This is a genomic window from Holdemania sp. 1001095H_141210_F2 (genome assembly GCF_015558105.1).
In the GTDB taxonomy this organism is placed as follows: domain Bacteria; phylum Bacillota_I; class Bacilli_A; order Erysipelotrichales; family Erysipelotrichaceae; genus Holdemania.
Genome location: NZ_JADNPO010000001.1, coordinates 1 through 57,671, shown reverse-complemented (window position 1 = coordinate 57,671; position 57,671 = coordinate 1). Strand labels below are relative to the sequence as shown.

Below are 57,671 nucleotides of genomic sequence, written 5' to 3'. Positions count from 1 at the left end.
CCACATCACCGCTTTTCACTTTCCGCGCCGCGATCATATCCGGATCCAGCGAAGCTTCAACAAGCCCCGGGAATTTCTTCTCAATAATCTGTTTCGTTTGTAACGCGGTTAATCCGCAGCATTCAATTTTTAACATAAGCAATTCTCCTCTTTCATTCCATTACAATAGGACTAGTCCAAGAAAGATCATGATGTTGTACAGAATACCGACTGCAACGGCCGCTAACGGGCCGACTGCCGACTTCGGAATCCGCTGTCCGGTGACGTCGTTGAGGACGAAGAAACCACCGACGATCATAAGACCGACTGCACCCCAGGTTGCGTTTGCCGCCAGGAAAGAACCGGCAACCAATGCCAGACCGATGCAGGAAACCATCGCGTCGCGGATATAATCGCCGCATTTGGACAGTTCCGGGAACTTCGATAGCCCCTTGCCCAATAAGCCTAACAGCTGAATTTCAACAAATTCCGCAACAAAGCCGAAGACAGGAGCCAGCCACCAGGTCGGAGCCAGACAGCCGACCAGCATCACCGTCGTCAGACCGACAGCCTGATAAACGCCGGTTGCCAGCGCCGTGGAAACGATCAATGGGATAAACGCGATAATAACGCCGATCATCGCCAGTTCAAACGTGCCCATGTTGCCCGCTAAGACAGCTGAGGACAGGACATACGGCTGATAAGCCTGAGCCAGAACATGAATCCCCAACGCGTTCAGCGCGCCCTGGATGCACAGATAAACCCAGTTGCTCTTAATCCGATTGGCATTCTTCGTAAACAGGTTTTCGGTTTCCGAATCATTTTCCACGCTTTCCGCATTCTTGCTTCCATTAATGGAATAGACAAGCAGGCAGATCATGCCGGCCAGCATCGCAAAGGTGTACGGATACAGGCTGACGGAGATCGAACCGAAATTGACAGCGCCGACCACTGTGCAGAAAATGTAGACGATCGCTTCGATAAGACCGGTTGTGATTCCCTTTTTAGCCCCGAACTGGCTTGCGATCGCAACCGCTGGGAACATACAGAACACCGGCAGCGCCGGGGAGCTGATCTGTGTCAAATCATTTAAGAAGTTATACGGCAGCGCTGTGAATGCAGAATTGATAAAGCTGGTGCCGAAGGCGCACAGCGCGCCATACGCACCGCCGATGATTAACGCGACCCACTTGTTCGGCGACCAGGCGCCCAGGCAGTCGGTAGCGATTAACGTCAGATGACAGGCGATCAGGCCTGTGCCCAGCCACTGGCTGAAACCGGCCAGAACCCAGCCGAAACCCATGCCGGTAACGACGACCGCAAACTCCGCCCGCGTCATCCGGCCTTCCATTAATTCCGGAAAAACCGGCCGCGCGCCGTCGTTGAAGTTGGAAATACATTTGTGCGAAAGCAGGCTTGCCCAGGCACAGATCGCAATCAGAACGATCGCGCGAAACGGCAGTGAAAATTCAAAATTAGTAATGATTCCTTCCATGTTTACCTCCTCTTACTAACATGATTCCCCTTCATTTAATCGCCGCAGCCTTCTGCCAACCGGGCGATTAAATTATTTATGTGAAGCAGCGCGTAATCCTGTTCGGTTTGATTGAAATGATTGCGCGTCGCCGCCATAACATCCTGAAGCATCTGCAGCGATTGCGGATAGCTGTCCAACCCTTCCAGCTCCGCCTTCACCTCCGGCGGCAGCGGTTCGATTTTCTCCCCCGTCGCATTGCGGCCAAAGGCCGCGCACAGATGCGCGATAAACGTATCGGCGTTTTCCTCCTGAAGCTGAATGTGATATTTCTGGTCAAACATCGCGATGATCGCCTGAATGTCGTCAACGTCGGCCGGCTGAATCATGCCGCCCTCCAGATACAGATTCAATCTTTCCGTAAAATCCATTCTCCTCATTTTCCTTTCTTTTTGTTTTTTACCGGCGCATTTTTCGCGGTTTCCACCGGCATGTACCGAAGTCCGAACAGCTTGTCCGTCAGCGCCAGACAGAGCTGATCGGAAAACTGCGTGATCACGATCGCAATCGAACAGGTGACGATCAACGCGACATAGCTGGTCAATGTCCCCAGCCGGCTGCAGCCGTACATCAGCAGACTGACGACGACCGCGACGAACAACATGCGGATGTATTTCAGTTTGCGCTGTGTCGCAGGATCCAGCACCATCACCGCGTGGCAATGCGTGCATTCCCATGACTTCCGCAGCTTCATCTCACTAACCTCATGGATCTTGCCACATCGGTAACATTTGATTTTTTTCATCTCATCCCACCCAATATACACTATTCCGTATTTACAAATTCAGTATAGCCCCAGCAAGTGAGAAAGTCAACAAGCAAAATACATTTTTATGTATTTTGAAGTTCGATTGATTTTTCTTACCTTTCCACTGCCGCCTTCGGCGTTTGACAACTCCTGTCGTTTTTCAATTCTTCTTGAATTTCTCACTTTTCCATTCTGATTCCCGAGATTTAAAGCAGGGCAAGACATAAAAAAAACCAGTTTCTTTCGTCCGCGTCAGAATCTGAGAGACGATCGAAACCGGCTTAATAGCTCGGTGTTATTTTTTCTTCCAGAACCAGGCGCTGGATGTTCAGCACCGTTTCCACGTCGACCAGTTCTTTGATCAACGTCGAAATTTCATTCTCTCGGGCAACGACCAGTACGGCCTCGGTGTTGTCTTTGTTGACCTGCTGGATTGATTTCGTATGGATTTTGACATGTTTATCGTTGGCTTCGTCGATATTCATGACCGTCGCGTCGATATCGCCGGAAATCACGCGCTCGATGATCCGCGAATATTCGATCTCAATAAATTCGACGTTTTTGCCCTGACAGACAAACTGCGTCAGCTCTTTCTGGTCAATCGAGGCAGAATCAATGCCGACCTTCATCCCGTCCTGAATTTCCCGAATATTCGGATTATGGAACATGATTACGTGATTGCTTAAATAAGAGCCTGCGCCGAAACCGACGACGATCTCAATTTTATCCGGATATTTTTCGATGAAATAATTGGCGGCGTATCGGGAAACGACCGCGAAGTCATAACGTTTCTGCAAAACCATGCTGATGCGGTTGACGGAGCCGCGCATGTAGGCAAGATTGATCGGCAGGTCGTAATTATTTTCCATCGACGCGATCAAACCGGAGGCCAGTCCCTCATAACGGCGGCTGTAAGGTAGCGGCATCGTGCCTAACAACATCCGCACGCCTGCAAATTTCAGCAGCACCCGCATGTTCTTTTTCACCAGATAGGAACCCAGATGGCCCTTGGATTCAATCCGCACCGCTTCATGATCCACCAGCGTCTTGATCGCGTTTTGAACCGTGCCGCGGGCCAGACATAACGAATCCACAAATTCGCTGACCGTCGGGATTCGTTCCCCCACTGAATATTTCAGCAGTTCCTTGGATACTTTAATCGTCGCAATCGCATTTTTCCCCATTAAATCTTCATAGTACATCATAGTTTATCTCCGTTTGCTGAACCCTTGCGCGCCAAAACCGGCCGGCGCTCTCTTTCCTGTTATTTTACCATCGAACCGGATAAATTCAAAGACAGGTTCACGCGGCCGATCAAAATTCCCGACTTTCCGCAGATTCCCTGAAAGCTTCAAAATCAGCGTCTTTGCGGATCGAAAAAGAAACGGTCCGTTAAGATTAAGAAGAGAGCGGGAAAATATTCTGATTGACTTCTCAGGGATAATCCGGCGTGCAGAGGCTGAGCGGCGCTGAAATTCATGGGCCGAGGTATTCGTCAATCTGGATCGACAACAGAAAATTCTGGCAATCCTTGGGATTCTCACTGGCAAATCCGCTGATCTGGCGGGCTTTCTGAATCCGGTAAGCCAGAGAGTTGCGGTGCAGATGCAGTGCGGCGGCCGTGTTTGTCGGACTGCACTGGGATTGCAGATAGGTTTTAAACGTCGCCAGAAAATCTGTCTGATGCGTCTGATCAAAGTCTTTTAAGCGCTGAATTCCAGGATGGACAAAATCGTGCAGCGCTAACGCGCTGTGACAGGACAGAGTGTGCAGCAGCGTCTTAAAATAAAGATCGCGGAAAGCAACCAGACCGCTCAGGGCGTCCGTCACCGTCAATCCCCCCTGAAGCATCGCTACGACGACCGGACAGCTGGCGAGGGTTTCGATCGGATCGCTGACGATCATCAACGTCTCGGATTGCAGCGCCAGCGTATTCAGCGCTTCCTGCCGGTCTTCGTTCCAATCCTGCGGATCGAGCAGAAAATACAGATCGTTCTGATATTGAAAACTTTCAATGACCTGCACGCGGCGGTTGATTTCCTCATTGTAGTATTTCAGCGTGCAGGTTTTGCTTTTTGGAATCTGGCTTAACAACAGGCAGAAGCTGCGGTTCAGCAAGTGCGGAAACGCCTGCAGCCGCGAGCGCAGAATTTCGGGATGGAAAAACCGGCCGTGCAGTATATCCTGAATCAGCAGTTCAAATTGCGTATCCGCCTTTTCCGCCGCATTGTTCGCTTTAAACAGCTCGATCTGTAAAAGCAGCGCGAGCTGATCGACAAGACGCACGTCGGTCTGTGTAAACGGACGGTTCAGCTGCAATACCTCAATGCCGCCTAACAGATGCGGCAAAGCGCCGATCGAGCAGCTGATCAACTTGAGCCGCTCTTTGTTGTAATCGACCAGCTGAGCGCAGCGGATATGGTGCTGGCTGAACCGCATGATCGCTGTTTCGACATGGCGCAGATATTCCGGATGTGGTTCCTTGTGAATCAGGAAATAATCGTAAACCGGATTGCCGCAGGGTTCATCGGGCCAGGAACAGATCAGGGAAAACATTTTATCCAGAACATGGATCGGATTCTGAATGTATTGACAGGCGGTTTTCACCAGCGCAGTAATGCCCTCGCCCGAACTCGCCGCCCGTCCCAGCGCGGACAGCGCCTGCGCGTACACGTCGGTGTCGGTCAGCAGCGCAGAGAGCGTCTGGTATAAATCCAGCGCGCTGCCGGTATGATAAACCGCGGCGTTAAAGGCTGGCGCGCTGGCTTCCATCAACAGAAAGAAGCATTGCGGATAGGCCGAAGGATCCAACGCAAACGGCTCAGCCTGGATATACAAGGTCGCGGGCGTCAGCACAGCCGGCAGCTCAAAGATCAGCTGACAGCAGGTGATCGGCATTTCGCCCAAATCCCGCGGAATGGATATGGCATAACCGCCTGCGACAGCGGCGATCAACGCCTGACTCTGCATCATTAATTCTCCCCTTTCAGCGGATGTCCCGCCTGATTTCCCCTTATTTCCCGGTTTTTCGGCATTTTGCACGAAATACTCTGTGAATAATCTAGCAATCGGATGATGAATACGGTTCCATTGCCTTGTTAAAATTATAGCATAAGAGGAGGATCAATACCTATGGTTAAAATTTCAAGACGCGACTTCTTAAAAGGAAGCGGCGCCACCGCATTAACCCTCATGGCAGCCGGATTAGTCGGCTGTTCGGCAGAAAATGAAAAAACCCCCGATGCCCCTGCGTCTTCGCCGGCTCCGGAAAACGACAAAATCGCCGCAGCTTATCTCAATCCGCAGCGCGACGACTACCGCAGCAACACCAAAGAATTGAAAACGTTGTTCTCGCCGCTGACCATCGGCTCGCTTCAGCTCAGCCACCGGATGGTCAAATCGGCAGCCGGATCCGCAACCTATCTGGCCGGATTAACGGATGAACTGCTTCAATATTATATCAATTTCGCCAAGGGCGGCGTTGAGATGATTTATGTGGAAGGGATTTCCGCTTTGGAAATTCCTGCCGACGGCAGCGGCTACGACGCTGAAACCCTGGCCTTCGGTCAGAAGCTGGTCGCGGAATGTGCGAAGTATGGCGCCAGCCTGGGCTATCAGTGGGCGCAGTTCGGCGCCGGGGAAAATGAAATGAGCGTCGAACAGATTCAGGCGATCGAAGACCGCGGCGCGCAGATCGCCAAGGGCATGCAGCAGCTGGGCTTCAAAGCGTTTGAAATCAACGCCGCCGGCTTCAATATGGGCGAACATTTCCTGTCCCGTTTCTACAACGTACGCACGGACGAATATGGCTGCACCAGTCTGGAAAACCGCGCCCGTTTCGTCACGGAGTGCATCGCCAAGATCAAGGAAGCCTGCGGTGCGGACTTCAATGTTCAGATCTTAATCGACGCGATTGAGGAAAACGACAACGTCGCCAACAATCCGACGTTAATGACGTTGGACAACGCGGTCACAACGCCGCGCACAAAAATCACGACGGTAGAGGAAGGCATCGCTTTCGCGAAGCTGTTTGAGGCCGCCGGCGCGGATTCCATGCATTTGCGCTTAGGTCCGCTGGGTCATCACGTCGCGCAGTTCGGCAGCGATCTGTACTTTATCTTAAACGGCATCGAAGGCGCGTCCGGCTTCGGCACGCAGTATGATTTCAAAAAGCACTGGCAGGGCCAGCTGATCGGCGATACGCAGGGCGCCGGCATGCTTCTGAACGTCGCGGCCCGCTACAAGGCCGCCGTCAGCATTCCCTGCGGCGTCGTCACTTACATGGACCCGGCGCACGCTCCGGATTTCTTCGAACAGGCGCTGGAAGACGGCAAGGCAGATTTCTTCCTGATGACCCGGCCGTTAACCGTCGATACCGAATATGTCAATAAGCTGCGTGAGGGACGGATTGATGAGATCGCGCCGTGCACCCGCTGTCTGCATTGCCATATCGGAAGCAACGAAGCCAACGCAATGGCCGGCTATTGCCGCGTCAACGCTTTGACCCAGCGCGTCATGCGTGAAGGCGGACCTGCAGCGTATGAACTGCCGCCGATCGAAAAAGCGAAAAAAGTCATGGTGATCGGCGGCGGCCCGGCTGGAATGGAAGCGGCCCGGATTGCGGCAGCCCGCGGCCACGACGTGACCTTGTATGAAAAGAAAGGGACGCTGGGCGGCCTGCTGGATTTCGCACATACCGTCAAGGGTCCGCATGAAAACTTGCAGGATTTCAAGAACTATCTGATCCGTCAGCTGGAAATCACCGGCGTCAAAGTGGAAACCGGCGTGGAAGTCGACGCCGCCAAGATCAACGCGGAAGCACCGGATGCCGTTATTCTGGCTGCCGGGGGGCTGCGCGACACTTTGCAGGTGGAAGGCGACGGCAGTGCTCCGGTGATCGACATGGAATCGTTCATGTTTACGGAAATGGGGGAAAACGTCCTCATCTACGGCTCCAATGCCCAGGCCTTCGACGCCGCTCTGTGGCTGACCGTTCACAAAAAGCACGTCACGATGATCACGCCGAATACAGCCGCGGAAATGGATATGCAGCAATCGCAGCACGCGATGCGAATGATGACCACGGCGTTGTATTCGCTGGGCTTCAGCGCCTGGCCGCAGGCTTCATTGAAGTCGGTCAATCAGAACAAAGCAGTCATCCTGACCGAAACCGGCGTGGAGATGGAAATCGCCTGCGACGCGATCGTCAACGCCGCCGACATGCTGCCGAACACCAGCCTGCTGGAAGGATTGACCGTAGCGGAAACCTATGCCGTCGGCGACTGTGCCAATCCGTTCAATATCGCCAAGGCGATCCATGCGGGCAACGACGCCGGCCGCGCCGTCTAAGCGCCTAATTCTTTGATGAATCTGAGCCAGAATTGAGGTTGATTCCAGTTCATTCTGAAATCTGACCGGCTCAGGAAGATGAAATAAAAACAGGAATCAAGCCAAATCTGCGCCGCTATGGCCCGGATGAAGCTTGTTCCTGTTTTTTTTATCGTTGTTGCTCAGACAACCTTGCTGCGATCTCTCGTGAATGGAAAATGGTCGGGGAAGACGTTTTGGTTATTCTGCCGCTGTGACCTCAAAATCGCGCTTTCCTGCGGACAGCCGTTGATGATCAGGGTGACCGAATGGCGTCCCGGGTAATGTTTTCTGACGCTTGTGTCGGCAAAGTGTTGTTTTTTTACATATTTCCGTTTCTCGCCTGCCTTTAAGGTAAGCTCGGATATTTTATAGTTTTTCCGACTGCGTTTTCCTTTGGCCTTCATGTAGTCAACCGCATATTCCAGCCGTACCCGAACGTCGGTTTCCGCGCTGAGCACAAAGGAAAAAACCAGATCTTCACCAATTCGCACGACCGGCGTCGTCACAGTGAATTCCGCCGTCTTTACACTGGCATTCTCCGCCAGTCCAAACAGCGCCAGCGCTTCCGGATTTCCCTTTTTCAGCAATGTCCGGCAGCCATGTTTGAGGATTGCGTCTGTGATCGCGTTCTGCCCCTGCCAGCGGCGCGCCGTTTCCAGCACAAGCTCGGGATGCGTCTTGGAAATATCGTTCAGGTTGTTCGCCACGCTTTTCTGAACATACGGCGAGGGATCCGCTTTCAGCAGCTCGAGAATTCGCAGCACCGGCAACGGATTCTGCTTGAAGCTCGCTAACGCCTGGCCCCAGGGCAGCTGCGGACGGCAGCCCTCGCTGGCCAGCCGCCGCACATGCTCACTTTTGTGCTCAGCCCAAACCGCCATCTGCGCCATCATCCGCTTTTCGTCGCGGAGGATGAACGCGCGGACGGCGAATTCCGCCGAAGCCAGCGACGTTATTTGTTCCAACGCCGCCATGGATTGTTCCCAATCCGCTTCCGCCTGGCCGAATACTTCGACATAATCAGGCAAGCACATCAACATTAACCCGTCGCTGTCCGCTGGATAATTCGCCGCGGTCTGCCGCAGAATCGTCACCGCCTGCGAATAGTCCGCAGGCAGATATTTGCCCAGGGCAAGCGCCATCTTCCGGATCCGGGCTTTCAGTTCCAGCGTGTCCCAGTCCATATCCAGAATCTCGCTCACAAAGGCTTCGCTCTCAAATGCAGAATGGTTTTTTTTGATTCTGCGCGCCAGTTCGCCGAGCGAGTCAGCGTTGATTCTTGCTTTCATTAATTCCGCCATTCATTTCTCCTTTATCGAATTATCCACACAGATTTCAAGGTTTCAATCAATCACACAGCTTGCCGAAGCCTGTCCGGCCTGGGTGCAGCGAACGTTTAACCGCACGCGTGTTCCCGCAGGCGCACGAACAATCCATTCTAATTTTCGGCGCAGCGCCGCGGTCTGACCATAGACGCTGGAAAAAGACAGCTCGGTCTGATCCTGTCCATAACCTTCCAGCGCTTCAATTTCACTATGAGCCTGTCCCTGGAAGATCCCAGCGCCTGTCAATTCAATCTGAACCGGTTCCGCCAGCTTCATCGCCTGGCGCTGCCGGCTGATCCATGTCGGCAGATAGCCGCGGTTGACGATCTCCGCCGTCACTTTCACGAAGTCATGCCCCAAAGGTTGAGCCTCAAAACGCAAAATCGCCAGTCTTGGCAGCAGGCAGACCTGACGCAGCGCAAACCGCGTGGCTTTTTCGCATTCTTCGCGCAGATACGCCGGCGGGCAGTTTTGGATCGTAAACTTATAATCCAGCCCGCCGATCTCCACCTCGCCCAGCTGCGGATGCTTCAGCGGCGTCCACGGCTTCCAGGCTTGCGGACAATGAGCGTCGATCCAGGCCAACGTTAATTTCTGCTGCTGCAACTGCTGCGCCTCGCTCAAATCCGGATCCAGCTGATCTTCCACGCTGATCCCGGCCCGGCTCTGCAAATCCCACAGCTCGGCCGTCACTGCGAAAATTCCGCGGTTCAGATAAGCCCAGTCATCGCCCGCGCCGGCCGCATAATCGGTTTCCGTACAGTGAAAGCCATCGTATAAATTCAATAACGGATAACCCATCTCTTCGGTTGCCAGCGCGCCAATCGCATGATAGATTTTCCGATCCAGCGGATCCTGTTCAGCTTCCGAAAACGGTCCCGGCGGATTGAGAATCATACCGCCGCTGGTATGATGAGTAACCATCACGCCGATATTGTGATGAGCGATCAGAAAATCCGCCACCGCACGGGTTTCCGGATTATCCAGCGGATAGTTTCCCGCTCCCGGCTGCTGCGGCTTCCACCAGCACGGATAATTGCGGTTGAAGTCCAGCCCCCATTGGGCTGGGGCCGCTTTAAGAATTTCCCCCTTCTCCCCACGCAGCATGCCTTCCGGCATCACTGTATAGAACACGCCGTCCATTTCATCCGGCCGCCGCCGGCGCAATAACCGCGGTTCTTCCTCATCCGCCGCCCACGCTCCGGTTTCGTCGGGAATCCGCATCCAGCGAATCACACCGTCCTGATCCAGATCCTGCCGGACGACGCCGGACTGTTCTTTCCCTGAAACCCGGTTGACGGAGCGCAGCAGCTGGGGCGTTTTCAGATAAACCTCCGCGCCATCCGGAGAAATCCGCGGGATAAACGTAAACGTATAAGCCCGAAGCAGTTTTGCGATCTGCGGTTCAGCGTGTCCGGTCAACAGCACATCCAGCTGATGCAGCGCGGCCATCGACCCCGTCACTTCCCCGGCATGCGTGTTTCCGTCGATATGCTGCGCCGGTTTCTCATCGAAATCCCCGCAGCTTAAGTCCGTCACCTCCATCGCCCACAAATCGCGCCCTTCCGGGGTTTTTCCCAAGCTCCTTAAGCAGGCAAAGTCCGGGTAATGCTCACTAAAATAGACCAGCCGCGCCGTCAGCTCGGCATAATCCGCATAATGATCATAAGTAAAAGTCGTTTTCATCCCATCAACTCCGTTTCTGATGAAATCAGTGTAGCACCGTTTTTCTCCATCCGCAAAACAAATCCGCTCCCCTCCTTCGTGTTTCGCATTTCCCCGCTGAAAAAACAAAAAAACCGGACAGGCCGGTTTTCCCTTACAATTTTAGCGTCAGGATGTTCAGTACGCCGTAGACGATCAGCGTGATCACGATCGCCCAGGACAGGAAGAACTGCTGGATTAAAATCCACGGATTTGCTTCCCGGCGCACGATGATCCGCTTATGCCGCCGCCGGATCAGCGCGATTAGCGCCAGGGCGTAAATGATGACGCAGCTTAATCCGATCACCCATGAATACTGCACCGGCACCAGCTGTAAAGCGACCGTCTGCAAATTGATTGCGATATGGATGATCACCGCCGGCAGAATTGAATTGAAGCGCATCGTCACAACCGCCAGAAAAGCGCCCAGAAAGAATGAGGGCAGAATGTTGATCAGATTACCGTGCATCAGAGAAAACAACAGCGAGCTGGCGAAGATCGCGAAATAATTACCCATCCGGCCAAAACTGCGCAGGCAGACGCCGCGGAAAATAAATTCCTCGCAAAAAGGGAACACGACTGCCGTCTGGATCACATTCAGGATGACCGCCGGTAATTTTCCCTGCAGGATCAGCTGTGATGATGTGAACTGAATATTGGACCAGCTGAGCACCAGCGAGAGAATTCCGACGATAAAAGTCAGAAGCAGATTCAGTGCCAGACCGATCAATGTCAATTCGAGAATATCGCGCCACTCGCCCTGACAACGCCCGAAAAACCGCCCTGTCTTCATTTTCTTTATCGCGGCATACGCTTGAAAGGGAAGAAGCATGACGATCAGCGTCACGGCGATCCGGATTCCAGCTTCCGCTGCCTGACGGTCAACCGTTTGATAATACGGCTCCAGCAGCGGAACGAGCCGCTGATAGCCAAAGGCCGCGCCGACGGCCAGCGCAAAGACAACCAGAAACGTCAGTCCGACGCCATTGAATTCCCGGCGCAGCTGACGCGGCGTTACCGTCTGAATAATCCGATCGCTCATTGTTCCCCCTCCTTTTCAATCTTCTGAAATTCCACGGTGTAGCCGTCCGGATCCTGAATAAAAAAGGAATACACGGCAAACTGCGGATGCCGCCGGGGAGCGGAAGCTCCCTTCATGTCTTTGAATTTTTCGTACAGCGCGTCGACTTCAGCCTCATCGGCGCAGTTAAAGGAAATGCACGAATAGGCCGGAAGCTCAAAATCCACGCTTTCCACAAAGCCCAGATAGCCATAACCGCTGTCGTAAATATGACAGCCCGGCTGCGTATGCCAAAGTTTCAGCCCTAATTGCTGAATATAAAAAGCATCGGTTGCCGCCAGACTGCGGCAACGATGAAAGACGACCATTGATTCCATAGTGCATCGCTCCTGTTCTCTGATTCAGAACTGTATTGTTTCCATCCCCCGTTTATTAACCGGAGTACGGCGGTCTCTGCTAAAGCGGCAGGATTGGATCTCCTGTCTGTGAAGAAATCCGATTTCTCTGTGCGCTTCACAGTAAAACTTGTTTTTGACGATTTCTCCCCTCGGCCACAGAGGTCGGGGAAAAATCACTTGCTGCGCTGAATGCTTTTTTATTATCGCATATTTTTTTAAGAATGGAAATAGCGACCCTTGCCGCTTTGCGTGCAGATTTAGAAATTCTGCGGTGATTTTATTTCCATCCAAGGTTTACCTGAGGTGCGAACGAGGCTTTCCTACTTTGATTTTCAACGACATCTGGCTTATACTAAAGCTATTGCAAAGAATTAAAAAAGGAGGAATCCGATGCACAAACAACAATGGGAAACGCAGCTGGCTCAGGCGCAACGACGAAGCGCTCAGCTCCATCGCAAAAACTCACAGATCGCCGGGGTTCGCTTCGGTTTATTTTTAATCGCGGCATGGGCTTTTTTTCAAGTCGTCGACGGTTGGAGGGGCTATGGGCCGATCCTGATCCTGAGTCTGACCGGGTTTTGTCTGGCGATGCTGGCGCATCAGAAAAACAACCGGCTCTATCTTGAAGCGCAGGCGCAAATCGAAGTGCTCCAGCGCTGTCTGGCGCGGTTTGACGGCCGTTGGCAGCAGGCGCCGGAAACCGGCGCGGAATTTTTAGACGACGATCAGCCCGCGCTGGCCGATCTCGACGTGTTCGGACCGCGTTCGTTATATCAGTTCTGCTGCATGGCGGTCCTGCCGCAGGGAAAGACGGCGCTGGCGTCCTGTTTTAAAGATTCAGCCGCGGCCGAAACGATCCGCGAGCGTCAGGAAACCGTGACCGTTCTGGCCCAGCATTCGGAATTCATGCTTGCGGACTGGACCTGCACGCACGGTCTGACGCCGCAGACAGCCGCCGCAATGGCTTCCGACAAGCTCAATGAGCTTGTCCAGCCGATCACGCTGCCGATTCCCGGCTGGTTTATCCGCTGGATGCCGGCGGTGACGCTGACGTTATTGGGGCTGACGCTGCTGCGCTGGATCTCGCCGCTGTGCTTCATCCTGATCTTTTTTGTCCAGTCCGCGCTCGCCCTGTTTTCCCTTGGGACCGTGCACAGCCGTCTGCAGACCGTCGCAAAGGTCCGGCAGGGGCTGCAGAACTGCCTGACCCGTTGTCAGAAGCTGGATCAGTCGGAATTGTCCAGCCCCTTGATCGACACGCTGAAAACCCGGATCCGTCAGCCGCAGGGACTGCTTCAGGGCGTAAAGCAGCTCGACGGGCTGTTAAACCGGCTGTCGCTGCAGGCCAATCCGTTTCTCTATCTGCCGGCGCAGTTATTGCTGCTTTGGGATCTGCAATGCGTGGGGGCCTGGAATCAATGGCAGGCTCAGGCCGGGCAGACGTGGATCGCCGTGATGGAACTGCTGGGACAGCTGGAATCGCTGGAATCGCTGGCGCTGATCGCGCTGACGCATCCGCAGACCTGCATGCCGAAGCTGCATGAGGAAACGACGCCGGTTCTGGCATTTACGCAGCTGACTCACCCGCTGCTGGATCCCGATCAGGCAATCGGCAACGATTTCACCCTCGATCATTCGCTGACACTGGTCACCGGCTCCAACATGTCCGGCAAGACGACGTTCATGCGCACGATCGGTCTGAATCAGATTCTGGCCGCAGCCGGCGGTCCCGTCTGCGCGCAAAGCATGGATACGTCCGGCTTTACCGTTTTAACCTCGATGCGGATCCGCGACGACGTCAACGAGGGCATCTCCACCTTCTATGGCGAGCTGTTAAGAATCCGCAGGATCATCGACGCCGTGCCTCAGAAAAAACCGCTGCTGGTGCTGATCGACGAAATCTTCAAGGGCACCAACTCGCTGGATCGGATCGACGGCAGCGCTCAGGTACTTCGCCACCTGAATCACCCATGGATCCGCGCGATGATCACGACGCACGACTTTGAGTTGTGCGCCCTGCAGGAACAAACGGGACTTTCCTTAGTCAACGTTCATTTTGAGGAACATTACCAGAATCAGAAGATTTTCTTTGATTACAAGCTCAAGCCGGGCCGCTGTACGCAGCGCAACGCTCGATATTTAATGAAAATGATTGGGATCACGGATTGATTTTCACTGGTTTTACGATACAATGAGTTCATAGAGATTGGGGGACATACAATGATAGCTATTACACACGGCAAGCTGCTGACCGTCGTCAACGGTACGATTGAAGACGGCACGCTGCTTCTCGACAACGGCAAGATCACAGCGATTGGCAAGGATCTCGCGATCCCGCAGGGAGCTGAGGTCATCGACGCTTCCGGAAAATGGGTGACTCCGGGCTTGATCGACGCGCACACGCACATTTCTACCTTTAACGAACCGCACTGGATGCCGCACATCGGCGATGGCAACGAGGTCACCTCACCCGTCACCGCTCAGATCCGCGGCATCGACGCGCTGAATCCCTTCGACATGGCGATCGGTGCGGCGCGGTCGGCCGGCTTTACGACCTGCTACACCGGGCCGGGCAGCGCCAACGTCATCGGCGGCACCGGCTTGAGCTTCAAGCTGAAAAACGCGGCGACCGTTCAGGAAATTGCGATCGAAGGTTCGGAAATGATGAAAATGGCGCTGGGCGAAAACCCGAAGCGCTGCTACGGCTCGGAAAAGAAAATGCCGATGACCCGGATGGGCACCGGCGCGGTGCTGCGCAAAGCGTTATTCGACGCGAAGCAATACAGCGACGCGCTGGCTGCGGGCAAAGACGTCAAGCGTGACTTTGATTTAGAAGCGCTGGTTCCGGTCGTCCGCGGCGAAATGCGCTGCCGGATCCATTGCCACCGCGCTGACGACATCGTCACGGCGATCCGGATTGCCGAGGAATTCAACCTTGATTACACGATCGAGCATTGCACCGAAGGGTATAAGATTCTGGATTTCTTAAAGGCGAAAAAGACCAAGGTTATCATCGGTCCGCTGTTAATGGGGCCGCAGAAATTTGAGATCTGGGGCTGCCGTCAGGATACCCCGGCCGTCTTTGAAAAGGCCGGAATTGAGGATTTCTGTCTGATGGCGGACGATTCCTCCGCCACGAAATGGCTGCCGGTTCACGTCGGCATCGCAATGCGCAATGGCCTCAGCTTTGAACAGGCGTTAAAATGCGTGACGATCAATCCGGCGAAGCTTCTGAAGCTGGACGATCGGATCGGTTCGCTGGAGGTGGGCAAAGACGCGGACATCGCGATCTTTAACGGCATGCCGTTCTCCAATCTGACGCTGTGCGAACAGGTCATCATTGACGGAAAACCGGAATTTGTCCGGCAGGAGGGTGATTTATGATCGCCATTATTCATGGAAAGCTGCTGACTGTCACACAGGGCGTTATCGAAGACGGCACGCTGCTGATTGATCAGGGCAAAATTACGGCGGTCGGTCAAAATATCGCCGTTCCGGAAGGCGCGGAAATTCTCGATGCTTCCGGCAAATGGGTGACGCCGGGTCTGATTGACGCTCACAGCCATCTGTCGGGGTTAAACGAACCGGCCTGGATGCCTTCGACGATGGATGCCAACGAAATTACCGATCCCGTCACTGCCCAGGTGCGGATGCTGGACGCGTTCAATCCGTTTGACGAAGCGATCCCGAAGGTCAGAAACGCCGGCTTTACGACCTGCTGCACACTGCCGGGCAGCGCCAACGTCATCGGCGGCGTCGGTTTTTCCTTCAAGCTGAAAAACGCGGCGACCGTTCAGGAAATGATGATTCCGGGCACGGAAGTCATGAAAATGGCGCTGGGCGAAAATCCAAAGCGCTGCTATGGCCCGGATAAGAAAATGCCGATGACCCGAATGGGGACCGGCGCCGTGCTGCGGGAAACGTTATTCAAAGCGAAAGTCTACTCGGATAAATTAAAAAAAGCGGAAACAGACTCCAGCTTTTACGTCGAACCGGATTTCCGGCTGGATCCGCTGGTCCCGGTTGTCCGCGGTGAACGCCGCTGCCGGATTCACTGCCACCAGGCGGATGATATCGTCACCGCAATCCGGATCGCTGAGGAATTTAAGCTGAGCTATGCCATCGAGCATTGCACGGAAGGCTATAAGATCAAGGAATTCTTAAAAGAAAAGAACATCACGGCCGTTGTCGGACCGTTAAAAATGGGACCGATGAAATTTGAAATCTGGGGCTGCCGCCAGGACACGCCAGCGGTCTTTGAAAAGACCGGCATCAACTTCTGCCTGACCGCGGACGGCGCTTCCGACACCGTCTGGCTGCCAAGCGATATCGGCATTGCGATGCGTTACGGGCTGAGCTTTGAGACCGCGCTGGAATCCGTGACGATCCGTCCAGCCCGGCTGCTGGGATTGGAAGACCACGTCGGTTCGTTAGAAGCCGGCAAAGACGCGGACGTCGCGATCTTCGACGGCATGCCGTTTGAAAATCTGACATCCTGTCTGACCACGATCATCGACGGGAAAATCGAGCACTGCACGCTGTAACAAAATTGCAGAAGGCGCTGAGAATTTCCCTCCGAAACAAATCCCTGCCGTATACCGATCAAAAATGGAACAGAACTCCATGGGAGCCTGTTCCATTTTTTTTGTGCGCGCAAATGGCGGCTGTACAGGCTGCATCATCCCGGTTGGCATGGTTAAAGGCTGCCGGGGATTGTTCTTTTTGATTTCCAAAAAGATTAATTTTCCTTTACCGATAAATTCCCGTTTCAGGGAGTATTCAACTTGCTTAAACATCATTTGTTTCCGTCAATCTGACGCAGGATTTTTCAGATAATCCAGCTCGTGCAGCCGGTCCTCCAGGGAAGCAACTTTCCGCTCCGCGGCATCAGTCTGACTTGACGCCACTTTATGACGTTGAAAGAAAAAGGCAGCCGAAAAACAAAATAGTCCAAAAATTCAAAATACTGCTTGACGCATTATACTACGCGATATATAGTATAACACGTAAGGAGGTAATCATGGATAGTCAACTAAAAAAGGGATTGTTGGAAATCTGCGTGCTGGCCGCGCTGGCAAAGCAGGATTCCTATGGTTATCAAATCATCAAAGACGTTTCCCAGGTCATTGAGATCTCTGAATCCACATTATATCCGATTCTTAAACGCCTGGAAGCCAGTCACGATCTGGAAACCTATTCCGTCGAGCATAACAGCCGGCTGCGTAAATATTACCGGCTGACGGACAGCGGCCGCCGGCACATCGCTGATTTTCTGGATGATTGGAAAGCGGTGATGACCGTGATCGATTTTATAAAAGGAGAAGTTCACCATGACTGAAAAAGAATATCTTGATGCTTTAAACAAAGCGCTGAAATGGCTGCCGAAGCCGGAAAAAGAAATTTGTTTCAACTACGCCCGGGAGATGATCGAGGATCGAATCGAAAACGGCTTCTCGGAAGCCGAGGCCGTCGCTCAGCTGGAAACGCCCGGGCAGATGGCGAAAGCTTTTCTCGAGGACCGCGGCAGTCTGAAATTTAAATTTTCATTGCCGTTGAACAGCGGACTGACCGTCATTCTGCTCGTGCTGGGTTTCCCCCTGTGGGGCGCCCTGTTATTGGCGGGATTGATGGTGTTGCTGGCAGGCTTTCTGATCGCCGGCTGCGTGCCGTTTCTCTGCGTCGTGCTGACGGTCAGCCTGTTATTCGTCGCGCTGGTCAGCGTCAGCGCCAGCCCGTTTGTAATGGGAACCGTCTCGTTCACGGCCGGCATCATTCAGTTCGGCGTCGGAATGATGGCGCTGGGCGGTTTAATTCTGGCGGCATTAGGCGCGTCGCTCAGTATTCCGTGGTTTAAATCCGCGGTGATGAAAACAGCGCAGAATCTGCGTTCTCTGTTTTTCCAGGAGGTAAAAAAATGGTAATCCGAAATTTTAGAAAAAAGGCGTTGATCGCCGGCCTGTTCTTCGTTCTGACCGGTTCGCTGATCGTGGGCGCGGGCTTGGCAGCCGGAGGTCGTGATGCGTTAGCCGCCGGTCCCTCGAAGCCATGGTACCAGACGATTTGGATTGAAGATGGAAAGATTGTCGTCAGTCTGGATTTCCTGAACGGTTCGTTGTTTCACATCCGCTTTTAAACAGAAAGGAGACTATCCTCATGACACAATTTACTGCATATCAGAAAAAACAGCTCGGCCTGTTCGCCATGCTGACCCTCGCCTTTCTCAGCCTGTTTACCGTTTTATACGCCCGCAATCGCGATAACACGCTGCTTTCGCTGCTGATGCTGACGCCGGCGCTCAGCGCGCTGATCGTCAACAGGCTGACGCATGAGCGCCGCTCCTTGTTTCTGCGGCCAAAATTCAAGCGCAACCTTTCCCGTTATGCGTTGAGCTGGTTTCTTCCGCCCCTGCTGGCCTTTGCCGGAGCCGGACTCTACTTCCTGATTTTCCCATCGCAGTTTCAGCCGCTGGCCTCGCGCTTTGCGGTCAATAACGGCCTTGCGGAGCCGGGTGCGTATGGAAGACAGCTGCTTCCAGTCGTGCTGCTTGCGGTTCTCGTCAATCCCTTCGGCGGACTGATTCCGGCGTTGGGCGAGGAACTGGCCTGGCGGGGCTGGCTGCTTCCCCGGCTGCGCGATGTCCTGGGCACGCGGAAATCCGTCGTTGTAACGGCTTTGATCTGGGGCTTATGGCATGCGCCGATCATCCTGCTGGGCTACAATTATGGAACCGATCATCCGCTGCTCGGCGTGCTGATGCAGCTGTGGCTCTGTTTGATTCAGGGGATCATCCTGGCCTGGCTGCAATTTCGAAGTGAATCTGTGTGGACCTGCGCTCTGTGGCATGCGTCCTTAAACGGGATTGACCGCTACGCCGCTTCAGCCCTGCTGAGCGCGGGCAGCGTTATGCCGTTAGTCGGTCCGGATCTGACGGGGTTGATCGGCGGACTGGGGTTTGTTCTGGCGGCGGTCCTCTGTTGGCGCGGGATTTGCCAACTGCCGAAGCGTTCCAGTACTGCGAAGTCTGACGCTTTCCTCAATTCCGATTTATCCTTGATCCAATAACGTTTGACCGACTGCCTCCAAATAAAAAAATCCGGACAGGAAATGATCTTCCCCGCACCGGATAATCCTGATAGAACACAAGAGCAACGTCTTCCGGCACCCGCCGGAAGCGTTTTTATTTTACTAAAATTGTCCGTTTTTTCCATCGAGAGCCCCTCTTTATCCAGCACCGTGCAGCGCGAACGGGTCATAATCGTCTCGCATGGGAAATCGCATTCCCCACAGGCTGTCAATTCCTGATGAAGCACACCGTCGCGGGTAAAACCATCCTCCGGCTTATGCGCCATCACACAGTCAGGACAGATTCCCTGAATACAGGTCGGACAGCTGCCGCAGTAATAAGCCGCATTTCCCCAACACCGCTCATCCATGGCCCGAATTCTTTTTCATCGTTTCGATTTGTTTCCTTCCTTGTGTTAATCGGAGTTGATCCATCCCCCGCTTATTCTCTAAAGGGCTCACTTTCCTCCATGTTCAGCTGCGCGCGATACTGGATCGGCGTTTTCCCGCAGCGTTTCTTGAAGATCTCCGTGAAATACCGCTCGCTGCTAAAGCCCACCTCGCGGCTGATCTGAGCGATGGTCAGCGTGGAATTCTTCAGATAAAAACGGGCTTTTTCAATCCGCAGGCCGGAGATAAAATCGGGCAGGGAGCTGCCGGTCTGGCGGTTGAATTCGCTGCTTAAATGACTGACGTTGGTATTGGTGTACTCCGCGACCAGCTTCAGCGAAATATCCTTACGATAATTCTCATGGATAAATCCCATCGCCAGCAGCACCTCGGGCGAATACCATGGCCCGCCGTTTCCGTCCTTATACAGCCTGCGGATCTGATTTTCCAGATGCGCCTGATATTCGCTGAGTGAGAAAAAATCCTGCGGTCCGAAATTCAGATCCAGCGTTATCCCGTACACCTTGACAAACAAGCTCAGCGTCGCGATCACAAAGGTGTGCGCCGCCCGGCAGCAGTTCATATCGAGCGAGCTGCGGACAAGATGATCAAACACATAATTCACCTGTTCCAGCACTGCCGGCAGATTCCCCGTACACAGCTCGTTGCGTAGCCGCCGGCCGTTTTCATAGATCGCCAACACCCCCGGATCAATCCGCTGCTGCAGCACCTGCTCGGTAATCACCGGACACGCGACCTCAAAGAAACGCAGATCGTTCAGCTGCCGGGCTTTTAAATAAGCCGGATGCATGCCTTCATAGCCGTGGTAAGGCCCGGCCATCGACGTCGCGATAAAACGATGATTTCCCGGGGCATAAGGCGGACGCGCGATAAAATGCCGGTGAAGCTGTTCACACACCTGTTCCGCACGGATCGTGCAGTCTGAATCCCGGCTGAACAGCACCGCCATTTGTTTGGAATTATCGACCTTGATCAAAAAGCTGTTTCCCCGGCAATGATTTTCCGTTAACAACGCCTCGATTTCATCATAGATGACGTACGTATTTTCCACCTGCCGCTGAAAAATTTCAGAATCGTCGATCAGATTATATTTCCTGTCAATCCCTGTGATGCAGAAATAATAATCAGTCAGATCAAACCGCAGCGGAATCCGGTTGTTTTTTACAAAGCTTTCGATCAACAGCTCATTGTCATCCCACAGACAATAGTTGATCAGCATGTTGTCGCGGACAAAGTCCGTCGACGCTTTTTCCAGCAATCTTTTCTCTTCCATGGTGTAATCGTACCATGATTTCAGGAATTGCAGAAGAGACAAACGGAAATTTTTGCCAACGCAAAATTTTTCGCAGGTCATGTTCAATTTTTATCATGATAAAATATGAACATAAAGGGAGGAAAATGAAATGAAAAAGCTGTTAGCACTCGCAACGGCGGCCTTTTGCGTTCTTAGCTTAGGCGCCTGCGCAACCACCAACGGCGGCACGTCTGCCCCGGCAGCCGGCGGTTATACCTTCGCGGATACCGTGAAATGGGATGCGGAATATGACGTCGTCGTCGCCGGCTTCGGAGCGTCCGGAGCCGTAACTGCCAAGACGGCCGCAGAGAACGGCGCATCCGTTCTGATCGTCGAGAAATGCACCGAGGGGGAAGCTGGGGGCAACTCCAAGGTCGCCGGCCAGCTGTTTGCCTATGGCAACGGCAATGTGGAAGAAACGAAGAAATATTATCAGGCGCTGGCCGGGGATACGGAAGTTCCGGAAGCCTCGCTGGACGTCATCGTTAACGGCGTCGCCAACATGGCGGAAATTCTCGTCAACGATTTCGGTTTAAACAAAGACGATTTTGTCGACTGGACGGGATTCCCGGTCATCGGCGTCATGTCCCCGGAATATCCGGAATTTGAAGGTTCCGAGACGGTCGGCTTATGGACGACGCATATGGGAACCAGCGATTCTCATCTGTATCAGATCTTAAAAGAACAGGTCGTTAAAAACGCAGACAAGATCGACGTCTGGTTTGAAACACCGGCAACTGAACTGATTCAGGATCCGATGTCCGGCACGATCATCGGCGTGAAGGTAACCCGTGACGGCCAGGAAAGTCATATCCGCGCCCTCAATGGCGTCGTCTTATGCACCGGCGGCTTTGAAGACAACAAAGAAATGGTTCAGAACTATATTGGTCTGACCGACTATGCCCCGATCGGCGGTCTATACAACACCGGCGACGGCATCAAGATGGCGCAGGCCGTCGGCGCCGATCTGTGGCACATGCATGTTTACGAAGGCGGCTTCGGCTTAGGCGGCGTTTCTTTCAACGTCGAAGAAGGCCAGCGCGCTTCGCAGATTCAGGTCTTAAGCCAGGGGCCGCTGAACACCGGCGCGCTGGTTCTGCTAGGCATGGATGGCGACCGGTTCGTCAACGAATCCGTTCCAGTCCGGCATGGTCATGTCTACATGAACGGCACATGGCATAACCCGACGTATCCAGATAAAATGTGGACGGTTTACGATCAGACGCAGGCCGATCTGATTGCGGAAGCGGAAGCCATTCCGGAACAGTTCCGTGCTCAGGTCGTCGAGGCTTCCTCGCTGGAAGAGCTGGCGGAAAAGACCGGCATGAAAGTGGATCAGCTGAAAGCGACGATCGCGAATTTCAACGATTACGCCAAGCAGGGTGTTGACGAACAGTATCACCGCGATGGGGAAACGATGCGGCCGTTCGACGGCACAAAGTATTACGCCTTCCCGGTCAAAGCCGAAATTTTGAACACTCAGGGCGGTCCGAAGCGCAATGAAAACGCCGAAATTCTGGACGTCAAGGGCAACCCGATTCCGCATCTGTATTCCGCGGGCGAAATGGGCGGCATCACCTCTGAACATTATCAGGGCGGCACCAACCTGGCGGAATGCATCATCTTCGGTCAGATCGCAGGCAAGAACGCTGCAGCGGCCAAGGACGCACTGCCGGAATACACGCTCGCGCCGAAGGTGGAATCCACGCCGACCAAGCTGGGCGAAGTCACCGATCTGAACAAAGAAACCAGCTACGAAACCAAGGATAACGAATATATCGGCGAAGGCACCGGCATGGGCGGCAAGCTCGTCGTCAAAGTCACGATGGACGGCGACAAGATCGCTAACGTTGAAATCGTTGAACATTCCGAATCCGAGAATATTTCTGATCCGGCTATCGAACAGCTGCCAAAGGCGATCGTTGAAGCTAACGGAACAGAAGTCGATACGATCTCCGGCGCGACGGTTACTTCCAAAGCAATCATCGAAGCGGTCAACAACGCTTTAGCTCAGGTAAAATAAGTTTCAGCTTCTGATCTTGTTCCAGGAAGCAAAGCAGCGGTCTGCATCAGGCCGCTGCTTTTTTTATCTTAAGATTCAAAACGTTCGCTCAGCCTGCGCCTGCAGGGCCTTGTAAACGCATACTATCCCATGTCTGAAATCGCTGAGGCCCTTAAAATACACGTCCTCGCAGTATTCGTTGTCCGCTCATTCATGGAGTGAACACAAAGATCTCCCAAAAAAAGACCGGATTTTGATCTGAATGATCAGCTCCGGTCCGGAATTCAATTTGATCGAGACGGACTTTCCAGATAGTCCAGACATGCGTCAACGGTATCGAACAGTCTGCTTGCGGCGGCTTTGACTGCTTCCACACCCGAGCTCATCGCAAAGCCGTTCAATCCTTCAATCATCGGAAGATCGTTATAATCGTCGCCGATGACATACACTTCGTTTGCTTTCAGCCAGGCTGCCGCCGCTTCAACGCCGGTTTGTTTCGATACACCCCGGGCGACGATATCCAACGTGCCGCGGTTGAGATAGCTTTCCACCGCGTCGCCGAACTTCTCCTGAATTTCCGCCTGCATCTCCGCCATCCGGCCGCGGTCGCTGATCCAGGCCGCCATCGAGATCATCCGGCCTTTCGCCAGCACCATGGCCTCGCTGATCGTTTTGGCGAAAAACTTTTCCCGCCGCTCTAACGAACGCGGACTCTGCACGATGTGCTCGTTGACATGATAACCGCTGTCCTCGCCATTACAGAAGGTAAATGATTCAAAATCCGATTGTTTCAGATATTCAATTAAAGCGCAGGCCCGGTCAAACGGAATCCAGTGCGCCGCTAAAATGTTCTTTTCACGATCCGCAATCAGCGCGCCGTTGGAACAGATGAAGACGTCCGGGTCGACCTGATTGTGATGCGCTTCGTCAAAAATCGTATTTAACGCGCGGCCGGTCACAATCCCGAAGCGATGTCCATGTTCCTGAAACCGGGCGACCCGCGCGGCGGTCCCCGGGTCCACCTGCGGCGCTAACCGCAGCGTTCCATCATAATCCGATGCTAAAAATTTCATAAAAGTTTCTCCCCCTGTCGTTGAATTTTTACAGTCTTCGCCTGCCCGATCGTTTTCTTTAAAATGGTTGAAATTCACATTTCATTTCCACCGAAGGCCGCAAAAAAACAACGTTCTACCGTCCTGTTTTTTGCTTACGCGTTTGTCTGAATCCAGTTGTCGATCAATTCGATCATGTTCGCGGTGTTGCTGACAACGGGCTTCGGCTGAAATGTCTCAGCCTGCTTCAGCACCTCGCCCAGCCGGTCGAAATCGTGCAGCGCCAGCAGATACCCCTGCCGCTCAAAGCTCGACACAATCTCCGTCTGATGGTCGTTGTGGTGTTCGTGATATTGTGCCAGCCGCGGCGCGGCGATGATCTTTTTTCCCAGCCGCAGTCCGGCCATAATTGTCCCCACTCCGCCATGCGTGATCAACAGATCGCATTGGGCCAGCAGCTGATCAAACTGTTCCATCGGAATCAAATCAAACAGCTTCATCTGTTTGGATTCAAAGACCGTGCAGCCGGCCTGGACGATGACTTCATCGTTGATCGTCCCCTTCTCCAGCTGTGTTTCAATCGCTTCCAACAATCGCGGGAAGGCTTTGTCCTGCGTACCTAATGTTACTAATATCATTAAAAAATCCACCCTCCCATCACAGCGTTCGGATACAGCTGCAGCATTGATTCCCATTGGACGACAAACAGATCGGCGATCGGATAAACCAGCTTGCCGGCTTCCGTCTGCGTCGTGGAATTGGCGAACGTCTCAATCCAGATCACTTTCTTTTTGAAGAAATGTGCGATAAAACACATCGGCACCGCGGTATGCGTTCCGGTCGTAATCACGACGTCCGGACGGATGCGGATAAACAGCGCGAAGCTTTTGAGGATATTCCACGCAAAAATAAACAGATACGGCAGCAGATGCTGCTTTGTGCCGTAAGCCAGATAATGCATACGTTTTCCATATTTTTGTTTTAAGGAAGCATTCGATTTTGTCTTTTCCGTAACTAACGAAGCTTCGTAGCGTTGAAACAGCGGCTCCAGCTGCAAGAGCTCGGTTAAGTGGCCGCCTGTTGAAGAAATAAAGAGGACTCTTTTCATGGTCTATCACCTGCGCATAAAAATAAAGAGTGGAGTTCCACTCTTTATTTTACATTATTTTAAGCTGTTTTTCACTAATTCTGTAACTTCTTTGAGATTGCTGCACTGCAGGGCCTTTTCCGCCATGATTTCCATTTCCTTTTTGGACAGGGAACGGATCATCTTGCGGGTGCGCAGAATGCTGGAAGCGGACATGGAGAATTCATCCAGGCCCAGGCCTAACAATACCGGCGCCGCCAGCTCATCGCCGGCCATTTCGCCGCACATGCCGACCCACTTGCCTTCCTTGTGCGCGCCGTCGATCGTCATCTTGACCAGACGCAGGATAGACGGGTTCAGCGGCTGATACAGGTAAGAAACCTTTTCCGACATCCGGTCGGCCGCCATGGAATACTGAATCAGGTCGTTGGTGCCGATCGAGAAGAAATCGGCTTCCTTGGCGAACTGATCGGCCAGAACCGCAGCTGCCGGAATTTCAACCATCATTCCGACTTCGATATGATCGGAAACGGCAACGCCTTCGCTGACCAGCTTCGCCTTTTCTTCTTCAAACAGGGCTTTGGCCTGACGGAATTCATCCAGCGTCGCGATCATCGGGAACATGATGCACAGCTTGCCGTAGACTGAAGCGCGGATTAAAGCGCGCAGCTGAGTTCTGAAAATATCAGTTCTGTCCAAGCACAGCCGAATCGCACGGTAGCCTAAGAACGGGTTCATTTCTTCCGGGAACGTGAAGTATGGCAGCTTCTTATCACCGCCGATATCCAGCGTCCGGACGACGACCTTCTTGCCGCCCATGCCTTCCAGAACCGCTTTGTACGCTTCAAACTGTTCTTCCTCGCTTGGGAAGTCCAGTTCGCTGTCCATGTATAAGAATTCCGTGCGGTACAGGCCGACGCCTTCGCCGCCGTTGTTCAAAACGCCTTCAACATCCTTCGGCGTTCCGATGTTGCCGGCCAGTTCAACTTCATGACCGTCCATCGTCACGCTCTTGGCGTCTTTGAGAACCTTTAACGCTTCTTTTTCAGCCTTGAACGCTTCCGCCTTGGCTTCATATTCTTTGACCTGTTCCGGCGTCGGATTCAGAATAACCTGACCCGCAACCGCATCCAGAATCAGCAGATCGCCCTGGCTGGCCTGTTCCATGATGCCGGCGCAGCCGACAACAGCCGGAATTTCCAGGCTTCTCGCCATGATCGCGGAATGCGACGTGCGGCCGCCGGTCGCCGTGGCGAAGCCTAATGTATACTGCTTATTCAGCTGGGCGGTATCGGACGGCGTTAAATCTTCCGCCACGATGATGACTTCTTCATCAATCGTCGTCAGATCCGGGATGACCGCGCCGACGATGTTGCATTTCAGACGGAATGTAACGTCTTTGACATCGGCAGCTCTTTCCTTGAAATAATCATTGTCCATTGACTCAAACATGGAAATCATCATGTTCGCGACGGTTTCCGTAGCGAATTCCGCGTTGCAGCTTTCATTCTTGATCATTTCCTCAATCTGTCCGGACAGTTCCGGATCGTTCGCCATCATCAGATGAGCGTCGAAAATCGCCAGCTCTTCCTCCGAAAGTTTTCCTTCCGCTTTCGCCTTGACCGCTTCAATATCTGCCTGCGTCTTGACCAGGGCAGCCTGGAACTTCGCGACCTCCGCCGCGCTGTCACATTCCTTCTTCTCGATATTCAAGACCGGCTGTTGGAGCTTATACACTTTTGCGATAGCGATTCCTGACGATGCTGCGATACCTTTTAACATACTGCTTCCTCCTAATTTGATATCTCTTGCGACAAATCCAGCACATCCTGAACGGTACTCAGTTTCAGCATGGCTTCATCCTCAAAGGTCAGGTTCATTTTTTCCTCGAAATTTAAGAGAATTTCCACCAGATCCACGGAATCAATGCCCAGCTCTCTGAGGTTGGTCCGGGGTGTAATTTCGGCGTTGTCTTTCACCTTTTCAGCCAACAAGGACCTCAACAGTTCAAACGTTTCCATCTTTCCACCTCTACAGGAAATGATATCATTTTTTACACGTTCAGGCAATCCATAAATTCATGGATCGCCCGCTGGCGAAGCCGGTAAAACGTGCTTTTCGGATAGTAATTATAGAACCAGCCGTCAGCGCTTTCATCCAGAAATTCCCGGACGATGATTTCACGATAGGTTTCCGGCATCGCTTCCAGCGCGCTTTCGTACAACGCAACGGTCAATTCATCGCATTGCTGCTGATCTTTATGCTCCTGCTTCTTCTCCGGCGCAAGAAAACGGCTCAGTCTCAGGCGCTGGCATGATTTGCGGTAACATTGGGTCAGATATCGGATTACCCCTTCCTGTTCGCGGCTTTTGAGCGGTTTGTTCATGGCGTATCCTCCTTCCGGGATTTTATGCCCGCTATTATACTTATTCGCGCAATTTCGCGAAATTCCTTGTTTTTTCTCGTTTATCGTAAATTTTTTTATTTCCCGCGGACTTTTTCACTGATTTTCCAGCTTAAACTTTACAAATTGCCGATTTTCCGGCTCCTGTACAGTTTACAATACGGTTTCATCGTGACAATTATTCCGGTTTAGATTACAATAATGACGGAGGTTTCACATGAATAAAACAACGATATCCATACCTAAAATACTCATTTCCTTAATCGTTTACTTCACCCTGCCGCTCAGTGCGGCCTGGCTGAACCAGTTCGTCGATTCCATGACGATCACGTATACGTTAATCTTCAGCGCTGCCGCGTTGGTTTTAGTCAGTCTGAACTGGGATGTTTTCAGTCTGCACCTGCGCCGGTTTACCGGAAATATCAAAGACGGCCTGTTGTTTACGGTCATCTGCTTCATCACAATCGTTCTTCTGCAGTTTGCCTCTCATTTCGTCCTGCATCCGGGACCAGTAGAGCTGGAACGCGAAATTCTGCTTCACTACACCTTCTTTATCCCGGTGATGGTCCTGGCCTATTCCGTCTGTTACGCCCTCAGCTTTACGCTGGCATTTAAGATTTTTGTCGACCGGATTCACCTGCAGGTCAGCGAGTCGATGACAATTCTGATCTCCGGCTTCCTGTTCGGCTTTCTGTGCACGGCCAGTCTGCTTCCTGCAACCTTCGATCTGTTTGTGCGGCAGTTTGGTTATTTCTTTTTAACCTCCACGCTGGCTTCCTATGCGTACAACCAGACCCATTCGATCATCCCGATGACGCTGGCCTATTCGCTTGTTCTGCTTGGGAACATTCTATTGATTTTGCTCTAATTTACCCTCGTCTTGCAAAGCAGCGGAATTTCCGCTGTTTTTTTATTGTCCGATAAAAGAAATACGCTGAAATAAGCACAAATAAGGAAGCGTGAATTGTTAGGAATTCCCCTTTTTCAGGGAAATTTGCTATAATGAAACCAGTCGTATTGATGACCGGAGGGCTTGCTCATGACAACATCCTCTTTCAATGATGAACACCGTTTACCCGCCTCCATTCTCAGCGTGGATTGGAACGATTGGATCACGTTTCTGCACGCTCAGGATGCGCCCGCAAAACTTGCGGCGCTCCAGCGGATGCTCAAACCGCTGGTTCCTGATGAAATCACGCTGTTTTGCCGTTCAGATTCCGTCTGGACGTGCTGTTGGGCAGGGTCAGACAGAAAATCCTGGCCGGACGAAATCACGCCCGATAACGCCTGGAATACCTTATCCGATTTAACGCTGCTTCCCGGCGGTAAAACGATCTGGCTGAAATTGTCACAGACGCCGCCGACGCTGCTCAAGCTTTGCCGCGCGCAGCCCTGGTCAGCCGCTGACTGCGCCTGGATTGATCCGCTGCGCTTTCTCGCCTGCGCTCATGCCAACGCCTTCGGGCAGCTTCAAAGCCGGCATCATGAAATCCGCGTTTTTCATCAGATCCTGGATCAGATTCCCACGCACTTATGGATCGCGGATGCCAAGACGTATGAAATTCTATTTATGAATCGGGCGATGAAAGCAGCTTTTCAGCTGGATTCTCCCGAAGGTCAGCCGTGCTGGAAAATCCTTCAGCGTGAAATGAATGGCCCCTGCCGCTTTTGTCCTCTGCCGGATCTGCTTTCTCAGTCAAAGACAGCCCTGCCGCAGAAACAGGGGATCAGATAAACACGCTAAACCAGCGCATCTATTGCAATCATGATAGTCTGATCCCCTGGATCGACGGACGGCTTGTCCATTTTCAGCATGCGATCGACGTCACGGAATCCCACCGTCTGCGATTGGACGCCGATACCGACGCCTTGACACTGATTCCCAACCGGCGGGCTGGTCTGCGCAAGCTGGAAGAACTGCTTGAACAGGTCGGACAAGGCGAGCTCAGCATGACGGCGGCGATGCTGGATATCGACCAGCTTAAAATGGTGAACGATCAATTCGGCCATTTGGAAGGCGATCTTTTAATCTGCCAGATCAGCCGGACGATCGCGTCCCTGCTTCCCCAGGAGGATTTGTTTTTCCGGCTGAGCGGCGATGAGTTTATCCTCGCTTTCGTCAATCAGACGACGGATATCGGATCCGCCTTACTGAATCAGGCTCAGCAGCGGCTGCGTCAATGGGGAGAAACGGAAAAGAAAGCCTACCGCTGCAGCTTCTGCTTTGGATTGATTCCGGTCAATGCCGGCACCCAGCTATCCTGCAGCACGCTGCTCTCACAGGTTGACGACGCGATGTATACGCAGAAGCGGCTGCTTCACATCCAACTCAAGGAATCGGAAAAAGCGCAGATGCAGCTTGCCGATTATCATGGGGAAGTTTCATTCCGCTACGATTCCGCTTATTTATATGATGCGCTGGTGGAAAGCACCGACGATTATATCTTTATCAACAACATGCACGACGATGTGTTTCGTTATCCCCAGGCGATGGTTGAAGAATTCGGCCTGCCCGGTCAGATTGTACGCAACGCCGCGGCGGTGTGGGGTGAAAAGGTGCATCCCGACGACAAAGCGGCATTCTTGGAAGCCAACCAGATCATTCTGGACGGCCGCGCCACCTCGCATAATGTCGAATACCGCGCCCTGAACCAGCGCGGGGAATGGGTATGGGTCCGCTGCCGCGGCAAGGTCATCTTTGATGATAATGGAAATCCCGTGCTGTTTGCCGGGTTGATCTTCAACCTGAGCCGGAAAAACAAAACTGATCGGATTACCGGTCTGTTCAATAAAATGGTCTACCGGGAGGAAGCGCAGCGGCTGTTAAGCCGGCGTCCGGATACGCCCTTAGCGATCATGCAGCTCGGATTGGATGATTTCAGACACGTCAACGATTTATACGACCGCAGCTTCGGCGACGAAGTCCTGCGCATCAGCGCTCAGCGGATCATGAGCCTGCTTCCGGAAAACGCCGAAGTTTACCGGCTGGACGGCGACGAGTTCGGCATTTTGATCAGCGGTTGTCAGACTGAAGAAATCCGCAAAATCTATAAAAAACTGCAAACTGCCTTTGATCAGCAGATGATCTACGAAGGCCAGCGCTACTATTGCACCCTTTCAGCCGGCTGCGCGGTTTATCCGCAGGACGCCAAAGTTTTTTTAGAGCTGGTCAAAGCGGCCGGCTACGCGCTGGAGCAGGCCAAGCTTAATGGAAAAAACCGGCTGGAATTTTTCACCCGGCAGATCCTGGCGCGCAAAATCCGCTCCCTGGGCATCATTGAAAAGATGCGCGAATCCATAGCGCAGGAATATGCCGGATTCTTTCTCATGTATCAACCGCAGGTCAGCGTCACAACCGGCCAGTGGATTGGCTTTGAGGCGCTGGCCCGCTGGCAGAAGGCGCCGTATGGCTATGTTCCGCCTGACGAATTCATCCCGTTATTGGAAGAAAGCGGCATGATCGTTCCAGTCGGCCGATGGATTTTCCGGCAGGCTTGTGAAAAATGTGCACAATGGTCCAATCGGGAACCGGCGCTGACCATGAGCATCAATTTATCCTACCTGCAGTTGACGGAACCCGATTTCATTGATTATATGCAAGAGACACTCGCCGCAACGCAGGTCGATCCGCACCGGATCATTGTTGAAATGACGGAATCGGTGATCGCCTCGCGCGCTCATGCCTTAGAACATCTGTTCCAGCGAATTCATGATCTGGGAATTCGGATTGCGATGGATGATTTCGGTACCGGATATTCCAGTCTGGAAATGCTGAAGAAGATGCCGGCGGATATCGTGAAGATAGACCGGGCCTTCGTGCACGACGTCGACGCCAGCAATTTCGATGAATCGTTTATTCAGTTCATCGTGGCAATCTGCCACAAAGTCAACATTGAGGTTTGTGCCGAAGGGGTGGAAACGGAAGCTGAATTCCAGATCTTATATCCGATGAACGTCGATACGATCCAGGGGTATTATTTTGGCAAGCCAATGCTTGAGAATGAAGTCGAGCAAAAGCTCCGTTTGATGGAAAACGCCGAATCCGGCGGGATACGGTAAGAACGGCTGATCCGGGCTGGACGATGTGCGGACGGATTGGAAGCCAGGCGGAAGCAACGCTTCCATTCTGTTTCGCTTTCGTGCCCGGCAGGAGTATGCTTTTCTTAATTCAGCTGGCATAATCGAGATAATGAAAACAGGGTTAAGTCCCTGTTTTCATTTGCGGTCGTTCTTCTTTTCCGGATCAATTTCCCCTGGCGATCAAGCGGGGCATCGTAAACTGTCCGGCCGCCAGTGTCAGCGTCTATAATCGTCCCTGCCGAAAAGTTTCGATCATCTGATGGCCAAGACTTAACGGATCCGGATTTTCCGGAATTTCTTCCGGTTTCATCCAGCGGGCAGCGGCAATTTCCTCCGCCTGCAGCGTAAGCTGCGGACTGCCGTCCAATTCAGCGGTAAACGCCATCATCTGCGTCGAGGAAAACGCCCAGGGTTGTGAACCATAATAGCGCAGGTTCTTCACTCGCAATCCGACTTCCTCCGCGACTTCCCGCACTACCGCCTGTTCCAGCGTTTCGCCGATTTCAACGTAGCCGGCAACCAGGGCCATCCGCCGCCCTGTCGAATGGCCCTGCACGACAAGCAGCCGGTTCTGGCTGCGGTCGATCACCGCCGTGATCACACAGGGCGAGATCTGCGGATATTCGACATGGCCGCAATGCGGACAAACGCGGGCCCGTTCCCGCTGACTGTCGCATAACGCGTAGCCGCAGACACCGCAAAAGCGCCGGCTTTTCCGCCAGCGCTGCAGCTGAAGCGCGGTAATTCCGGCCATTGCCAGTGAATTCGGCTTCAGCTCACGGAATCGGGCTGCAGGGATCCACTCCAGAGAAGGCAGCTCTAACGCAGTTTCATTTAAAAAATAGGCCTCTTCATCAATTCTGAACAGATAAACCAACGACTGCGCCGCCGCTGCTGAAAACGGCAGTTCCGCAAACTGGGGAAAGTCCAGCCCGGCTGGCCGCCGGATCATCGCAGCCTGATCGTTCTGAAACGTCAAAATTCGGTCGGTTGCCCGGGGCGTCCGGGGTTCGTATTGATTGTAAAAGTGATGCGGATTGATTTCTTCGATCATGATTGCCTCCTGAGTATCATCAGGATTATATCATATTCATCCCAAAAAAGGCGTTACCACCAGAAAAAGACCCGCGGGCCGCGCAGCTGCAGCGTCGCGGCAGACGCCAGATGCAGCGACAAACGAAGCTGTTCCGCCCCCGCCGGGATAGGGCGGCTGTGATATTTCCATTGCCAATCCGGGCCGGCGATCAGGGAAATTTGTTCTTCCTTCACCAGCCTTCCGTTCTGTTTCTGATACCGCAGCCTGATCTGAACCGGCACCCTGCGGTTCGCCCGCATCCAGGCGCTCAAATGCAGCTCGCTGCGGTCTTTGACCCAGATCGGCAGCGCATAGTTCAGCTGTGTGTTTCCATTGCGTCGGGTATGCGACATCACGCACGCATGATAGCCCTGAGTTGCCGGGTCCTGCCAGCGGACATTTCCCTCATGCGTGAAATATAACAGGGAATCGTCAGGACCGGGACGAAACTGCGCGTTGTGCAGATGATTCATCATAATGAGATCCTCCTTTAGAAATCCATGATTTCCTATCCCATCGTATGATCGCCGGATCATTCCTTCTAAGCGATTCGCCGTCCGCCAACAGAAAAAGATCGCGAAGTTCCGCGATCCGTTCTTTCTTCCGTTTTTCCCAGCGACGATGGCGCTATGGCTTGATATAGGCAAAACCGGCCTGCTGCTTTTGAGCCAGCTCAATAACCCCAACGGGAACCACCAGCGTCTTTTCTATCAAATCCTTTGGGTCCAGCGCCTGAGCCCGCAGAGCATTATGACAGGCCGCAAAGACAACGCCTTCCGCTTTAGCCTGCGCCATGATGACATAGAGCGAATCAGACAGAATCCCTGGCAGATATCCCCGAACGGCCGGGCCGTTGGCCAGCACCTCAATTTCATAGTCCTTTTGATTGTGCTGCAGCCAGTCCAGCATGTTGCGGACATTGCCCAGCGCCATCGCCCAGGCCTCCATCGCATCGACATGATAAATCACTTTCATGCTTTCGCCTTCCTTCTGTGTTCTATTGTATCACAGTCGAAGTCAAAGCCGGCAAAGTTGCATTACGCAAGGAAAAATCAAGCCTTGCAGTTTTTGATATGGGCTTTCAGCTTCTTCATCGCCCAGTCGTAATGGCTGGACGTACAGCTGATGAAATAGGATCCCAGCGTGCTGCCGCCGACCCAGGCATAGATGCCCTTGGCAAACAGCTGCTCGTTGGTGAAGGTTTCGGCCAGCGCCATGACAGCCTTATGCGACTGATCCAACTGTTTCCTGGCCTGTTCCAGCGTCGTTGCCTGATGTTTTTTCCAGAAGCCGACATTCATCACGCCGTAGGTTTTCCAGTTATAGGGTTCAGGGATAAACGGCCTGGCCTCGCCTTTTTGATTTGCGTCAACCCAGTTTAAGAGCAGCTGATGCCATTCATAGAGGTGAATCAATACATCTTTCAAGTTCTGATCCCGTTTCCAGTGCGCTTCCTTTTTCTTTTCGTCATGCTCAAAATGGAACGGCGTATTCAATTCAGTTTCCGTCATGGTATCGATCAGGTTCAGCAGCTTTTCATAATTGGTATCCGCAGCGAGAATCAAGTCTTGTTTCGTTGTTGGCCGGCTCATCGTATTTCCTCATCCGTTCCTGCCCTAAAGCTCAGGGAACGCTTTCTATTAGTAAGTTTATCATACAATATGAAAGTTGACATCTGTCTGTCAGATTCAAATGAAAATCAGGAAAATTTATCCCCGATTCTTTATTCTTTCATTCGGCCGTTTATTTCGGATTTTTCTTAATCCGATTTCTTTCATCCCGCAGTTCTGTTTCTTTTCAAATTCATTGACTATCAGCTTGAAAAAGGAAAGACCCTGCGGTCTTCCCGCAAGGTTGTTTCTGCTGGGCAGCCTCACGCCGCCAATCTCGGTTTCCTTTCATCGGTGGTCAACAAAAGGCCTTCTTTTATCTGAAAATTATCACAGCTCCGATCCCCGGCTGGCAATCACCTTCTGATACCAGGCAAAGGAATCCTTCTTAAACCGGTTGCCCGTACCTTTTCCGTGATCATCCAGATCGACGTAAACGAAGCCATAGCGCTTGCTCATCTCTGCCGTTCCGGAGCTGACCAGATCGATTGGGCCCCATGGCAGATAGGCCAAGACCTTCACCCCATCCTGCAGCGCTTCGCTGACCGCCTGGATATGCTGACGCAGATAATCGATGCGGTAATCGTCATGCACCGTCCCATCGACAAAGACGTCCTCATAGCCGAAGCCATTCTCCGCAATCATGATCGGTTTCTGATACCGGTCCCAATACTGACTGATCGCGTTGTACATGCCAAGCGGATCGATCGTCCAGCCCCAGGCGTTCGCCTTTAAGTAGGGATTCTCGCTGATCGAAGCCGGGTCCATCGTGTTCTTCTGCGAATCGAGTGTGCGCGAATAATAATACGAGAACGCCAGGAAATCCAATGTATTTTCTTTTAACAGCGCCTTATCCGCTTCCGTAATGTCCACGTGAATGTCATTTTCCTTAAAGTAGCGCAGCATGAAGCCCGGATACTCCCCGCGCAGCGGCACATCGGCATAGAAATACTGCATCCGGATCCGCTTCATCGCAAACACAATGTCCTCCGGCCGGCAGGTCGCCGGATAGTAGGTGCAGTCCGCCAGCATGATGCCGATTTGAATATTGGGATTGATCTTCTTCGCATACGCCTTGATTTGGGCATTGCACAGGAACTGATGATGAATCGCGATATACTGATCCTCGATCAGATTCTCGGTTTTATCCCGCAGAATTCCCAGCGACTTAAACGAACAATACTGAACCAAGTTCGTCTGGTTAAACGGAATCCAGTATTTGACGAGATAGCCGTAGCGGTCTAACAGCACCTTGGCATAGCGCACCATGAATTCAATCAGCTGCGGATTCTTGAAACCGCCGTATTCTGTCAATAGCGGCAGCGGGATATCGTAATGAAACATCGTGACGATCGGCTCCATGCCGGCGTCGATCACCTCGCGGATCACCCGGTCGTAAAATTGCAGGCCCTTTTCATTCGGCTCCCGCTCATCCCCGCGGGGAAAAATCCGCGGCCACGCGATCGAAAACCGGAAGCTGTTCATGCCCATTTCCTTCATCAGCGCAATGTCTTCCTTATAGCGGTAATAGAAGCCGTTCCCATAACGTTTCGGATAGTACCCTTCCTGATCGGCAACAGCCGCCGCCAGGGTCGCGCTGGTATGTTCGTTTTCCACCAGCTTCTTCCGGTAGCGGATCCGGTCCAGCTGATCGTTGTATAGATGGATGTCCGACGTGGACAGACCGCGTCCCTCTACATCGTAAGCCCCTTCGATCTGACAGGCCGCCGTTGCGCCGCCCCACAGAAAGTCCTGCGGAAACTTATATTTTTCTTTTTCCATCGGGTTTCCTCCTGTTTTGAATTACTGCGGACCAACGATCAGTTCGTACAGCTCGATCAGCCGCTTGATCTGGCTGACCTCACACATCGTCGTCATCAAATGATCCTGGGCGTGAGTAAACAACAACGACGGCGCGTGCGCCAGGCCGCGGGCTTCCTCCTGAATCACCAGCGTCTGAGCCTGGTGCGCTTTCAGGATACCTTCGGTTTCCGCTTGTTCCATTTTTGCGTAGGCTTCTTTGAATTTCTTTTCTTTGGCCAGCTGAAACGCTTCGTCCGCCAGGGTTTTCGCGCTGCCCGAATGCAGGATAATCTGCATCGCCACCTGATTTAAATCAATTTCTGAAACCTCCGTCGATTCCAGCTGTTCCTCGTTTGAATATGTCATCATGTCGATCCTTTCTTTATGAAAATGGTCGGAGCTTGAAGTTATATCAGCCTTCCGTTTGAAGGGATTGCCGGTCAGTTCCGCAGATTTAGCCGTTGAGCGCTTCACTCTGTTCCTCGGCGATCCGCTGTTTCTCATAGACCTTGAAGAATGGATACCAGGTTGCCAGATAGATCAGGAATAATACGACGTAGACCAGAATCGCCCGCAGATCCTCGGTGATCATCACGCTTGAAAGCGGCGCGGGAATCTGACCGACCTGAATCATTTTGGACGGGATATTCAATAACCCGCTGCGCATCGTAAACCAGACGACCAGCGGCCCGGTGATCGCATTGATCCACATCGGCACCATCAACAGCGGGTTCATGACGATCGGCGCACTGTACATGATCGGCTCGTTAATATTGAAGATCGAAGGCAGAATCGTCAGCCGGCCGACCGTTTTCAGGCTTTTGGATTTCGAAAAGCACATCAGCAGATTCAGCGTCAGCGTTGCACCCATGCCGCCCATCGTGATCAGACCGGCCGTAAATACCGCTTCGTTGGTCGCGATGTTCATCGGCGCCAGCCCGGCTTCCACCGCGGCGATGTTGGCAGCGATGCCGGCCATGAAGATCGGCGTTTTCACGCCGTTCCACAGCCAGTGCGAAATGCCCAGCGTATAGAAGAACGTCATTAAGAAGATCAGCAGCACGAAGCCCGGCAGCGTCTGACCGAAGTTCTGGATCGGCGAGAAGGCCAGCAGCACCAATGCGAACAGATCAATATTCAGATAGAACGTTAAGAAGACGGTCAGGCCGATCGAGGTGATGATCGGAATAATATTCTGAACCCAGCCGATCACAAAATCCGGCAGGCTGGAATCGCCCAGCGGATTGAGTCTGCCGACCAGGTGGAACAGAATCGACACCATGTAGCCGGCCGCGATGCCGACGATGATGCCGGTTGGGCCGAAGCGGTTGAACTCGACGCTAAACATGCCGTTGGCGTCGATGACCGGCTTGATAAACATGATGAACACGGAAATCGCGGTTAATCCGGCATTGATCGTATATTGGGTATGGCCGAGCTTCTCCATCATCTGGTTGGCGACCATGAAGGCGGTCAGCAGCCCCAGCATGCCGAAGGAGAAGTTGATGATGCGGATGAAGTTCGGCAGCGCCGGAATGGTCGAGCGCAGAACATTATACAGATGGATGCAGGATCCGGTCAGAATAAACGGGATGATCTTCTGCATCGAACTGGATAAGGCGGCGACGACTGGTTTCTGTGAGAACTTGTTCATCGTTGGCGTAAAGGAATTCGTCAGCCAGTTCATAAATCGTTTCATATTTTTTCCTCCCCTGGTGAAATCAATGGTTTTCCTGTCGGTTCTGATGCAGCTTTACCGCCAGCTCGATCAGCTTTTCGCCATCCAGACTGCCGTAGACCTTCTGCGGAATGACGCCGACCGCAACGTTGTAGGGCTTAGCCAATTCCGTGAATTTAGCCTTGAAGTTTTCATAGTGCGGGGCCAGCAGCAGGACGTTGATCTTCGGCAGATACAAGACCGCCTCGGTTTCGCTCTTGGCTTCAATTTTTACGTTAAGGCCTTTTTTCTTAGCGACCTTACGCGCGCCCTGAGCCAGAAAGCCGCTGGACAAGCCAGCGCCGCAGCACAATAAGACTTGAATGGGTTCCATATTTTTTCTCCTTCCCTCACTCGCAAATTCATTATAATTTGTCTGTCCTTTCCCCTCAACCAGTCCTTTGCCCGCTGAGGTGCATGTCCGACAGCTCAGGCCAGGACCTCTGCACCCTGCGGTGAAGGGGAATGAATTGAACAAGAATATCTTTACCTTTATAATAAGATCATAGGAAAAAGGCCGGTGAGAGTGTGACGATCAACAAAAAGAAAAATCTGATTCTTTATTTATGGGAACAGAACGTCCCCTGCACGGCCGCCGAGCTGGCCGACGTCTTAAACGTCTCCGTCAGAACCGTTAAAATGTACGTCAAGGAGATCAACGCGCTTGCGCATCATAAGGTGGTGCTCTCCTCCAACAAGGGATACACTGCATTGAAAATCAGCGACCTGTCATTTCTGGATGAACCGCAGACTTTCGCGATGAGCTATGCAGAACGTTCCGTCTATATCATTAAGAAAATTCTGATCGAACACCGGCCGCTCAATACCTTTGATCTGTGCGACGAATTGTTTATCAGCTATTCGACGCTGAAAAGCGACCTGGCGAAAATGAACACGCTGTATCAGAGCTTTCACGTGCACTTTTCGACGCAGAACGATCTGATTCAGATTCAAGGTTCGGAGAAAGACAAGCGCACCCTGCTTTCAAGCATCATCCGGCAGGAAACGCACAGCCGGATTCTGGATCTGGACACGCTGAAACAGTCGTTCAGTCCCACGGAAATCGAAAAGATCTCGCAGATTCTCAACGATTTTTTCAAGCAGGGGACGTACAATCTAAATAACTTCTCCTATACCAATCTGCTTCTGCATTTTGCGATTCTGATCGAGCGGGTGAAAACCGGCAATTCTTTATCGGAAATCCGCGAGATCATGACGAAAAATCCGGACGAGCTGGCGTTGGTCAGACAACTTTCCGACCGGATTGAGCAGGATTTCAGTATCACGCTGAACGCCTGTGAAAAAAATGAGATTTATATCTTTTTTAAGACGAATATCAATTATCTGGTCGATTCCAATTATGACAAACTGCGGGAAGTAATCGGCGAAGATGTGCTGGACGTGATCGTGAAAATCATGGCGGAGGTTTCACAGCTGTATTCGATCGACCTGAAGCATGAGAGCTTTATCATCCCGTTCGGCCTGCATATCAAAGCGCTGATCACGCGGGCTTCCTTAGGAAAATATAACCGCAACCCGCTATCGGAGAAAATCAAGCAGGATTGTCCGATCATCTATGACATCGCTATTTTTATCGCGCTGCGGCTTTCGGAGATTTACCAGGTTGCGATTGCGGAGGATGAGGTCGCCTTTATCTTCCTGCATGTCGGCACGGAAATCGACCGCCAGAATTCCTCGAACGATAAGCTGAAATGTGTCCTGTTGTGTTCCGATTATCTGGGTCTGGAAAAGAAGATCTATGATCAGTTGATGCAGGACTACGCCGATGAGATCACGATTGATGCCGTTGTTTCCAGCTATGAAGAACTGGAAAGACAAACGTTTGATCTGTTGATCACGATGATTCAGGATGAGCGGAATTATAACTATCCTTCGCTGTTGATTCTGCCGTTTCAGCTTGATAAACAGAAAAATGAGATTCGGGAGAAGATTTATGAAATTCAGCAGACGAAAAAGAAAGAGCTGATTTTTAATCATTTCGATCATTACTTCCATCCGGAGCTGTTCTTTGTGACCGAAGATGGAAGCCGGGAAGACGTCATCCAACAGGTCTGCGATAAAATGGAGGCACTCGGCTATGTTTCCGCTTCGTTCAAATCGTTTGTCAAAAAGCGGGAAAACGCGTCATCCACAGCCTTCGGCAGCATCGCGATTCCCCATTCGGTGCACATGGACGCCTATCAGACCAAGATCGGGGTGGCGGTCAGCCGCGGCGGAATAACCTGGGGAAGCAATCTTGTCAACGTCATGCTTCTGATCGCGATCAATAAGTATGACAAGCAGATTCTTCTGACGATCAATGAATCGATTTTGTCCTTGTTTGAGAACCCGGAAATTCTCAGCCGGGTAAAAAATACGTCCAGCCTGGCGGAGTTCAAAGCAATCCTCCTGCCGAATCTCTAGAACCCGAAATTTCAGGCTGATGAAAACACAGAGAGAAGAATGAGGGTTATTATGATCATCTGAACAAATTTCATGAAAGTCTGGCAGCGAAGAAAAATCCCGGCGAAAAGATCTCTGGAACTTTTTCAAGAAAATAAAGTTTCTTTCGCCACCGAGATCGCGGCTCGAATCAGACTATTCAAAGAGATGCCATTTCGATGATTCACCCATGACTGTCTGGAGGACAACTGCGATTTCCGGGCTGATGTCATCTTTTTCCAACGCAAAAAAAGCGAGGTAAAAACCGGAAGCTGGCTCCCTGTTTACAAGCAGGAATTCCATGCCTCCGGCATTTTAAACGATATTATTTTGTTTGCGAGCCATGCCAGTTTTGAGCGGCGAGCACAATCAGATCTTTGGCCAGATCCAGACCGATCGAACTGTTGATCATCAGATCGTAGGACCCGCTGTCGCCCCAGTTTTTATCCGTGTAATACTCATAATAAGCCTTGCGCTCCTTATCCGTCCGCAGCACCAGCGCTCGGATATCGCGTTCCTTGCGGTTATAAAACGTCTTGACCCGTTCGATCCGGTCCGGCAATGGCGCGTTGATGAAAACGCTCAGAATCTCCTTGTCCCGTAAAACATAATCTGCGCACCGGCCGACGATCACGCACGGCTGCACCGCCAGCTGCTGGATGATTTCGGACTGCGTCATAAACACCTGAACGTCGATCATCTGCGTTAAACTGAACAATGGATTGCTCAGCACGGAACGCTTTCTTTCTTCATTTCTGACGACTTCCTCTGAGAATCCCGTCTGTGCCGCGGTCATCGAAATGACCTCTTTGTCATAATACGGAATTTTCAGCTCCTCCGCCACCTTGCGCGCAACGTCCCGTCCTGCCGATCCATATTGACGGCTGACGGTGATGATAGGTAATGTCATGCCTCTCTCCCTCGCTTCCCTCACTCTTGATGATTTCATTGTAACAGGGAGGCAATGATTGTCAACAAAAAGAAAAGACCCGCTTTGCAGCAGATCTCCTGTGATCAATCAGACATTTCTGAAGCTGAACAAATTTACGCCGGATCTTTCGGTTTTCCTTTTTTTCCCGCAGCTGGACGCCGTTTCGGCTTCTCGTTTTTTTCCAGTTCCTGGCGGAAGTAATTCAGAATCTTCTCCAGACTTTCAATCATGACTTCCTCTTTTTCCAGATCCAGATCGACGATGCAGCTGTCGACCATTTCCTCATGGAACCGATGATGAATCCGCAGCACCTCATTCGCCTTGGCCGACAAAAGCAGCCGCACGACGCGCTTGTCCTGCAGATCCTTGCATTTCATGATATACCCTTTGCGCACCAGCGAATTCACCGCAACGCTCAGCGTGCCCGGCGTGACCATCTGCAGCCGCGCGACATCGCCCAGTGTCTTGGTTTCGCTCTTTTCCACATTCTCCAGAATATGAACTTCCGTCATGGAAAGCGTGACACCCTGATGCTTCATATACTGTTCTTCAATAAATAAAATATGGTTAAATACTTCAACCAGCAAACCATTAACTGTCTCGCGAACACGATTCATGATGCCACCCCCGTCGTGTTCATTGTAGCCTTTTCATTTAGTCTCTGTCAAGGTTTATCCGCGCTTTATTCCTGCTTGATCAACTGATTTCGAAGCTTTTGGATAATTCGTTTTTCTAACCTTGAGATATATGACTGCGAGATTCCCAACTGATCGGCAATGTCCTTCTGCGTCAGTTCCTCATGGTTGATGCCATAACGCATTTCCAGGATCATCCGCTCGTTTTCTTTTAACTTGCTCATGGCTTTTAACAGCTGTCGCTTGTCTTCCTCGGCATAGAAACTTTCCGCAACGATATCGCCTTCCGTTCCCAAAATATCGGAGAGCAGCAGTTCGTTGCCATCGTAATCGACGTTGAGCGGCTCGTCGAATGAGATCTCGGTTTTCCGCCGGCTTTTCTTGCGCAAAAACATCAAAATTTCATTTTCAATGCAGCGCGAGGCATAGGTAACCAGCTTGATATTTTTATCCCGCTTAAACGTGTTGACGGCTTTGATCAGACCGATCGTCCCGATACTGATCAGATCCTCCATGAAAATCGGATTGGTTTCATAACGCTTGGCGATGTAGACGACCAGACGCAGATTGTGCTCGATCAGCGTATCGCGGGCCTGTTGATCGCCATTTTCCAGTGCGATCAGCGCGGCTTCCTCCTCATCGCGGGCAAGCGGATGCGGCAGAACGTCGTTACCTTGAATAAAGTGAACCTGACGACTTCGTTTTCCGAACAGAAAAGCCTTTAATTTGAATAACCAACGTTTCATTCTATCTGTAACCTGTAAACAGCGTGACGTTCAGCAATGTATCGTAACCGCAGCCATCCAGCGCTTCGCTGGATGCCAGCCAGACCGGCTGGGCACATCCGCCCTGAATCTGCAGCGAAGCGCTGATCGCCGCCACATCCCGGACACCCGCAACGGTTTCCACCGGCAGCGGGCGAGCTGGATCCCAGTTGAGCTGCCCCTTGACTTCGCGGGTGCAGAAAATCAGCGGGCGGCCTTCGATGACGGCGCTGTTGCCCGAATCCAGATAACCGGAGAGCGCCAGTTCACACGCGCCCGCCTGCAGCGTCACCGGATACAAAAACGCGGTTTCCGCTAGCCCCCGGCCCAGTTTACGCTGAAGGATAAAATCCCACGCCAGCAGCATCCCGGCCGCAATCGTCCATTGCCAGCACGAAGCAGGCAAAAACAGCTGGAAATGCACAAGCGATCCTTGCCACAGCTTCATTAATCCGAATTCGATCAGAAACCGCATGCCCCAGGCAAAGGCCGACGCCTGCATTCCAAATGAGAAAACGATCAGAACGCTGATCAGCTCGCTCAGGGCGCAGAGCCAGACCGCGCCGTCAAACCAGCACAGACAGGCAGCCAGCGGCGCCAGTGGGCACAATATCAGAATTCTTCTCAGGCGGACCGGACGCCGGCACAGCCACGCCGAGGTCAGCCAGACTGAGCCGTTCAGGATCGTTCCCAGAATCACGGTTACTTCCACATAACTGTTCACGCTTTTCTCCTTTCTCTACGTTCTATGATAGAAAAAGCAGCAGGCAGTTTTTGTCGTTTTGCACGCCCCGTCTGTGAAAGTTCATTTCGCTTTTATGCCGATTGACGAATTGTTCAGCACTTGTTCTTCCTCCTGAAAGCAGCGGCGGCCAACAAATCCATCCGATTCATGCCGCCTCGCTGCATGTAATGCACAGCCCTGACTGGACGATCTGTGATTGATGCGGCCGCCATTCCAATTCCATCCTCCAGTCTCCTTCAGCAATTTTTCCCGGCCCGCGTGCGCTGTACCACGCAAAAGATCAGCCAGCCCAAAATTCCGCCCAGCGTATTCATGATCAGATCGTCGATATCGGCAGACCGGCCGATAAAATACTGCAGGATTTCAATCGTCAAAGAATACCCCATAAGCCAAATCAGACAGACACGCCACTTGCGGAACTTCGGAAAACAGACCGGCGCCAGAAATCCCAGCGGAACAAACATTGCGATGTTCAGCAATAATTGTTCGATCATCCGGGCAACCCCCATCTGATACGTTTCCTGAATCCAGACAAAGGGAACGACGTTGATCAAATGCACCGGCGGATGAAAGGCAGAGGGCCCGAATAAAATAAGATCCAGTCCTACCGTCGCAAAGAATACCAGAAGAGCATAGGATGCCCCTGCCCAGATCAATCCTTTGCGCACCTTTGTCAAATCCTTGCGCCGACGAATGCCGCGCGTCAGAAATCCGGCGATCAGGCAGGAAAGCGGCAGGCCAATTATGGTGATTCCAATGACCATTCCCATAGTTCTCAAATCCCTTCTATAAACATAATTCTGAAATTTTAGTATACCCTGAAAATCAAGATTTGAAATGACGGACAGCTTGAATAGAAAGTGACAGTTTATTCACTTAAGACCCATTGCAAAAGCTGAAAAAAGGAACGGTGCTCACCGTTCCCTGTAATCTATTCTTCGTCTTCCGTTTCCAGCAGACCATAACCTCCGCTGTTGCGCTTATAAACAACGGCGATGCTGTCGGTTTCTTCATCAGTATAGATAAAGAAAGAATGACCGAGCATTTCCATCCGCATGATCGCTTCTTCCAGATCCATACGCTGCGCCTTGACCGTCTTGGTTCTGACCGCAATATCGCCCTGATCCAGCTTTCCATTGTCCTGTTCGACAAAGCTCAGCGCCAGCTTTTCACGATGCCTGCGGGACAGGCGGGTCTTCTGACGACGAACCTGATCTTCCAGCTTATCAATCGCCAAATCGATCGCCGCATATAAATCTTCATGTTCGACTTCTGTTCTCAAGATCCCGACTTTGGTAGGGATCGTGACTTCAATTTTCTGTGTGAGAGGATAAGTGCGGACAACAACACGGGCTCTTGTTTCAGGATCGATCAACAGGTATTTGTCCAGAAAGGACAATTTCTTTTCGATCTTCTGCCTCATTGCTTCCGTGATGCTGACATTTTTTCCGACAATCTCAAATTTCATGGATAATTCCTCCTTTGATGTACCTTTAGTATAAGCGGATTCAAAGAAAAAAATCAGTCTTTAAACGCCGGCTCTTTCATGTTATACTGAAAGCAGTAAGGGCTGATTTCAGTAAATCAGCCCTTTTTTTAACATTCTATTGTTTCAACGTTTGCCGTAAGACCCGCAAGGCGTTGTCATAACCGATCGCCTGACATTCCGCTTCCGAAAAGCCCTGTACCCGCAGGCCTTGAATCAGATTCTGTGCCTGAAGGGCGCTGGTCAGATCGCGGCCCATCGACGTCGCGTGATCCTCAAAGAAATCCATGAAATCAAAGCCAACGGCCAGATGCTCTACGCCGACCAGATCGGCAATGTGACGGCCGTGCGCCGCCAGATGCAGCGCATCCTGATGTTCTGGATTGGAATCAATGAAGTTCCTCGCGGCATTCAGGCCGATCACGCCTCCCTTCGCGGCGATCGCCATGATCTGTTGATCAGTCAGGTTGCGGTGTACTTCGCACAATGCGCGGGTGTTGGAATGAGTGGCGATCAACGGACCGCGGACCACTTCCACCATATCCCAGAACGTTTTCTCATTGGTATGCGATACGTCGAGAATCATCCCCAGCTCGTCCATTTTTCGAACAGCCTTGCGGCCTTCCTCGGTTAATCCTCGGGTAACGGTACCTTTCACGCCGGTCGCCAGTGCGTTTTCATCATTCCAGCACAGCGAGGCAATGCGCACGCCCTGATCATAGAGCCACTGAATTTTTTCTTCAGCCTGATCCCGGATTCCGCACATGCCTTCAACCGTCATCACAACCAGCGGCTTGCCGGTTTCTTCCAGATCAGCTTTGGATTTTACCCAGGTGACGGCATCGAGGTTTTCTTCGATTTCCTGCCGGACTGCAAGCACCATTTTCTGCATCCGATCCCAGTCCTCCGAGCCTTCAAAATAACTGGCGATCCCAACGCCGAGCACTTCGCCCTTCAGCAGCTTCGGCAAATGTTCTTCTCTCAATACATGGGTTCTTCCTTGTTCGTGCTTGCGCAGAATGTCCCAGCCGATATCGGCGTGCAAATCAAAAATTTTCATCTTCAATCCCCTTTCCGGCGGCTGTCGCCGCTTCTTTTTGTTGATGACGGACTTCCCATTCCGCCAGCTTCTTTTTCAATCCGTTCATAACGATAATCATGGAATAGGTGTCCAATCCGCAGTATTGAAGCAGATGATCACGAATCGCCTGATGATCGGACTGATCGTTATTTTGATCAAGATTCCGCCATTGGACGACGGCGTCCATGCCTTGATGGATGTCGAGATCCTGATAAGTCAGGTTTTCATCAAACAGCGGCAGCAGTGTTTTCAAGGAATAATAGCCGCGCATCCGCGTGTCGTAGAACAGACCGGCCTGGAAGGGAAAGGCCAGATCGACCATGCGGGCATAAATCTTCATCAGCGGTTTCGCGCGTTTAGGAAACCGGGCGGCCAGCTCCTGAAGCCGGATCTTTTCCGCGCCTTCGGCATTGTAGGCGATCACGCTGCCCTTTGGCGGCAGATCTTGTAGCAGCTTCTCGACAAAATCTTCCCGGCAGTCGTGCACGCCGATAAACTCGCGATGGGTCAGCGTCCCGTCTGCTTCTAAAATATGCAGCGAATACTGAAAGGGCAACACCTGATAGCTGCGCATTCCTTCATATGGCGGCACAGCATAGGTTTCCCACTCAAAGTCGAGGAAGCAGTATGGGTATTGCAGAGCGCCGTCGAGCCAGGTTTTCAACCCAAAATAGTCAATGTAACAGCCGCCATTCTGAGCGGCTTTGATCTGAGCGAATTGTTGGCGGGTCCCTTCAATCCGATCAAGGTCTGCGTCCTGCAGCTTTAACCGGCCTTCCGCTGCCATCTGATTTTTATATTGAGATGAAACCAGCGTCAGGATTGAATCAGGATCGAGTTCTTTTTCTTCCGGGAAGCAGCGTTCGTAGTAAACGCATTTATTACGGCGCGTGCAGCGGTTGGTTTTCACAGATTCAGGTTCTTCCAGCTCAAGCATCCGCTCCATTTCGTCAAGCATAGGCTGGACTTCAATCTTCTGCTTTTCGATTGCTTCTGAAAGCCTTCGGGCCGGACGTCCGGCTTCGTTATAAAACCGATCGGAAATAATAAAGAGTTCCTGGGGATCTAATTCTTTCCCCCGGATATAATCGGGATTGAGATGGATCACAGAAAGGGAATTCACCGCAAGGCCAAGGTTTTCCAGCACCCAGACGCTTAGCATATAACTAAATGCTTCGTCTTCTTTAGGCAGATGGCCGCCATACAGAAAATAGACTTCCCAGCCGGCATCTGTTTTGTGAAGAAAGGGAATTTTGACACGCAGCTGATGGAATTCAAAGCGGGCGGATACCAGCCATTCTGATTCTTCCAGCGCTGTCATAGCCCGCTGCGGATCATCGCCGCGAACCCCCTGAAAGTATTCTTTAATTTCTAATTTCCGGCAGGCCAGCGCCGTTAAATCCTCATCCATCCTGACATAGGGAGAGAATGGCGGCGTCGGTTCTTTTTTAGAAAGCCAGAAATATTTCTGACATCGTTTAAATTTTTTACAATCGGAAGTATGAAACATGTATAATCACCTTTTTGATTATACCATTCCCCTCCGTGCAATCCAAGAAAAGTTGGATAAATCCCAGGTTTTCACAAATTTATTTCATTCCGGAATTTTCTCGGGAATTTAATCATTTAAGAGATGAGCTTAATAAATGTTTAAAATTAGCTTAAACGTCCTATCAACAGTAAAAAAGCACGGCTCCTCAGGCATGCCTTTTCCATACATCCATCTCAATGTTTCCAGTATATCACGGCTATTGTCCCCTCGAATATCCCAGATCTGTCTTTTCTTAATGAAAAAGGACGCTGCCAGGCAACGTCCTCCCTCTTATTCAACTTATCTTTATTCAATACAAAACTGGCCGTCGCGAAAGAAAACAACTTCCGAACCGTCCGCATGCACACCGGTGATCTGCATGTCGTCGCTGCCGAACATGAAATCGACATGGACCATTGAGAAATTACAACCCTTCGCTTTCATTTCATCTTCGCTCATCGACTGTGAGCCTTCCATATTCATCGGGTAAGCCCTTCCCAAAGCCAGATGACAGCTGGCGTTTTCATCAAACAAGGTGTTGTAGAACAAAATCCCGGATTGTGAGATTGGCGTATCGACGTCGATCAGCGCAACTTCTCCAAGATACGCGCTGCCTTCGTCAAACTGGATCAGACTGGCCAAGGCGGCTTCTTCTTCCTCGGCATGCCAGCGCACCGCTTTGCCCTCTTCAAATTCGATCCAGAAATTCTGAATCAACTTTCCCTGATAGCTGAGCGGCTTTGTCGCCTGAACTTTGCCGCGTACCCCGGTTCTTTTCGGCATTGTGAAATTTTCCTCGGTCGGCATATTGGGATTAAAGACCACGCCGCTTTGCGATTTTTCACAGCCGCCTTCCCAGAGATGGCCCTCGGCCAGCTCTACAATAAGATCCGTACCTTTCTGATTCTTAAAATGCAGCGCCGCAAACCGCTGGCGGTTCAGCCAGTCGTTGCGCTCAGACAACTGCCGGTTATGTTTTTCCCACAACGGGATCGGATCTTGTTGATCCTGAATCCGAACAGAAGCCAGGATCGCATCCCACAGCTTTTCCACTGCGGTGTCCGGCTGTTCCTGCGGAAAGACTTTCAGCGCCCATTCCGGATTTGGAATTGCGACGATCGACCACTGACCGAGATTGGCCATCGTGTAGTTCTGGAATTTTTCCAATGCTTTGCGACGCGCGGTGACGACCTGCTGGACCTTCTTTTGATCGACATCCTTCATGATGCCCGGGATGCTCGAGTCAATATGCAGAATGCAGTATCCGCGGTCGACAAATTCCTCTTCCCGCGCCATCAGCCAGTCTGGAACCCGCTGCAGCACCGGCGTTTCCGCGTACTGATAGTCCAGCTTGGTGATCTGATCATCGAGCCACTGCACGATGACCTCACCCGCTCCGGCACGATAGCCTTCCTCGACGCACATTCTGACAAACGGCGCTGAATCAACCTGCGCCTTAATTACCAGCAGCTGTCCTTTCTGGACATTGACGCCCAGCCGAATTGCCAGTTCGGCATATTGCCGCAGGCATTTTTCTGAAACCAAGGTTATTCCTTCTTTCTATGATGTTAGTTTCCGTGGGAGATCGGCAGCATCGCCGCGCCGATGATTCCTGGTTCTTCCAGCTTTGCCACTTCAAACAGGGTATCGCGCATCGGCACATGAACCAGGTTTTTGAAATTAGCGACAACTTTATCCAGGAATACATCCTTGGACTGCATCATGCCGCCGCCGATCACAAACATCCAAGGATCGGCAACATGGGCGATCACCGAGAACATTACAGCCAGATCGTAGGCCATATCGTCAACGACAGCCTGGGCCTGCGGATTGCCCTGCTTCGCCAAATCAAATACATCCCCGGCATGCCGGATCCGATCGCCGAACAGCGCTTTGCCCTTGCGGGTAATCGCAACACCGCTGGCTTCGTTCTCCACCGCACCGATGTTCAAATGATTGATTTTCTGACGATTGCGGTCAATGATGATATTCGCAATTTCCCCGGCATGACCATGCTTGCCGCTGACAACCTTGCCGTCGACGACTAATGCGCCGCCGATACCGGTAGAAATCGTGACGTAATAGACGATCGGCAGGCCTTTTCCAGCGCCAACCAGCGCTTCCGCCAGACCGGCGACATTAGCGTCGTTATCAACGTAGGCCGGCATGTTGAAATTTTGCGTCAGCTTCGCGGCAATCGGATAAAGCTCAAACCCCGGCAGATTCGTTGCCATCAACATTTTTCCGTTGATCGTATCGACTGGTCCCGGCACGCCCACGCCGATCCCCTCGCATTCAGTATACCCCGGAATCTCCCGGATCATTTCCATCATGTTGTCCATAACTCTGCGAGGTCCTTCCTGCGCCAGCGACGGCCGTTTTACTTCAGCTAAAACAATCCCGTCACGCGTCACTTTGGCAACGCGGACGTTCGTTCCCCCTAAATCAATTCCTAAATATGTTTTCATACTCTAGGTCCTCCTTACGTTTAATTATATCGAAAGCTGCAAGGGGTTACAACCAAAGACCGCCCGGAAACCACGGAATTTCGCGCCGGGTTTCAAAAGGGCTGCAATCTTGGAATTGTTGAACTCTCTTTCTCAGCGGCTGGCCGTCGTTGACGAAACAAAAAGCGGATTTCCCCAGATTCAGAAAGCCGCGGTCATCCCGGGCGGTCTGATCAGTGAATCTCCGCTTCATTTGCAATCTTTCTCATCAACTGAATCTTCAAGCTTTTTGCATCCGCTTACGATTCTTGACAGTTTGAAGCCTTATTTCTGTGCGTGGATAAAGGCTGCGATATCGTCTGTAACCCGCGGATCGACGACCGCTTTCTGCATGTAATAGGTGTTTGGATTGGCATTGTAGTCGCCCGGCATCATCAAATGCGACAGCCCGGAATAGCTGTGGAATGTCCAGTTAGCCTTTTCGCCATAAGCCGCTTTCCACGTTTCAAATTCCTGCAGCGGCACCTGATAATCTTCCTCGCCCTGCAGCACTAACATCGGTTTGGTGATCGTTTCCGCGGTTTTGATCGGATCATAGGACAACAGATCTTTCCAATAGGCCGGATAGGCGCCAGCCACCGCTTCATCCTCCGGCAAAGAGTCCAGCTGCTGCAGCTTGTCCAGCTCGGCAACCATCGCATCCATCGACGCTTTTTCCTGATCCGTATTCATGAACTGCGCCAAATGCTCATACTGCATCTTCATTAAAGAAGCCAGATCCGTTACCGGTGCGGCCATCATGATATAGCCCGCTGCCTCCGGAGTTTCCGCGGCGATCCGCGGCATGCATAAGCCGCCTAAGCTGTGGCCCAGAACATAAATCGCTGACGAATCAATCTCCGGCTGTTTGGCAATCAGGTCAACGATATCTGCGGCGTCCTGGATGGTTTCCTGTTCCACTGTAAACTGTGTGTCCCCGGCGCATTCAGCGCCATAAACAAAGGTCCGTTTGTCATAGCGGACAGTCGCGATGCCCTGCTCGGCCAGCCGGTAGGCGATATCCTGAAATACGGTGTTTCCATACAGTGTTTCGTTGCGGTCATTCGGTCCTGAGCCATGTACCAGAATAATAACAGGCGCTGGCTGATCGCCTTGGGGCAGTGTTAAGGTGGCAGGTAAATCCTTGCCATCGCGCATCGTCAGCGTCAGTTCCTGCTCTGCAGCCCCTTCCGGCAGCGTCAGCGCCGCGACGTTGCTCGGCTCAATGTATTCGGAGAAGTTCACGCCTGCGATCTGATCCTGATCGTCAAACACGACGTTCACACACAGGTTCTGATTTTCAAACAACACGGGAACCTGAACGATGATATAGCCTCCCTGCTTAATTTCATTGACAGTCTGGATTTCTTTTAATGCCCCCAGCTGCTTCAGCGAAGGTTCCAGCGAAGCCTGCAGCTGCGAGGATGCCTTCTGCATCTGTTCATCATAGGCAAATCCCTGCAGCAGCTTGTCAAAATCCCCGGCCCCCAGTGTTTCCACATACGCTTTGGCGATCTCCTCCCGGCTGCCCGTCACCTTATCCTGAATGTCTGTTCCCGGTTGATTGCTTTCGGCGGGAGCGGGCGTTTTCTGACAGCCGCTTAAGACAACGGACATCAGTAAAAGTCCGATAAATCCTTTTTTGATTGATTTGTTCATTTCTGTTTTCCTTTCTGATTTCCATATTTAGATGTTGATCTAAATGTATTATAGGAGTGTCTTCCATCTTTGTCAATTCTTATTTTTCTTCTTTTCAATCGCAGCGAAGGCTGTCACGATATCCTCTTTTCCTCCCCTATCCTCGCCTTGCTTTAACTGGCCTTGATGCCTTTACCTTTTAAGACTAAGATGAATTCCATTCAACGGATATTAAATGTCTGATTCTTCAAAAAGCTTAAGCCTCTCGCAACTGATTTTCTCATTTTTCACCATAAAAAAACTCCAGCTGAACGAAAACGTCAGGCGGAGTTTCTACATTCATCTAATCACGGCAGGAAGAATCGAATTCTCCTTGATAGCAATGAATTGAATTATCAGATCGAAAAATCCCAGCTAAGCCGCAATTTCTTCAGCGTCTAAAACGTCAACGCCAATCAAATCGTGATGTTTTGCTTTAGTAACCTTCACCCAGGCGAAAGTGCCCGGCTGATAGTGATGCGAGCTTTTAAATTTGATCAGCCCGTCGATGCCGTCCGGCGCGCTGTGGATGCCGCGGCCATGGTAATAACCGGTTAATCCATCCTGGTTTTCGACGAGCACTTCCAGCTTCTTGCCGATCAACGCTTCGCCGTTTTCCTGTGCAATTTGATTTTGCACCATCATTAAGCGTTCCAGCCGTTCATCCATAATTTCCTGGGAAATCTGTCCATCCATAGTATAGGCCGGCGTATCCTCCTCGTTGGAGAAGGTGAAGGCGCCAAGCCGGTCCCAGCGCACTTCCTTGATGAAGTCGATCAACATCTGGAAGTCTTCTTCTGTTTCCTGCGGGAAACCGACGATCATCGTCGTCCGCAGCACCGGCATATCGTAATTCTCTCGAATCAGTTTGACAGTCCGCAGAATGCTTTCCACGCTGCCGCGGCGGTTCATCAGCTTCAGCATTTTATCGCTGCCGTGCTGAACTGGAATATCGAAATACGGAATAACCTTTTTCAAATCCTTGATCCCTGTGACAAACTCATCGTCGATTTCATCCGGATACAGATAAAGAACACGAATCCAATGCAATCCGTCAATCGCATTCAGTTCTTTCAGCAGGTCCCAGATCCGCCGGCGGCCATACAAATCAGTTCCATAACGGGAAGTATCCTGCGCGATGACGACGAGTTCCTTCACCCCATCCGAAGCCAGCTGCTTCGCTTCGGCAACCAGATCCTCAATCGGAAAGGAAACATAACCGCCCCGGATTCCCGGAATTGCACAATAGGAACAGCGGTTGTCGCAGCCCTCGGCGATTTTCAGATAAGCTGTCCACGGCTTGGTCGAAACCAACCGGGTGTTTTTTCCATAGCCATCCAGCACCTTTTCGCCTAAGACCTGGGTCAGAATCTGTCCCATCTTTGGATAATCGCTGATTGTCAAAAAACAATCGACCTCAGGCATTTCCGCTTCCAGATCGGCTTTGTAGCGCTGGGCCAGACAGCCGGCAACGATCAGTTTCCGGCAATTCTCATTCTTATATTCTGCCATTTCCAGGATCGTGTTGATCGCTTCCTCCTTGGCCGGTTCAATAAATCCGCAGGTATTGACGATAATTGCTTCCGCTTCGTGAACGTCGCTGACAATTTCATGCCCGGACTGCCGCAGCAGGCCCATCATTCGCTCGCTGTCGACTAAGTTCTTGCAGCAGCCTAAAGATACTACTCCTATTTTCATATTCAATTCCTTTCTTTTCGTATATTTTTACTTGATAGAGATCGCTGACATTATAACACAAAAGCCTGGAATTGCCATTTCCAGATTGTACCCGAAACCGCGATCTCCAACGGGATATCCGTTAAAGCTCTGGCCTTCTTTTTCTGTTGAACCCTTCCTTTCCAATCAGAATGGAAATTGCCCATGCTTCATCATTCTGATATAATCAAGTTTAGAATGGAGCGTGATTCTATGCGTAAAATTTATAATAAGCTTGTCCGCGACCGCATTCCGGCGATCATTCAATCCGAATACCGCGATTGCCAGACGCGGCGTTTAACGTCAACGGAATATCAAACCGAACTCAAAGCCAAGCTGGTCGAGGAAGCCCGGGAAGTTCAGGAAGCCTCCGATCGGAAAGCGTTCATTGAAGAATTGGCCGATCTGAGCGAAGTCCTGGACGCGATGATGGATTTCTTTGAAATTGACGCGACCGAAATTCAAGCCGTTAAAGACGCGAAGGCGCAGACTCGCGGCCGTTTTAAAGACCGGATTTTCTTAGAGTTTACCGAGGATGAAGATGAACCTTCAGCATGAAAATGAACGTTTCTTTCGCAGGCTAAATCGTTCATCCTCAACATCTGATATAAACAAAAACGGCCTTTCAGCCGTTGTTTTTAAAATGGTCGGGATGACAGGATTTGAACCTGCGACCCCTTCGTCCCGAACGAAGTGCACTACCAAGCTGTGCTACATCCCGATACCTTTTATATTATATGCTAATTTCAAATTTTTGCAAGACTTTTTTCTAGGTTCTGGTAAAAAGTTCGTTTTCTGTCATTTTTTAGCCTGTGCTCAACAAAAAGCATCCGCTTATATCCAATGTTTTAAAACCAGCTGAGAAATAGGAATTTCCAGCTGTCCGATTTGTGTTTTTTCAAAGCTGCCATGACAATCCGCACCGGAAGTCATCATCAGATCCCGCTCGCGGCAATAATTTACGCAGATCTGCGTTGTATCAGGATCCTGCGCCGGGTACCAGCATTCGATCCCATCCAGTCCCTCCGCCATGACCGCGGCCAAGACTTCCGACAGTTTAATTGCCGGAATCACTTTGCCGGGATGGGCCAGAATCGCTTTTCCTTTCGCGGCATGAATCTGCCGGACAACCTCTCTGACCGGCGGAAAGCCGACGCAGCAATAATCATGATGATAGCGGGCATATATCGAAAAGCCCTGCTTAAAATCGGCGACGAGGTCTTTCGCCGCAAAGTAATGCAGCGCCTTCCAGCCGCCTGAGCGCCGATCATAGGAAAACTGACGATATTCGTCAAGACTGACCGGCTCCCCGGCATGTTCCATTTTTTCGATCAACAACTCGTTCACCCGTTCCAACCGCAGCCGATTCGCTTCCACAAACGCCTGAAACTGCCCATTCTCCAAATCGACGCCGTAGCCCAGAATGTGAAAATTGATTCCGAAGTCCTGGGCGTCCAGCTCAACCCCGGACAGACAACGAATTCCGGTTCCCCGCGTCTTTTGAAGACACTCCCGGCTTCCTGCCAACTGGTTATGATCCGTAACGGCAATCAGGCCGACCTGCCGGATTCGGGCTTGTTCGACGATTTCATCCACGGTCATCGTTCCGTCGGAATACCACGAATGAATATGCAAATCAGCGTACATCGTTACCCCTCTCTTTCCGCAGTTCATCTACTGAAAATCACGGTTCTGCCTGACGTCCTTTTCTGCCTGATGGCCGACGTTTTGATTCTTTCCTTATCAGCGAAGACGGACAGGCCGGCCAGTCTGAAACGCAAAAAACAGCCCGAGTCCTTCCCGGAGCTGTATTTCTATTTTATTTTTTCGCGAGGTGCTGAATCAGCGCGTCCATCGCCATCACATAGCCATAATCTCCAAAACCGCACAGCTGACCGAGGCAAGCCGGCGCTGTTTTTGATTCATGACGAAAGCTCTCGCGCGCATGAACGTTGGAAAAATGAACCTCTACGGCCGGAATCGGCGCAATGCTTTTGATTGCGTCATGCAGCGCGTAGCTGGTATGCGTATAAGCGCCTGGATTGATGATCAGCCCGTCCATGTGCTCGAAATAACACCGCTGGATCGCATTGATCATCTCGCCCTCGATATTGCTTTGAAAAACCTCAACCTCGATCCCGCGCTGCTTAGCTTCCGCGGCGATCATCGCCATGATTTCGGTATAATTGCGCGCGCCGTAAACGCCTTGTTCACGAATTCCGGTCATGTTGATATTCGGACCGTTGACCACTAAAAATTTCATTTTCTACCCCTCACTTGTCAAAGCATTTCCGCCGCTGCGTCGACTGGCGGAACAGCCGTTTCATTTCCTCGGTGTCTTCATTTTCCAGCACGCTGCGGAAATGAGCCAGCTCCGCAGCGAACTCGTCGATTTCACGGACAAGATTCGCCTTGTTCATTAAAAACAATTCCGTCCATAACGATTCGTTAATCTTCGCGATCCGCGTCAGATCGCGGAAGGAATCGCCGGTATAGTCCACCAGATGCGTGTTGTCGCTGGTATTCATCAGCGTCACTGCGATCACGTGCGTCAGCTGGCTGAGAAACCCGACCATTTTATCATGTTCAGCCGGACTGAGCATGGCAATGTGCCGGAAGTTCAGCGTTTCCGCCAGCGCTTTCACCCACGCGATCCCCTCCGGCGTATTGGCGGACGTCGGCGTAATGATAAAATTCGCCGGCTCAAAGATCGAACAGTCAGCATACTGCACACCGCTGACCTCCCGGCCCGCCATCGGATGACTGGCGATGAATTCCACATCCGGACGCAATTTTTCCTGCACCTGCGCTACGATCTGTTCCTTGACGCCGGTCACATCGGTGATCCGGGTTCCCGGGGCAAAGCTGTCCTGGTATTGATCAATCCACTCCAAGAGGGCCTGCGGATACAAGCCGAACACGATACTGTCCGCCTGGCGGACCAGCGTTTCGTCAAAACCGACAGCGCCTTCGTCAATCCAGCCTTGCTTTAAAGCATAAGTGATGCTTTCCGGATTGATGTCCAGCGCGCTGACATGGAAGCCTTTGCGCTTCAATCCCTGGGCATAGCTTCCGCCCAACAAGCCCAGACCGACGATTAGAAAATGCGATTCCTCCTGCATATTATTTCTCCTTTACTTCGATTCCCAGCGAGCGCAGATCACGGAAAAATCCCGGATACGACTTGGCGATCGCCTCTGCGCCTTCAATGGTCACCGGAACGTCGGCCATCGTCGCGCCGATCGCCAGCGCCATCACGATCCGATGATCCTTGTGCCCGTCCAAGGTGACGCCGCCCTTCCAGGCTGTCGGTCCCTGAATCCAGACTTCACCCTCGCTTGAATGAATCGGCACCCCGACCTTGCGCAGCTCGGTTTCCATCGCTTCTATTCTATCACTTTCTTTATACCGCAGGCGAGCGGCATTGATCATTTTTGTTTCACCGTGCGCGAAGCTGGCCAACACCATCAGAATCGGTCCGAGATCCGGGCAGTTCTGCATATCCAGTTCACAACCGGACAAGGAAGATGGATAAACGATCACTTCTTTATCCTTAACCTCTGTCTTACCGCCCATCTTACGGACAAAATCCAGGATCTGACGGTCGCCCTGACGGGAATCCGGCCGCAGACCCAGACAATGGACTTCATGATTAACGCAGCCCAGCGCGGCATAGAAACCAAGCTGGGAATAATCGGATTCGACGGTCGTTTCACAAGCTATATACCGCTGGCCGCCGGGAATTCGCAGCGTCAGTTCGTCTTCAAAATAAGCATGAACACCGAAATCCTGAAGCATCTGCAATGTCAGCTCCACATACGAACGCGACTCAAACGGCGGTTCAATATGCAGCGTGGAATCCCCCTTGCGGCAGACCAGCGCGAACAACAAACCGGAAATGAACTGTGAGCTGATGTCGCCGCGCAGCGTGATGTCGCCCGGCTGCAGTGCGCCTTCAATTTCAATCCATTCCGCGGTTTGCGAGTAATGGAATCCCTGCGCCTCAAACAGCTGTTGATAGACCGTCTGGGGCCGCTGCAGCAGACGGTTCTGCCCGGTAAAACGAACCCGCTTGCCGGTCAGCGAAAAAATCGGGATAAAAAAGCGCAGCGTGGAGCCGGATTCCTTGCAGAAAATTTCCTCGCTTTGCAGCTGATTAAAATCGGGAATGCCCTGCACCCGCACATCGCTGCCTTCCAGCTCAATGTGCGCGCCCAGCTTGCGCATTCCGTCGATCGTCGTCAGGATATCGTCGGAATAATCGACGTGATGAATCAGACTTTCACCTTGTGCCAAAGCGGCGCAGATGATCGCCCGATGGGCCATCGACTTGCTCGGCGGAATCGCCACCGTCGTCTGGGTGCAGCGTCCCGGGATGATCGTCGCCTGCATTACAGCGATCTCCCGACCACCTGAGCAATCGCGCGGCCCTTTTCGATCAGGGAAGCAAACTTCGCCGGCTTCAGCGACTGCGCCCCATCGCTCCAGGCACATTCCGGAC

55 protein-coding genes, 1 tRNA gene and 1 pseudogene (1 of these 57 running past the window's edge) are annotated in these 57,671 nt (G+C 51.9%); 14 read left to right on the top strand and 43 right to left on the bottom strand.

Annotation, left to right across the window (positions count from 1 at the left end):
• The 6 genes from I2G61_RS00285 to I2G61_RS00260 form a co-directional block, all read right to left on the bottom strand.
• Window positions 1–136 carry the 5' end (the start) of a DUF2620 family protein gene (locus I2G61_RS00285; protein WP_072684960.1) on the bottom strand. The gene continues 245 nt to the left of window position 1, outside the view, so the window shows 136 of its 381 coding nt (coding positions 1–136); it begins with the start codon at window positions 134–136; its stop codon lies off the left edge, out of view.
• A gap of 24 nt (window positions 137–160) precedes the next feature.
• Window positions 161–1,474 carry a YhfT family protein gene (locus I2G61_RS00280; protein WP_072684959.1) on the bottom strand — a complete coding sequence of 438 codons (1,314 nt, stop codon included), beginning with the start codon at window positions 1,472–1,474 and terminating at the stop codon, window positions 161–163.
• 35 nt (window positions 1,475–1,509) lie between these two features.
• Window positions 1,510–1,884: a hypothetical protein gene (locus tag I2G61_RS00275; RefSeq protein ID WP_072684958.1), complete on the bottom strand. Its 375-nt coding sequence runs from the start codon at window positions 1,882–1,884 to the stop codon at window positions 1,510–1,512.
• A gap of 5 nt (window positions 1,885–1,889) precedes the next feature.
• A complete protein-coding gene (locus I2G61_RS00270; protein ID WP_195547728.1) occupies window positions 1,890–2,258 on the bottom strand; it encodes a hypothetical protein in 369 nt (122 codons plus the stop codon).
• 284 nt (window positions 2,259–2,542) lie between these two features.
• Window positions 2,543–3,466, bottom strand: coding sequence for a GntR family transcriptional regulator YhfZ (gene yhfZ / locus I2G61_RS00265; protein ID WP_195547727.1), 924 nt, complete (start codon window positions 3,464–3,466; stop codon window positions 2,543–2,545).
• 271 nt (window positions 3,467–3,737) lie between these two features.
• Window positions 3,738–5,234 (bottom strand): CdaR family transcriptional regulator, encoded by a 1,497-nt coding sequence (locus I2G61_RS00260; RefSeq protein ID WP_072684955.1) that lies wholly within the window; start codon window positions 5,232–5,234, stop codon window positions 3,738–3,740.
• 159 nt (window positions 5,235–5,393) lie between these two features.
• Between I2G61_RS00260 and I2G61_RS00255 the strand changes: the two genes are divergently transcribed.
• Window positions 5,394–7,610, top strand: a complete 2,217-nt coding sequence (locus I2G61_RS00255) for an FAD-dependent oxidoreductase (protein ID WP_072684954.1) — start codon at window positions 5,394–5,396, stop codon at window positions 7,608–7,610.
• 161 nt (window positions 7,611–7,771) lie between these two features.
• On the opposite strand, the gene I2G61_RS00250 is transcribed toward I2G61_RS00255, so the two are convergent.
• From I2G61_RS00250 to I2G61_RS00235, 4 genes are all read right to left on the bottom strand, one after another.
• Window positions 7,772–8,932, bottom strand: coding sequence for a DNA alkylation repair protein (locus tag I2G61_RS00250; protein ID WP_229100618.1), 1,161 nt, complete (start codon window positions 8,930–8,932; stop codon window positions 7,772–7,774).
• A gap of 42 nt (window positions 8,933–8,974) precedes the next feature.
• Complete coding sequence (locus I2G61_RS00245; RefSeq protein WP_195547726.1) at window positions 8,975–10,642, bottom strand: M14 family metallopeptidase; 1,668 nt, start codon at window positions 10,640–10,642, stop codon at window positions 8,975–8,977.
• 133 nt (window positions 10,643–10,775) lie between these two features.
• On the bottom strand, window positions 10,776–11,702 hold the full coding sequence (locus I2G61_RS00240) for a CPBP family intramembrane glutamic endopeptidase (protein WP_195395433.1): 927 nt from the start codon (window positions 11,700–11,702) through the stop codon (window positions 10,776–10,778).
• Window positions 11,699–12,058, bottom strand: coding sequence for a VOC family protein (locus I2G61_RS00235; RefSeq protein WP_072684950.1), 360 nt, complete (start codon window positions 12,056–12,058; stop codon window positions 11,699–11,701). Before I2G61_RS00235 ends, I2G61_RS00240 begins: the two co-directional genes overlap by 4 nt.
• 411 nt (window positions 12,059–12,469) lie before the next feature.
• Between I2G61_RS00235 and I2G61_RS00230 the strand changes: the two genes are divergently transcribed.
• The 7 genes from I2G61_RS00230 (at window position 12,470) to I2G61_RS00200 (ending at window position 19,141) form a co-directional block, all read left to right on the top strand.
• Window positions 12,470–14,248 carry a MutS family DNA mismatch repair protein gene (locus I2G61_RS00230; RefSeq protein ID WP_195547725.1) on the top strand — a complete coding sequence of 593 codons (1,779 nt, stop codon included), beginning with the start codon at window positions 12,470–12,472 and terminating at the stop codon, window positions 14,246–14,248.
• Window positions 14,249–14,299: 51 nt separating this feature from the next.
• A complete protein-coding gene (locus I2G61_RS00225) occupies window positions 14,300–15,463 on the top strand; it encodes an amidohydrolase (protein ID WP_195395436.1) in 1,164 nt (387 codons plus the stop codon).
• The gene (locus I2G61_RS00220; RefSeq protein WP_072684947.1) at window positions 15,460–16,623 is read left to right on the top strand and encodes an amidohydrolase; all 1,164 of its coding nucleotides are present in this window, start codon (window positions 15,460–15,462) and stop codon (window positions 16,621–16,623) included. Before I2G61_RS00225 ends, I2G61_RS00220 begins: the two co-directional genes overlap by 4 nt.
• Before the next feature lie 476 nt (window positions 16,624–17,099).
• Complete coding sequence (locus tag I2G61_RS00215) at window positions 17,100–17,417, top strand: PadR family transcriptional regulator (RefSeq protein WP_072684946.1); 318 nt, start codon at window positions 17,100–17,102, stop codon at window positions 17,415–17,417.
• The gene (locus I2G61_RS00210) at window positions 17,410–18,000 is read left to right on the top strand and encodes a DUF1700 domain-containing protein (RefSeq protein ID WP_072684945.1); all 591 of its coding nucleotides are present in this window, start codon (window positions 17,410–17,412) and stop codon (window positions 17,998–18,000) included. Before I2G61_RS00215 ends, I2G61_RS00210 begins: the two co-directional genes overlap by 8 nt.
• The gene (locus tag I2G61_RS00205; RefSeq protein WP_072684944.1) at window positions 17,994–18,212 is read left to right on the top strand and encodes a hypothetical protein; all 219 of its coding nucleotides are present in this window, start codon (window positions 17,994–17,996) and stop codon (window positions 18,210–18,212) included. Before I2G61_RS00210 ends, I2G61_RS00205 begins: the two co-directional genes overlap by 7 nt.
• Before the next feature lie 20 nt (window positions 18,213–18,232).
• Window positions 18,233–19,141 carry a CPBP family intramembrane glutamic endopeptidase gene (locus I2G61_RS00200; RefSeq protein WP_195395437.1) on the top strand — a complete coding sequence of 303 codons (909 nt, stop codon included), beginning with the start codon at window positions 18,233–18,235 and terminating at the stop codon, window positions 19,139–19,141.
• Window positions 19,142–19,583: 442 nt separating this feature from the next.
• Here I2G61_RS00200 and I2G61_RS00195 read toward each other — a convergent pair whose 3' ends face one another.
• On the bottom strand, window positions 19,584–20,825 hold the full coding sequence (locus tag I2G61_RS00195; protein WP_195547724.1) for an AraC family transcriptional regulator: 1,242 nt from the start codon (window positions 20,823–20,825) through the stop codon (window positions 19,584–19,586).
• Window positions 20,826–20,955: 130 nt separating this feature from the next.
• Between I2G61_RS00195 and I2G61_RS00190 the strand changes: the two genes are divergently transcribed.
• The gene (locus I2G61_RS00190) at window positions 20,956–22,869 is read left to right on the top strand and encodes an FAD-dependent oxidoreductase (RefSeq protein WP_195395438.1); all 1,914 of its coding nucleotides are present in this window, start codon (window positions 20,956–20,958) and stop codon (window positions 22,867–22,869) included.
• A 263-nt stretch (window positions 22,870–23,132) separates the two neighbouring features.
• Here the strand turns inward: I2G61_RS00190 and I2G61_RS00185 are convergent, their stop codons facing one another.
• From I2G61_RS00185 to I2G61_RS00160, 6 genes are all read right to left on the bottom strand, one after another.
• Window positions 23,133–23,921: an HAD-IIB family hydrolase gene (locus I2G61_RS00185; RefSeq protein WP_195395439.1), complete on the bottom strand. Its 789-nt coding sequence runs from the start codon at window positions 23,919–23,921 to the stop codon at window positions 23,133–23,135.
• Between the two features lie 134 nt (window positions 23,922–24,055).
• Entirely contained in the window at window positions 24,056–24,538 is a 483-nt protein-coding gene (gene pssE, locus I2G61_RS00180) for a PssE/Cps14G family polysaccharide biosynthesis glycosyltransferase (protein ID WP_072684940.1), read from the bottom strand.
• Entirely contained in the window at window positions 24,538–25,008 is a 471-nt protein-coding gene (gene pssD / locus I2G61_RS00175; RefSeq protein ID WP_072684939.1) for a PssD/Cps14F family polysaccharide biosynthesis glycosyltransferase, read from the bottom strand. Before pssD ends, pssE begins: the two co-directional genes overlap by 1 nt.
• Window positions 25,009–25,062: 54 nt before the next feature.
• Window positions 25,063–26,769 (bottom strand): phosphoenolpyruvate--protein phosphotransferase, encoded by a 1,707-nt coding sequence (ptsP, locus tag I2G61_RS00170; RefSeq protein WP_195395440.1) that lies wholly within the window; start codon window positions 26,767–26,769, stop codon window positions 25,063–25,065.
• An 11-nt stretch (window positions 26,770–26,780) separates the two neighbouring features.
• On the bottom strand, window positions 26,781–27,008 hold the full coding sequence (locus I2G61_RS00165) for a phosphopantetheine-binding protein (protein ID WP_006059269.1): 228 nt from the start codon (window positions 27,006–27,008) through the stop codon (window positions 26,781–26,783).
• A gap of 32 nt (window positions 27,009–27,040) precedes the next feature.
• Entirely contained in the window at window positions 27,041–27,373 is a 333-nt protein-coding gene (locus tag I2G61_RS00160) for an MG284/MPN403 family protein (protein WP_072684937.1), read from the bottom strand.
• Between the two features lie 235 nt (window positions 27,374–27,608).
• Between I2G61_RS00160 and I2G61_RS00155 the strand changes: the two genes are divergently transcribed.
• The 3 genes from I2G61_RS00155 (at window position 27,609) to I2G61_RS00145 (ending at window position 31,450) form a co-directional block, all read left to right on the top strand.
• Window positions 27,609–28,259: a hypothetical protein gene (locus I2G61_RS00155; protein WP_195547723.1), complete on the top strand. Its 651-nt coding sequence runs from the start codon at window positions 27,609–27,611 to the stop codon at window positions 28,257–28,259.
• A gap of 171 nt (window positions 28,260–28,430) precedes the next feature.
• Window positions 28,431–29,126, top strand: coding sequence for a hypothetical protein (locus I2G61_RS00150; RefSeq protein ID WP_083538576.1), 696 nt, complete (start codon window positions 28,431–28,433; stop codon window positions 29,124–29,126).
• A complete protein-coding gene (locus I2G61_RS00145; protein WP_083538575.1) occupies window positions 29,060–31,450 on the top strand; it encodes an EAL domain-containing protein in 2,391 nt (796 codons plus the stop codon). The genes I2G61_RS00150 and I2G61_RS00145 overlap by 67 nt, the downstream gene beginning before the upstream one ends.
• Window positions 31,451–31,694: 244 nt before the next feature.
• On the opposite strand, the gene nudC is transcribed toward I2G61_RS00145, so the two are convergent.
• The 8 genes from nudC to I2G61_RS00105 form a co-directional block, all read right to left on the bottom strand.
• On the bottom strand, window positions 31,695–32,525 hold the full coding sequence (gene nudC / locus I2G61_RS00140; protein ID WP_072684935.1) for an NAD(+) diphosphatase: 831 nt from the start codon (window positions 32,523–32,525) through the stop codon (window positions 31,695–31,697).
• A gap of 53 nt (window positions 32,526–32,578) precedes the next feature.
• A complete protein-coding gene (locus I2G61_RS00135; RefSeq protein WP_072684934.1) occupies window positions 32,579–33,022 on the bottom strand; it encodes a hypothetical protein in 444 nt (147 codons plus the stop codon).
• Window positions 33,023–33,173: 151 nt separating this feature from the next.
• Window positions 33,174–33,521: a DsrE family protein gene (locus I2G61_RS00130; protein WP_072684933.1), complete on the bottom strand. Its 348-nt coding sequence runs from the start codon at window positions 33,519–33,521 to the stop codon at window positions 33,174–33,176.
• Between the two features lie 77 nt (window positions 33,522–33,598).
• Window positions 33,599–34,138: a ClbS/DfsB family four-helix bundle protein gene (locus I2G61_RS00125; protein ID WP_072684932.1), complete on the bottom strand. Its 540-nt coding sequence runs from the start codon at window positions 34,136–34,138 to the stop codon at window positions 33,599–33,601.
• Between the two features lie 348 nt (window positions 34,139–34,486).
• Window positions 34,487–35,938 (bottom strand): glycoside hydrolase family 1 protein, encoded by a 1,452-nt coding sequence (locus I2G61_RS00120; RefSeq protein ID WP_195547722.1) that lies wholly within the window; start codon window positions 35,936–35,938, stop codon window positions 34,487–34,489.
• Between the two features lie 21 nt (window positions 35,939–35,959).
• On the bottom strand, window positions 35,960–36,328 hold the full coding sequence (locus I2G61_RS00115; protein WP_229100616.1) for a PTS lactose/cellobiose transporter subunit IIA: 369 nt from the start codon (window positions 36,326–36,328) through the stop codon (window positions 35,960–35,962).
• 85 nt (window positions 36,329–36,413) lie between these two features.
• Window positions 36,414–37,658, bottom strand: coding sequence for a PTS transporter subunit EIIC (locus tag I2G61_RS00110; protein WP_072684930.1), 1,245 nt, complete (start codon window positions 37,656–37,658; stop codon window positions 36,414–36,416).
• 22 nt (window positions 37,659–37,680) lie between these two features.
• Complete coding sequence (locus I2G61_RS00105; protein WP_072684929.1) at window positions 37,681–38,010, bottom strand: PTS sugar transporter subunit IIB; 330 nt, start codon at window positions 38,008–38,010, stop codon at window positions 37,681–37,683.
• A 194-nt stretch (window positions 38,011–38,204) separates the two neighbouring features.
• Between I2G61_RS00105 and I2G61_RS00100 the strand changes: the two genes are divergently transcribed.
• On the top strand, window positions 38,205–40,100 hold the full coding sequence (locus I2G61_RS00100; protein WP_072684928.1) for a transcription antiterminator: 1,896 nt from the start codon (window positions 38,205–38,207) through the stop codon (window positions 40,098–40,100).
• A gap of 343 nt (window positions 40,101–40,443) precedes the next feature.
• On the opposite strand, the gene I2G61_RS00095 is transcribed toward I2G61_RS00100, so the two are convergent.
• The 12 genes from I2G61_RS00095 to rimO all read right to left on the bottom strand — a co-directional run bounded on the left by I2G61_RS00095 (window position 40,444) and on the right by rimO (window position 53,152).
• On the bottom strand, window positions 40,444–41,028 hold the full coding sequence (locus I2G61_RS00095; RefSeq protein ID WP_072684927.1) for an AAA family ATPase: 585 nt from the start codon (window positions 41,026–41,028) through the stop codon (window positions 40,444–40,446).
• A 134-nt stretch (window positions 41,029–41,162) separates the two neighbouring features.
• A complete protein-coding gene (locus I2G61_RS00090) occupies window positions 41,163–41,666 on the bottom strand; it encodes a MarR family winged helix-turn-helix transcriptional regulator (protein WP_072684926.1) in 504 nt (167 codons plus the stop codon).
• 65 nt (window positions 41,667–41,731) lie between these two features.
• Window positions 41,732–42,430, bottom strand: a complete 699-nt coding sequence (gene sigK, locus I2G61_RS00085) for an RNA polymerase sporulation sigma factor SigK (protein WP_072684925.1) — start codon at window positions 42,428–42,430, stop codon at window positions 41,732–41,734.
• Between the two features lies 1 nt (window position 42,431).
• Window positions 42,432–43,172, bottom strand: a complete 741-nt coding sequence (locus I2G61_RS00080) for a sigma-E processing peptidase SpoIIGA (protein ID WP_072684924.1) — start codon at window positions 43,170–43,172, stop codon at window positions 42,432–42,434.
• 257 nt (window positions 43,173–43,429) lie between these two features.
• The gene (locus tag I2G61_RS00075; protein ID WP_072684923.1) at window positions 43,430–43,963 is read right to left on the bottom strand and encodes a VanZ family protein; all 534 of its coding nucleotides are present in this window, start codon (window positions 43,961–43,963) and stop codon (window positions 43,430–43,432) included.
• A gap of 161 nt (window positions 43,964–44,124) precedes the next feature.
• Window positions 44,125–44,661, bottom strand: a complete 537-nt coding sequence (gene hpf / locus I2G61_RS00070) for a ribosome hibernation-promoting factor, HPF/YfiA family (protein ID WP_072684922.1) — start codon at window positions 44,659–44,661, stop codon at window positions 44,125–44,127.
• A gap of 136 nt (window positions 44,662–44,797) precedes the next feature.
• Window positions 44,798–45,739 (bottom strand): dipeptidase, encoded by a 942-nt coding sequence (locus I2G61_RS00065; RefSeq protein WP_072684921.1) that lies wholly within the window; start codon window positions 45,737–45,739, stop codon window positions 44,798–44,800.
• Window positions 45,726–47,270: a DUF2779 domain-containing protein gene (locus I2G61_RS00060; protein WP_229100615.1), complete on the bottom strand. Its 1,545-nt coding sequence runs from the start codon at window positions 47,268–47,270 to the stop codon at window positions 45,726–45,728. The genes I2G61_RS00065 and I2G61_RS00060 overlap by 14 nt, the downstream gene beginning before the upstream one ends.
• Before the next feature lie 327 nt (window positions 47,271–47,597).
• Window positions 47,598–48,836, bottom strand: a complete 1,239-nt coding sequence (locus tag I2G61_RS00055; protein ID WP_072684920.1) for an aminopeptidase — start codon at window positions 48,834–48,836, stop codon at window positions 47,598–47,600.
• A 23-nt stretch (window positions 48,837–48,859) separates the two neighbouring features.
• Window positions 48,860–49,759, bottom strand: coding sequence for an ROK family protein (locus I2G61_RS00050; RefSeq protein WP_072684919.1), 900 nt, complete (start codon window positions 49,757–49,759; stop codon window positions 48,860–48,862).
• A 303-nt stretch (window positions 49,760–50,062) separates the two neighbouring features.
• The gene (locus I2G61_RS00045) at window positions 50,063–51,436 is read right to left on the bottom strand and encodes an alpha/beta fold hydrolase (protein ID WP_072684917.1); all 1,374 of its coding nucleotides are present in this window, start codon (window positions 51,434–51,436) and stop codon (window positions 50,063–50,065) included.
• A 393-nt stretch (window positions 51,437–51,829) separates the two neighbouring features.
• Window positions 51,830–53,152 (bottom strand): 30S ribosomal protein S12 methylthiotransferase RimO, encoded by a 1,323-nt coding sequence (rimO, locus tag I2G61_RS00040; RefSeq protein WP_072684916.1) that lies wholly within the window; start codon window positions 53,150–53,152, stop codon window positions 51,830–51,832.
• Window positions 53,153–53,383: 231 nt separating this feature from the next.
• On the opposite strand from rimO, the gene I2G61_RS00035 reads away from it, so the two are divergent.
• The gene (locus tag I2G61_RS00035; RefSeq protein WP_072684915.1) at window positions 53,384–53,728 is read left to right on the top strand and encodes a nucleoside triphosphate pyrophosphohydrolase; all 345 of its coding nucleotides are present in this window, start codon (window positions 53,384–53,386) and stop codon (window positions 53,726–53,728) included.
• An 86-nt stretch (window positions 53,729–53,814) separates the two neighbouring features.
• On the opposite strand, the gene I2G61_RS00030 is transcribed toward I2G61_RS00035, so the two are convergent.
• The 6 genes and pseudogenes from I2G61_RS00030 to I2G61_RS00005 form a co-directional block, all read right to left on the bottom strand.
• Window positions 53,815–53,891 (bottom strand) — tRNA-Pro (locus I2G61_RS00030).
• 113 nt (window positions 53,892–54,004) lie between these two features.
• The gene (locus I2G61_RS00025) at window positions 54,005–54,817 is read right to left on the bottom strand and encodes a PHP domain-containing protein (protein WP_072684914.1); all 813 of its coding nucleotides are present in this window, start codon (window positions 54,815–54,817) and stop codon (window positions 54,005–54,007) included.
• Window positions 54,818–54,989: 172 nt separating this feature from the next.
• The gene (gene aroQ, locus I2G61_RS00020; RefSeq protein WP_072684913.1) at window positions 54,990–55,433 is read right to left on the bottom strand and encodes a type II 3-dehydroquinate dehydratase; all 444 of its coding nucleotides are present in this window, start codon (window positions 55,431–55,433) and stop codon (window positions 54,990–54,992) included.
• A 10-nt stretch (window positions 55,434–55,443) separates the two neighbouring features.
• Window positions 55,444–56,292 carry a prephenate dehydrogenase gene (locus I2G61_RS00015; RefSeq protein ID WP_072684912.1) on the bottom strand — a complete coding sequence of 283 codons (849 nt, stop codon included), beginning with the start codon at window positions 56,290–56,292 and terminating at the stop codon, window positions 55,444–55,446.
• A 1-nt stretch (window position 56,293) separates the two neighbouring features.
• The gene (gene aroA / locus I2G61_RS00010) at window positions 56,294–57,562 is read right to left on the bottom strand and encodes a 3-phosphoshikimate 1-carboxyvinyltransferase (protein ID WP_072684911.1); all 1,269 of its coding nucleotides are present in this window, start codon (window positions 57,560–57,562) and stop codon (window positions 56,294–56,296) included.
• Window positions 57,562–57,671: pseudogene (locus I2G61_RS00005) on the bottom strand (3-deoxy-7-phosphoheptulonate synthase); the annotation flags it as partial. The pseudogene I2G61_RS00005 and the gene aroA, both read right to left, overlap by 1 nt.

Coding starts and splice junctions, on each gene's coding strand:
- I2G61_RS00280 (WP_072684959.1), bottom strand. CDS start 1,474: ATGGAAGGAATCATTACTAATTTTGAATTTTCACTGCCGTTTCGCGCG.
- I2G61_RS00275 (WP_072684958.1), bottom strand. CDS start 1,884: ATGGATTTTACGGAAAGATTGAATCTGTATCTGGAGGGCGGCATGATT.
- I2G61_RS00270 (WP_195547728.1), bottom strand. CDS start 2,258: ATGAAAAAAATCAAATGTTACCGATGTGGCAAGATCCATGAGGTTAGT.
- yhfZ (WP_195547727.1), bottom strand. CDS start 3,466: ATGATGTACTATGAAGATTTAATGGGGAAAAATGCGATTGCGACGATT.
- I2G61_RS00260 (WP_072684955.1), bottom strand. CDS start 5,234: ATGATGCAGAGTCAGGCGTTGATCGCCGCTGTCGCAGGCGGTTATGCC.
- I2G61_RS00255 (WP_072684954.1), top strand. CDS start 5,394: ATGGTTAAAATTTCAAGACGCGACTTCTTAAAAGGAAGCGGCGCCACC.
- I2G61_RS00250 (WP_229100618.1), bottom strand. CDS start 8,932: ATGGCGGAATTAATGAAAGCAAGAATCAACGCTGACTCGCTCGGCGAA.
- I2G61_RS00245 (WP_195547726.1), bottom strand. CDS start 10,642: ATGAAAACGACTTTTACTTATGATCATTATGCGGATTATGCCGAGCTG.
- I2G61_RS00240 (WP_195395433.1), bottom strand. CDS start 11,702: ATGAGCGATCGGATTATTCAGACGGTAACGCCGCGTCAGCTGCGCCGG.
- I2G61_RS00235 (WP_072684950.1), bottom strand. CDS start 12,058: ATGGAATCAATGGTCGTCTTTCATCGTTGCCGCAGTCTGGCGGCAACC.
- I2G61_RS00230 (WP_195547725.1), top strand. CDS start 12,470: ATGCACAAACAACAATGGGAAACGCAGCTGGCTCAGGCGCAACGACGA.
- I2G61_RS00225 (WP_195395436.1), top strand. CDS start 14,300: ATGATAGCTATTACACACGGCAAGCTGCTGACCGTCGTCAACGGTACG.
- I2G61_RS00220 (WP_072684947.1), top strand. CDS start 15,460: ATGATCGCCATTATTCATGGAAAGCTGCTGACTGTCACACAGGGCGTT.
- I2G61_RS00215 (WP_072684946.1), top strand. CDS start 17,100: ATGGATAGTCAACTAAAAAAGGGATTGTTGGAAATCTGCGTGCTGGCC.
- I2G61_RS00210 (WP_072684945.1), top strand. CDS start 17,410: ATGACTGAAAAAGAATATCTTGATGCTTTAAACAAAGCGCTGAAATGG.
- I2G61_RS00205 (WP_072684944.1), top strand. CDS start 17,994: ATGGTAATCCGAAATTTTAGAAAAAAGGCGTTGATCGCCGGCCTGTTC.
- I2G61_RS00200 (WP_195395437.1), top strand. CDS start 18,233: ATGACACAATTTACTGCATATCAGAAAAAACAGCTCGGCCTGTTCGCC.
- I2G61_RS00195 (WP_195547724.1), bottom strand. CDS start 20,825: ATGGAAGAGAAAAGATTGCTGGAAAAAGCGTCGACGGACTTTGTCCGC.
- I2G61_RS00190 (WP_195395438.1), top strand. CDS start 20,956: ATGAAAAAGCTGTTAGCACTCGCAACGGCGGCCTTTTGCGTTCTTAGC.
- I2G61_RS00185 (WP_195395439.1), bottom strand. CDS start 23,921: ATGAAATTTTTAGCATCGGATTATGATGGAACGCTGCGGTTAGCGCCG.
- pssE (WP_072684940.1), bottom strand. CDS start 24,538: ATGATATTAGTAACATTAGGTACGCAGGACAAAGCCTTCCCGCGATTG.
- pssD (WP_072684939.1), bottom strand. CDS start 25,008: ATGAAAAGAGTCCTCTTTATTTCTTCAACAGGCGGCCACTTAACCGAG.
- ptsP (WP_195395440.1), bottom strand. CDS start 26,769: ATGTTAAAAGGTATCGCAGCATCGTCAGGAATCGCTATCGCAAAAGTG.
- I2G61_RS00165 (WP_006059269.1), bottom strand. CDS start 27,008: ATGGAAACGTTTGAACTGTTGAGGTCCTTGTTGGCTGAAAAGGTGAAA.
- I2G61_RS00160 (WP_072684937.1), bottom strand. CDS start 27,373: ATGAACAAACCGCTCAAAAGCCGCGAACAGGAAGGGGTAATCCGATAT.
- I2G61_RS00155 (WP_195547723.1), top strand. CDS start 27,609: ATGAATAAAACAACGATATCCATACCTAAAATACTCATTTCCTTAATC.
- I2G61_RS00150 (WP_083538576.1), top strand. CDS start 28,431: ATGACAACATCCTCTTTCAATGATGAACACCGTTTACCCGCCTCCATT.
- nudC (WP_072684935.1), bottom strand. CDS start 32,525: ATGATCGAAGAAATCAATCCGCATCACTTTTACAATCAATACGAACCC.
- I2G61_RS00135 (WP_072684934.1), bottom strand. CDS start 33,022: ATGATGAATCATCTGCACAACGCGCAGTTTCGTCCCGGTCCTGACGAT.
- I2G61_RS00130 (WP_072684933.1), bottom strand. CDS start 33,521: ATGAAAGTGATTTATCATGTCGATGCGATGGAGGCCTGGGCGATGGCG.
- I2G61_RS00125 (WP_072684932.1), bottom strand. CDS start 34,138: ATGAGCCGGCCAACAACGAAACAAGACTTGATTCTCGCTGCGGATACC.
- I2G61_RS00120 (WP_195547722.1), bottom strand. CDS start 35,938: ATGGAAAAAGAAAAATATAAGTTTCCGCAGGACTTTCTGTGGGGCGGC.
- I2G61_RS00115 (WP_229100616.1), bottom strand. CDS start 36,328: ATGATGACATATTCAAACGAGGAACAGCTGGAATCGACGGAGGTTTCA.
- I2G61_RS00110 (WP_072684930.1), bottom strand. CDS start 37,658: ATGAAACGATTTATGAACTGGCTGACGAATTCCTTTACGCCAACGATG.
- I2G61_RS00105 (WP_072684929.1), bottom strand. CDS start 38,010: ATGGAACCCATTCAAGTCTTATTGTGCTGCGGCGCTGGCTTGTCCAGC.
- I2G61_RS00095 (WP_072684927.1), bottom strand. CDS start 41,028: ATGACATTACCTATCATCACCGTCAGCCGTCAATATGGATCGGCAGGA.
- I2G61_RS00090 (WP_072684926.1), bottom strand. CDS start 41,666: ATGAATCGTGTTCGCGAGACAGTTAATGGTTTGCTGGTTGAAGTATTT.
- sigK (WP_072684925.1), bottom strand. CDS start 42,430: ATGAAACGTTGGTTATTCAAATTAAAGGCTTTTCTGTTCGGAAAACGA.
- I2G61_RS00075 (WP_072684923.1), bottom strand. CDS start 43,963: ATGGGAATGGTCATTGGAATCACCATAATTGGCCTGCCGCTTTCCTGC.
- hpf (WP_072684922.1), bottom strand. CDS start 44,661: ATGAAATTTGAGATTGTCGGAAAAAATGTCAGCATCACGGAAGCAATG.
- I2G61_RS00065 (WP_072684921.1), bottom strand. CDS start 45,739: ATGAAAATTTTTGATTTGCACGCCGATATCGGCTGGGACATTCTGCGC.
- I2G61_RS00060 (WP_229100615.1), bottom strand. CDS start 47,270: ATGTTTCATACTTCCGATTGTAAAAAATTTAAACGATGTCAGAAATAT.
- I2G61_RS00050 (WP_072684919.1), bottom strand. CDS start 49,759: ATGAAAACATATTTAGGAATTGATTTAGGGGGAACGAACGTCCGCGTT.
- I2G61_RS00045 (WP_072684917.1), bottom strand. CDS start 51,436: ATGAACAAATCAATCAAAAAAGGATTTATCGGACTTTTACTGATGTCC.
- rimO (WP_072684916.1), bottom strand. CDS start 53,152: ATGAAAATAGGAGTAGTATCTTTAGGCTGCTGCAAGAACTTAGTCGAC.
- I2G61_RS00035 (WP_072684915.1), top strand. CDS start 53,384: ATGCGTAAAATTTATAATAAGCTTGTCCGCGACCGCATTCCGGCGATC.
- I2G61_RS00025 (WP_072684914.1), bottom strand. CDS start 54,817: ATGTACGCTGATTTGCATATTCATTCGTGGTATTCCGACGGAACGATG.
- aroQ (WP_072684913.1), bottom strand. CDS start 55,433: ATGAAATTTTTAGTGGTCAACGGTCCGAATATCAACATGACCGGAATT.
- I2G61_RS00015 (WP_072684912.1), bottom strand. CDS start 56,292: ATGCAGGAGGAATCGCATTTTCTAATCGTCGGTCTGGGCTTGTTGGGC.
- aroA (WP_072684911.1), bottom strand. CDS start 57,562: ATGCAGGCGACGATCATCCCGGGACGCTGCACCCAGACGACGGTGGCG.